Origin of the sequence: Pseudomonas sp. PsB (assembly GCF_043658375.1) — a bacterium.
GTDB classification, from domain to species: Bacteria; Pseudomonadota; Gammaproteobacteria; order Pseudomonadales; family Pseudomonadaceae; genus Aquipseudomonas; species Aquipseudomonas putida_Z.
The window spans coordinates 57,672-114,517 of sequence record NZ_JBIGLU010000002.1; the positions used below are offsets into that span (position 1 = coordinate 57,672).

Genomic DNA, 56,846 nt, shown 5'->3' on the forward strand with positions numbered 1-56,846 from the left:
ATCAAAGGTATCCTTGAAGCGGTTGCGGGTTTCCTTGTCGATCTTGCGAATGACGTTTTCCAGGGTCTCCAGGGCTTCGACCAGGTCGGCGTCCTGGGCGTCCAGGTAGCGCTTGCGCTCGGACTGCTGCTCGTACTCTTCGATGGCCGCCAGGTTGATCGCCCCCAGGCGCTGGATACGCGCCTCGAGCTGCTCCAGCTCCTGTTCGGTGCCCTGCTCGCTGGCCTCGGCCTCCAGGGTGGCGAGCACGCCTTGCAGGTCGTAGCCATCGGCCAGCAACTGCTCCTGCAAGGTCTTGCGCCGCACATCCAGGCCCTGGCACTCCAGGCGCAGCTGCTCCAGCTGGCCACGCAGCAACTGGGCCTGCTGCTCGGCCTGGGTACGGCGCTTTTCGGCGTCGCGCAGTTCGCGGTCGGCTTCGTCCATGTGCAGGCGAGCCTGGCGCATTTCCTCGTCGACGCTCATGCGCCGCTCCAGCAGCTCTTCCAGCTTCAGGCGCAGTTCTTCCTGTGGGGCCTCGCCCTCTTCCAGGTTCAGGCTCAGTTGCTCCTGGCGCTCGGTCAGGCGCGCGGCCTGCTGCTCCAGGCGCTCCAGGGCCTGGCGGGTGGAATCATGCTGCGCGCGCAGCGAGCCCAGGCGCACAGCCAGCTGGTGGGCGTGATCCTTGTGCTGACGGGCCTCCTGGCGCACGCGATCGAGGCTTTCGCGCAGGGTGTCGCGGCGAGCCATCAACTGCTCGCGCTGCTCGGTGTCCTGGGCCATCAGCTCCAGGGCCTCCTGCAGCAGCAGGCGGGCTTCGCCCAGCTGCTCATGCTCCAGGGCGCGCTGTTCTTCCAGCTCGGTCAGCTCTTCCTGCAGGCGCCGGCGGCGCAGCTCGACCTGCTCGGCACGTGCGCGGCCAGCCGACAGGTTGGCCTTCAGCTCGCCATGCAGGCGGTTTTCTTCCTGGGTGCGACGGCGCAGTTGTTCACGCTGTTCTTCAAGGTCCAGCTGCTGCTCGCGCAGGGCCTGCAGTTGCTGCTCCAACTGCTCCAGCGCCGCTTCCTGCTCCAGTTGCTCCTGGCCCAGGCGCTCGATCTCCTGGCCGCGTGCCAGCACGCCGCCTTCGGCTTCGCCGCCACGGCGCACCCGCAGGAAGTGTCGGCCAACCCAGTAGCCATCGCGGCTGACCAGGCTCTGGCCTTCGCCTAGCGACGCGCGCTGCGCCAGCGCCTGGGCAAGGTCCTCCACGGGCTTGACCTGGCCCAGCCAGGGCGCCAGGTCGACACGGCCTTCGACCTTTTCCAGCAGGCTGCCGGGCAGCGACGAGCCGGTCCCGCTCGCCAGCAGCAAGCGCAACTCGCCCTGCTCCAGGCCGGCAAAATCCAGGTTACTGAAGCCGTCCACCAGCACAGCCTGCAGGTCGGCGCCAAGCACGGTCTCTACCGCAAGCTCCCAGCCCGGCTCAACCCGCAACCCTTCAGCCAGCCGCGGCTGTTGCTCCAGGCCTTGGCCCTGCAGCCAGTCCGCAGCACCTGCACCCGGCTCCAGGGCGGCCTGCTGCAAGGCTTCGAGCGAGGCCAGGCGACCGCCCAGGCGTTGCAGGTCGCCCTGCGCCTGCTGTTGGGCCTGGGTGGCCTGCTGCAGTTGCTCACGCGCGCCTTCCAGGCGCTCGACCACATGCTCTTCCGACAACTGCAACTCTTCCAGCACCATTTCGCTGCTGGCCAGCTGCTCGGCCAGTTCGAGCATGGCCGCATCCTGCGGGTCGCTGCCCAGCAGCTCACGCTCCTCGCCCAGCTTGCGCTGGCGCTCGGCCTGGCGTTCCAGGCTGGCCTCCAGCTGTTGCAGGCGCGCCTGCTGTACTTCGGCCTGGCGGCGCGGCTCGGCAGAACGGCTGTTGAAGCTGTCCCACTGTTCCTGCCAGCCGTGCATGCCCAGCTCGGCCTCTTCAAGGGCGGCAGTGGCTTCTTCGGCAGCGGCCAGGGTCATTTCCTGCTCGGGTTCGAGCATGGCCAGCTCTTCGCCCAAGGTAGCCAGCAGGGTACGGTCGTGGCCCAGGTGCGACTCGGTTTCCAGGCGCGTGCGCTCGGCTTCCTTGAAATCATCCTGCAACTGGCGCAGGCGCTGCTGGCCGTGCTGGATGCTCTGCTCGACCCGGGCGATGTCACCGGCCACCGAGTAGAAACGGCCCTGCACCTGGTTGAAGCGTTCGGACAATTCATGATGGCCATCGCGCAGGCGCTCGATGCTGGCATCGGCATTGCGCTGCTCGGCCACCAGCGCCTCATGGGACACATCCTGGTCGCTGATCACCGCCTCGCGCTGGCGCACCCGTTCATCCAGGTCGCGCCAGCGCAAGGCCGACAGGCGCGCCTTCAGCTGGCGTTCCTGGGCCTTGTACTCGCGGTACTTCTCGGCTGCCTGGGCCTGGCGGTGCAGGCGCTCCAGCTGGCGCTCCAGCTCTTCGCGCAGGTCGGTCAGGCGCGCCAGGTTTTCCTGGGTGCGGCGGATGCGGCTCTCGGTTTCACGGCGGCGTTCCTTGTACTTGGAAATGCCGGCGGCTTCCTCGATGAAGTTGCGCAGCTCCTCGGGCTTGGCCTCGATCAGCTTGGAGATCATGCCCTGTTCGATGATCGAGTAGCTGCGCGGCCCCAGCCCGGTACCGAGGAAGATGTCGGTGATATCGCGCCGGCGGCACTTGGTACCGTTGAGGTAGTAGCTGTTCTGCCCGTCGCGGGTGACCTTGCGGCGGATCGAGATCTCGGCGTAGGCGGCATATTCGCCGACCAGGGTGGTTTCGCTGTTGTCGAACACCAGCTCGATGCTGGCCTGGCTGACCGGTTTGCGGCCACTGGAGCCGTTGAAGATGACATCGGTCATCGACTCGCCGCGCAGGTTCTTTGCCGAACTCTCGCCCATCACCCAGCGCACGGCATCGATGATGTTGGACTTGCCACAGCCGTTGGGGCCGACCACGGCCGCCATGTTGCTGGGGAAGTTGACCGTGGTCGGGTCGACGAACGACTTGAACCCGGCCAGGCGAATGCACTTCAGGCGCATCGGTCAGCCTCGGGCCAACGCCGCCAGCACCAGTTCGCAGCTGCGCTGGCCATAGGCGGTGAGCACCTCGCGAATGCGCGGCAGGTCACGGGCGATCACGGCGTCGAGCAGGCGGGCGAACAGGTCCAGGTAATCGATCATGTTGGCCTGGCGCTGGTCCAGCGACAGGTAGTAGGCACGGCTCATCGCCGGCTGCAGGTTTTCCACGGTTTCCTGCAGGAACGGGTTGTCGGCGAACGGATAGGCCGCCCGCATGACCGCGAAGCTGTCGGCGACGAAGGCCTTGATGTCCAGCTGGTCATGGGCCCGCTGCAGGCGCTGCTGGATCTCCAGGAACGGGCGCAGGTCGGCATCGGTGCGCCATTTTTGCGCAACCGCGTTACCCAGCAGGATGTAGAACTCGCCCATCAGTGCGCACAGGCTGCGCACACTGCGCTCGTCGAGTTCGGTCACATGGGCACCCCGGCGCGGCAGGATCGCCACCAGGTGGCGGCGTTCGAGGATCAGCAGCGCCTCGCGCACCGAGCCGCGGCTGACGTTGAGTGCCTGGGTGACCTTCTGCTCCTGGATACGCTCGCCTGGCGCCAGCTCGCCGCGGATGATGCGTTCGGCCAGGTAATCGGCAATCTGCTCGGAGAGGCTGTCCGGGGCCTTGAACGTCATGGTTTTCCTTCAAAATCATTGAACTGGGCACAAGGAGCGGATTGTAGCGTACTTGGCCGGTAATCGCGCAGAGGGGCCTGGCGGTTTATTTGACCTGCAAGGCATCCAGGCGCCCGGCGCGATCTATGCTTGGGATAAGGGCAATGTGTGCGGCCGGGCTTGGACATGAGCAATTTCTTGACCTTTGAGTCAGAAAAATATTGACCAGCTGGACAGCTCTTGCTTAGAGTCCGCCCAACAACAATAAAACCATTGCGAGGCCATCCCCGTGATCCAGTTTCTCGTCAACCAGGAGCTGCGTAGTGAGCATGCCCTGGACCCGAACATGACGGTGCTGCAGTACCTGCGCGAGCACCTGGGCAAACCTGGCACCAAGGAGGGCTGCGCCAGTGGTGACTGCGGCGCCTGCACCGTGGTGGTCGGCGAACTGACCCAGGACGACAAGGGCAACGACAGCCTGCGCTACCGCAGCCTCAACTCGTGCCTGACCTTCGTTTCGTCGCTGCACGGCAAGCAACTGATCAGCGTCGAAGGCCTCAAGCACCAGGGCCAGCTGCACAGCGTGCAACAGGCCATGGCCGATTGCCATGGCTCGCAGTGCGGCTTCTGCACCCCCGGCTTCGTCATGTCGCTGTTCGCCCTGCAGAAGAACAGCAGCGGCCCCGACCTGCACCAGGCCCAGGAAGCCCTGGCCGGCAACCTGTGCCGCTGCACCGGCTACCGGCCGATCCTCGACGCCGCCGAGCAGAGCTGCCGCCAGCCTTGCCGCGACCAGTTCGATGCCCAGCAGGCACAGACTATCAGCCGCCTCAAGGCCATTGCGCCAACCCAGACCGGCGAGCTGAACAGCGGCGACAAGCGCTGCCTGGTACCACTGACCGTGGCCGACCTGGCCGACCTGTACAGCTCGCACCCCGAGGCGCGGCTGCTGGCCGGCGGCACCGACCTGGCCCTGGAAGTCACCCAGTTCCACAAGACCTTGCCGGTGATGATCTACGTCGGCCATGTGGCCGAGCTCAAGCGCATCGAGAAAACCGCCAGCCACCTGGAAATCGGCGCCGCCACCCCGCTCACCGACTGCTACGGCGCACTGAACGAGGAATACCCGGACTTCGGCGCCCTGCTGCACCGCTTCGCCTCGCTGCAGATCCGCAACCAGGGCACCCTGGGCGGCAATATCGGCAACGCTTCGCCAATCGGCGACTCGCCACCCCTGCTGATTGCCCTGGATGCGCAGATCGTCCTGCGCCAGGGCGAGCGCCAGCGGGTGATGCCACTGGAAGACTACTTCATCGACTACCGCATCACTGCCCGCCAGGACAGCGAGTTCATCGAGAAGATCATCGTGCCGCGCGCCACCAGCGACTGGGCGTTCCGCGCCTATAAAGTGTCCAAGCGCCTGGACGATGACATTTCCGCCGTGTGCGGCGCCTTCAACCTGAGCATCGAAGACGGCGTGGTCAGCGGTGTGCGTATCGCCTTCGGCGGCATGGCGGCGATCCCCAAACGGGCCCGCGCCTGCGAAGCGGCGTTGCGCGGCAAGCCGTGGAATCAGGCTGCCATCGAGCGTGCCTGCCAGGCCCTGGCGGAAGACTTCACCCCGCTCAGCGACTTCCGCGCCAGCAAGGAATACCGCCTGCTGACCGCGCAGAACCTGCTGCGCAAGTACTTCATCGAACAGCAAACGCCGTACATCGAAACCCGGGTGACCGCTTATGTCTAACCATCACGTAGCCAAGAGCCAGGCCGAGATGGCCGAACTGTTCAGCCAGGACCTGACCACCGGGGTCGGCCGCAGCGTCAAGCACGACAGCGCCGACAAGCATGTGTCCGGCGAGGCGGTGTACATCGACGACCGCCTGGAATTCCCCAACCAGCTGCACGTCTATGCGCGCACCGCCGACCGCGCCCACGCGCGCATCCTGCGCATCGACACCACGCCGTGCTATGCCTTCGAGGGTGTGCGTATCGCCATCACCCACGAAGACATCCCCGGCCTCAAGGACATCGGCCCGGTGGTGGCCGGCGACCCGCTGCTGGCCATCGACAAGGTCGAGTTCTTCGGCCAGCCGGTGCTCGCCGTGGCCGCCCGCGACCTCGACACCGCACGCCGTGCGGCCATGGCCGCCATCGTCGAGTATGAAGACCTGGAGCCGGTGCTGGATGTGGTCGAAGCATTGCGCAAGAAGCACTTCGTGCTCGACAGCCACACCCACCAGCGTGGCGATTCCGCTGCTGCCCTGGCCAGTGCCCCGCACCGCATCCAGGGCACCCTGCACATCGGTGGCCAGGAGCACTTCTACCTGGAAACTCAGGTTTCTTCGGTGATGCCCACCGAAGACGGCGGCATGATCGTCTACTGCTCCACGCAAAACCCCACCGAAGTGCAAAAGCTGGTCGCCGAAGTACTCGACGTGCCAATGAACAAGGTGGTGCTGGACATGCGCCGCATGGGTGGCGGTTTTGGTGGCAAGGAAACCCAGGCCGCCAGCCCGGCGTGCCTGTGCGCCGTGGTCGCGCGCCTGACCGGCCAGCCGACCAAGATGCGCCTGCCACGGGTCGAAGACATGACCATGACCGGCAAGCGCCACCCGTTCTACGTCGAGTACGATGTGGGCTTCGACGACGACGGGCGCCTGCACGGCATCAACTTCGACCTGGCCGGCAACTGCGGCTACTCGCCCGACCTGTCCGGTTCGATCGTCGACCGCGCCATGTTCCACTCCGACAACGCCTACTACCTGGGCGATGCCACCGTGCACGGCCACCGTTGCAAGACCAACACCGCCTCCAACACCGCCTACCGCGGCTTCGGCGGCCCGCAGGGGATGGTCGCCATCGAGCAGGTGATGGACCACATCGCCCGCCACCTGGGCCGCGACCCGCTGGCGGTGCGCAAGGCCAACTACTACGGCAAGACCGAGCGCAACGTCACCCACTACTACCAGACCGTCGAGCACAACATGCTCGAAGAGATGACCGCCGAACTGGAAGCCAGCAGTGACTATGCCGAGCGCCGCGAGTCGATCCGCCGCTTCAACGCCAACAGCCCGATCCTGAAGAAGGGCCTGGCGCTGACCCCGGTCAAGTTCGGTATCTCGTTCACTGCCACCTTCCTCAACCAGGCCGGTGCGCTGATCCATATCTACACCGACGGCAGCATCCACCTGAACCATGGCGGCACCGAGATGGGCCAGGGCCTGAACACCAAGGTGGCACAGGTGGTGGCGCAGATCTTCCAGGTCGATTTCAGCCGTATCCAGATCACCGCCACCAATACCGACAAGGTGCCCAACACCTCGCCGACCGCAGCCTCCAGTGGTGCCGACCTGAACGGCAAGGCGGCGCAGAACGCTGCCGAAATCCTCAAGAAGCGCCTGACCGAGTTCGCCGCGCGGCACTACCAGGTGACCGAGGAAGACGTCGAGTTCCGCAACGGCCATGTGCGCGTGCGCGACCAGATCGTCAGCTTCGAACAGCTGGTGCAGCAGGCCTACTTCGCCCAGGTGTCGCTGTCCAGCACCGGCTTCTACCGTACGCCGAAGATCTACTACGACCGCAGCCAGGCACGTGGCCGGCCGTTCTACTACTTCGCCTTCGGCGCCGCTTGCGTGGAAGTGGTGGTCGACACCCTGACCGGCGAGTACAAGATGCTGCGTGCCGACATCCTGCACGATGTGGGTGATTCGCTGAACCCGGCCATCGACATCGGCCAGGTGGAAGGCGGCTTCATCCAGGGCATGGGCTGGCTGACCACCGAAGAGCTGGTGTGGAACGCCAAGGGCAAGCTGATGACCAACGGCCCGGCCAGCTACAAGATCCCGGCAGTGGCCGACATGCCGCTGGATCTGCGGGTAAAGCTGGTGGAGAACCGCAAGAACCCGGAAGACACCGTGTTCCACTCCAAGGCCGTGGGCGAGCCGCCGTTCATGCTCGGCATCGCTGCCTGGTGCGCGATCAAGGACGCCGTGGCCAGCATCGCCGACTACCGCGTGCAGCCACAGGTGGATGCGCCGGCGACGCCGGAGCGGGTGTTGTGGGGTTGCGAGCAGATGCGCAAGGCAGTGGCTGCAGCGCAACCTGCCGAGCCGGAGCTGGAAACCGTCACCCAGTAACGCCGCCGCTCCTACACAAAGCGGACCGCGTTGTGCTGAAGAGGAATTGCATCATGCACCAATGGATCAACGCCCTCGCCGACCACCAGTCCCGTGGCGAAGCCTGCGTGCTGGTTACCATCATCGAGGAACGCGGCTCGACCCCGCGCAATGCCGGCTCGAAAATGGTCGTCAGCGCCAGCGGCCTGTTCGACACCATCGGCGGCGGCCACCTGGAATACAAGGCCCTGCACATCGCCCGGCAGATGCTCGAAGAGCACCGTAGCACCCCGCACCTGGAGCGCTTCAGCCTCGGTGCCAGCCTTGGCCAGTGCTGCGGCGGCGTCACTGTGCTGCTGTTCGAACCCATGGCCGCGGTGCAGGCGCAGATTGCGGTGTTCGGCGCGGGCCATGTCGGCCGGGCTCTGGTACCCTTGCTCGCCGCGCTGCCCTGCCGGGTGCGCTGGATCGATTCGCGCGAGCAGGAATTCCCTGCCCTGATCCCCGACGGGGTGACCAAGGTGGTCAGCGAGGAGCCGGTCGACGAAGTGGCAGACCTGCCGCCAGGCTGCTACTGCATCGTCATGACCCACAACCACCAGCTCGACCTGGAACTGACCGCCGCCATTCTCAAGCGCAACGACTTCACCTGGTTCGGCCTGATCGGCTCGAAGACCAAACGGGTCAAGTTCGAGCACCGCCTGCGCGAGCGCGGCTACGACGATGCCGTGATGGCGCGCATGCGCTGCCCGATGGGCCTGGCCGAGGTCAAGGGCAAGCTGCCCATCGAGATCGCCGTATCCATCGCCGGTGAAATCATCGCCACCTACAACGCCTGCTTCGGCCAGCACGATGCTGCCGCCAATGCCGGCCCCATTGCCCAGTTGCTGCCGCCCTCCCGGCGCAGCCAAGCCATTTGACGAGTGTGTTATGACCGTTACCCGCAAAGCCTACCGTGCCGCCATCCTGCACAGCATCGCCGACCCGGCCGAGGTGGGCCTGGAGGCTTCCCATGAATACTTCGAGGACGGCCTGCTGGTAGTCGACGACGGCCGCATCCGCGCCGTTGGCCACGCCGCCGAACTGTTGCCGACCCTGGACGCCGATATCCCGGTCGAGCACTACCAGGACGCGCTGATCACCCCGGGCTTCATCGACACCCACATCCACTTCCCGCAGACCGGCATGATCGGCTCCTACGGCGAACAGCTGCTGGACTGGCTGAACACCTACACCTTCCCCTGCGAAAAGCAGTTCGCCGACAAGGGCCACGCCGACCAGGTGGCGAAGATCTTCCTCAAGGAACTGCTGCGCAACGGCACCACCACCGCCCTGGTGTTCGGCAGCGTGCACCCGGAATCGGTCAATGCCCTGTTCGAGGAAGCCGAGCGCCTGGACCTGCGCCTGATCGCCGGCAAGGTTATGATGGACCGCAACGCCCCGGACTACCTGACCGACACCGCCGAGTCCGGCTATGCCGAAAGCAAGGCACTGATCGAGCGCTGGCATGGCAAGGGCCGCCTGCATTATGCAGTCACCCCGCGCTTCGCCCCCACCAGTACGCCTGAGCAGCTGACGCTGGCAGGCCAACTGCTGAAGGAGCACCCGGGCGTGTACATGCACACGCACCTGTCGGAAAACCTCAAGGAAATCGATTGGGTCAAGTCGCTGTTCCCCGAGCAGAAGGGTTACCTGGACGTATACGACCACTTCGAGCTGCTGGGCGAACGCTCGGTATTCGCCCATGGCGTGCACCTGTGCGATGACGAATGCCAGCGCCTGGCCGAAACCGGCTCGGCCGTGGCCTTCTGCCCCACCTCCAACCTGTTCCTCGGCAGCGGCCTGTTCAACCTGCCCCAGGCCGAGCGCTTCAAGGTCAACGTGGGCCTGGGCACCGACGTTGGCGCCGGCACCAGCTTCTCGCTGCTCAACACCCTGAACGAAGCGTACAAGGTGATGCAGCTGCAGGGCGCGCGCCTGCACCCGTACAAGTCGCTGTACCTGGCCACCCTCGGCGGCGCCCGCGCGCTGCGCCTGGACGACCGCATCGGCAGCCTGCGCCCGGGTAACGATGCCGACTTCGTGGTACTGGACTACAAGGCCACGCCACTGCTGGACTACCGCATCCAGCAGTCCAACAGCATCGAGGAAACCCTGTTCGTGCTCACCACCCTCGGCGACGACCGCACCGTGCGTGAAACCTACGCCGCAGGGCGTTGCGTGCACCAGCGCTAAGGTTCTTTTGCCAGGCCCCGGTACAGTGCGCCGCCGATCGCAGCACCAATCAGCGGCGCTACCCAGAACAGCCACAGCTGTTGCAGGGCCCAGCCACCGACGAACAAGGCCGGCCCCGTGCTACGCGCGGGGTTGACCGAGGTATTGGTCACCGGGATCGAGATCAGGTGGATCAGGGTCAGGGCCAGGCCGATGGCGATCGGTGCAAAACCCGCTGGCGCCCGGGCGTCGGTGGCGCCCATGATCACCACCAGGAACATCGCCGTCATCACCACTTCACTGACAAAGCCCGCCCCGAGCGTGTAGCCGCCGGGCGAGTGGTCGGCGTAGCCGTTCGAAGCCAATCCCGCAGACAGCTCGAAACCTGCCTTGCCGCTGGCAATGAGGTAGATCACACCTGCCGCCAGGATGGCGCCGATCACCTGGGCGATCACGTAGGGCAACAGCTCTTTGGCCGGGAAGCGCCCGCCCACCACCAGCCCGAACGACACGGCGGGGTTGAGGTGGCAGCCGGAGATATGGCCGATGGCGAAGGCCATGGTCAGCACGGTGAGGCCGAAAGCGAAGGCGACGCCGAGTACACCGATGCCGATGGGGGAACTGGCGGCGAGTACCGCACTGCCACAGCCGCCAAGCACCAGCCAGAAGGTGCCAAGCAGCTCGGCGCCCATGCGTTTACCGAGGGACATGCTCATGAGTCCATTCCTCAAGAAGTTGAACGCAACGAATGCGCAAGCCCAACTGCTTGATGAAGGTTTGCTCACAAGAATTTAGCAGACCTTTGATCAATGACCAGAAATGGCTGGGGGCCGCTTCGCGCCCCATTCGCAGCACAAGGCTGCTCCTACAGAGGTTATGCAATCCTTGTAGGAGCAGCCTTGTGCTGCGAATGGGCTGCAAAGCAGCCCCCTTCAGTCAACCAGGCAAACGATCAACCCTTGACCGATACCTTGGGCTTTTTCAGCAGATGCGAGAACACCGCATGCAGATCGTCCGAGGCACTCTCCTCGTCCAGATTCAGCTTGCTGTCGATGTGGTCCATGTGGTGCATCATCAGGCTCACCGCCTGCTCGGCGTCGCGCGCCTCGATGGCATCGATCAGCTGCATGTGTTCGTCATACGAGCAATGCGAGCGGTTGCCGCTTTCGTACTGGGCAATGATCAGCGAGGTCTGCGACACCAGGCTGCGCTGGAAGCTGACCAGCGGCGCATTACCTGCGGCCTCGGCCAGCTTGAGGTGGAATTCGCCGGAAAGACGAATGCCGGCACCGCGGTCACCACGGGAGAAGCTGTCGCGCTCCTCGCGCACCATCTGCCGCAGCTCGTTGAGTTGCTCGAGGGTAGCGTGCTGCACGGCCAGTTCGGTGATGGCCCGTTCGACCATGCGCCGGGAGAAGAACACCTGGCGGGCCTCTTCCACCGTGGGGCTGGCCACCACCGCGCCGCGGTTCGGCCGCAACAGCACCACGCTTTCGTGGGCCAGACGCGACAAGGCGCGGCGGATGATGGTGCGGCTGACGCCGAAGATCTCGCCCAGCGCTTCCTCGCTCAACTTGGTGCCCGGTGCCAGACGCTGCTCGAGGATCGCCTCGAAAATATGCGCGTAGACGATGTCGTCCTGGGTACCACTGCGGCCAGCCTTGCCGGTACGCGCAGGTTTCTTCAGAGGTTGCAGCTGTTCGTTCATGGGCTCTCGAGGCACGAAGGAAAGTATGGCGCCATTGTACACAGGCTGAGCCGTTTCTGCAGGTGGCCTTTTACCTATATAGCCGTTGTACGACGCATTGCGCACACAAAACATAAAACATTATTTGCATTCTTTGTACACAAAAGCATAATCCACCGAGCAACTTCTTGACCCACAAGTCAACAAACCGGTCAGACGTCTGCCTTCCCTCGCGGAGCCGCCAAGTGCATTGCTCAGGCCCCTGGCTCCATAACAACAAGAAAGACTTGAGGAGTACTCGCTGTGGAAAGCCGCAAATCCGAAGCCCCTACGCTGGATCTTGCCCCACCGCTCGAAACGAGCTGGCTGGAGCGGATTTTCAAACTCAAGCAACACGGCAGCACCGTCAGAACCGAAATGATCGCCGGGGTGACCACCTTCATCACCATGGCCTACATCATCTTCGTCAACCCCAACATCATGGCCGACGCCGGCATCGACCACGGTGCCGCCTTCGTCGCCACCTGCATCGCCGCCGCGCTGGGCTGCCTGCTGATGGGCCTGTACGCCAACTGGCCGGTAGGCCTGGCGCCGGGCATGGGGCTTAACGCCTTCTTCACCTACACCGTGGTCGGCACCATGGGCTACAACTGGGAAACGGCACTGGGCGCAGTATTCGTCTCGGGTGTGCTGTTCATGTTCCTGACCTTGTCGAAAGTGCGCGAATGGTTGCTCAACAGCATCCCGGTCAGCCTGCGCCATGCCATGGGGGCCGGCGTCGGATTGTTTCTCGGGCTGATCGGCCTGAAGACGGCAGGCATCATCGTCGACAGCCCGGCCACGCTGATCAAGCTGGGCTCGCTGCATGAACCGGGGCCGCTGCTGGCTGCGGTGTGCTTCCTGCTGATCGCCATCCTCAGCTACAAGCGGGTGTTCGGTGCGATCCTGATCAGCATCATCGGTGTCACCCTGGCCGGCTGGGGCCTGGGCCTGGTGAAATTCGGCGGGGTGATGTCGATGCCGCCAAGCCTGGCACCGACCTGGATGGCCATGGATGTGGCCGGCGTGTTCAACGTCAGCATGATCAGCGTGGTGCTGGCGTTCCTGTTCGTGCACATGTTCGACACCGCCGGCACCCTGATGGGCGTGGCGCAGCGGGCCAACCTGGTGGCGCCGGACGGGCGTATCGAGAACCTGTCGAAGGCGCTGAAGGCTGACAGTGCTTCAAGTGTGTTCGGCGCCGTGGTCGGCGTGCCGCCGGTGACCAGTTATGTGGAAAGTGCTGCTGGCGTGGCCGCAGGTGGTCGTACCGGCCTGACGGCGGTGGTGGTCGGCCTGCTGTTCATCGCGGCGATGTTCTTCGCCCCGCTGGCCGGGATGATTCCGGCCTATGCCACCGCCGGTGCGCTGATCTACGTGGCGATGCTGATGATGGGCAGCATGGCGCATATCCACTGGGACGAAGCCACCGACAGCATTCCGGCGATCGTCACGGTGATCATGATGCCGCTGACTTTCTCGGTCGCCGACGGTATTGCCCTGGGCTTCATCAGCTATGTGGCATTGAAAGCAGGTACTGGCAAATACAAGGAAATCTCCGCCAGCCTGTGGGTGCTGTGCGCGATCTTCATTGCCAAGTTCGTGTTCCTCTGAACCCTGCTGCACCAACCAAGGGCGCCTAGGCGCCCTTTCTTTATTTGGCCGGCATCAATCTGCTGACCTGCACTGGCCTTTGTAGGAGCGGCCTTGTGTCGCGAAAGGGCTGCAAAGCAGCCCCAGGGTTTCAGCGCAGATGCACAAATTGCCGGGGCTGCTCCGCAGCCCTTTCGCGACACAAGGCCGCTCCTACAAGGGCCCGCGCTACCGATCAGATGGCAGCTGGCTTGCCGGCGACAAACAGCAGACGAAAAAAAGCCCGCCAGTGTGAGAGCGGGCCAAAGGACCTACGAAGATTCTTCTAGCGACCAACTAGCTTCCACGATAGGTCGAATAGCTGTACGGCGAGATCAGCAGCGGCACGTGGTAGTGCTCCTGCTGCTCGTCGATGCCAAAGCGCAGCACGACAACATCCAGGAACGCCTGGGCCGGCAGCTGTACACCGCGAGCGCGGTAGTAGTCGCCAGCGCTGAACTGCAGCTGGTAGACACCAGTACGGTAGTCGTCACCCTGCAGCAGCGGCGCGTCGACACGGCCATCGCTGTTGGTCAGGGCAGTGTTCACCAGCTCCAGCTGCTGGCCTTCGACACGGTACAGCTCGACCTTGATCGAGCTGCCCGGGCAGCCATGCGCGGCATCCAGTACGTGTGTGGTCAAACGTCCCATTGCTTGTCGCCTCTTGTTCAATCTGTGGGCAAAAAATACACGGCCATCATCACGCCAAAGGGCCTGAGATGTGCGGGAATGACGCCATTAAGACATTCCACCGAGAAATTGTACACAATTTTTTGAGCCCTTCTGTCGCACCCTCCGTTTCTTGCCCATAAACGACCCATCGGTCGCAAATACAGGCGCCGTAAAGACGCCAACGTCATTAGCTGACCAATCAGGCAGGTTTCTTGCACTGTTTTTCCAGGGCGCTGCGAGGCGACAAAAGGGAAGAAATGCGGAAAAACAGGCTTACAAAAGATTTCAGAAGTTGTATACAATCAGCCCATCCGGTGGTGCGACATACCGACGCGGTCCGCCCACCCCCCGCACTAACGCACAAGAAGGAAGACTGCAGTGAGCGCTGACTACCCTCGCGACCTGATCGGTTACGGCAACAACCCTCCTCACCCGCAATGGCCGGGCAACGCTCGCATCGCGCTGTCTTTCGTCCTCAACTACGAGGAAGGTGGCGAACGCAACATCCTGCACGGTGACAAGGAGTCCGAAGCATTCCTCTCGGAAATGGTCGCCGCCCAGCCACTGCAGGGCGTACGCAACATGAGCATGGAATCGCTGTACGAATACGGCAGCCGCGCCGGCGTGTGGCGCCTGCTGAAGCTGTTCAAGGACAGCGGCGTGCCACTGACCATCTTCGCCGTGGCCATGGCCGCCCAGCGCCACCCCGACGTGATCCGCGCCATGGCCGAGGCCGGCCATGAAATCTGCAGCCACGGCTACCGCTGGATCGACTACCAGTACATGGACGAGGCCCAGGAGCGCGAGCACATGCTCGAAGCCATCCGCATCCTCACCGAAATCACCGGCGAGCGCCCGCTGGGCTGGTACACCGGCCGCACCGGCCCGAACACCCGTCGCCTGGTGATGGAGGAAGGTGGCTTCCTGTACGACAGCGACACCTATGACGACGACCTGCCCTACTGGGAGCCGAACAACTCTACCGGCAAGCCGCACCTGGTGATCCCCTACACCCTCGATACCAACGACATGCGCTTCACCCAGGTACAGGGCTTCAACTGCGGCGAGCAGTTCTTCCAGTACCTGAAGGACGCCTTCGATGTGCTGTACGCCGAAGGCGCCGAAGCACCGAAAATGCTGTCCATCGGCCTGCACTGCCGCCTGGTCGGCCGCCCGGCACGCCTGGCCGCACTGAAGCGCTTCGTCGACTACGCAAAAAGCCATGACCAGGTCTGGTTCGCCCGTCGCGTGGACATCGCCCGCCACTGGCACGCCACCCACCCGTACAAGAAAGAGAACGCCTGATGACCGCCTTCAACACCCTCAAGCCATCCGCCCTGGGCCGTGACGCCTTTGTCAAGGCATTCGCCGACATCTACGAGCATTCGCCGTGGGTAGCCGAAAAAGCCTATGACCTGGGCCAACTGGGCGAGCTGGACGAGATCGAGGCGCTGCACCAGCGCATGAGCGACATCCTGCTCAGCGCCAACCACGCCGACCAGCTGGCGCTGATCAACGCTCACCCGGACCTGGCCGGCAAGGCCGCCATCCAGGGCGAGCTGACCGAATCGAGCACCAACGAGCAGGCCGGCGCCGGTATTCACCAGTGCACCGCCGAAGAGTTCGCCCGTTTCACCGAGCTGAACGACGCCTACAAGGCCAAGTTCCAGTTCCCGTTCATCATGGCGGTTAAAGGCAGCAACCGGCACCAGATCCTCGCCTCCTTCGAAAAACGCATCCACAACGATGCCGATGCCGAATTCAAGGAAGCCCTGGCGCAGATCAACCTGATCGCCCTGTTCCGCCTGCTGCAGCTGTAAAGCCGCCGCAACGCTTGAGCCTTATCCAGAACAACGAACATAGAAGAGATATCCGCATGCGCACCCTGATGATCGAGCCCCTGACCAAAGAAGCCTTCGCCCCTTTCGGAGACGTGATCGAAACCGACGGCAGCGACCACTTCATGATCAACAACGGCTCGACCATGCGCTTCCACAAGCTCGCCACGGTCGAAACCGCCGAGCCTGAAGACAAGGCGATCATCAGCATCTTCCGCGCCGACGCGCTGGACATGCCGCTGACCGTGCGCATGCTGGAACGCCATCCGCTGGGCAGCCAGGCTTTCATCCCGCTGCTCGGCAACCCCTTTCTGATCGTGGTCGCGCCAGTTGGCGATGCACCTGTATCAGGTTTGGTCCGAGCCTTCCGCAGTAATGGCAGGCAGGGCGTCAATTACCATCGCGGCGTCTGGCACCACCCGGTGCTGACGATCGAAAAGCGGGATGACTTCCTGGTGGTTGATCGCAGTGGTTCCGGCAACAACTGCGACGAGCATTACTTCACCGAGGAACAGATGCTGGTCCTCAATCCCCACCAATAAGAAAAGGTCGGTCATTCAAGGGCAATGCCCGAGCGGGTGACCGGCAAGAGGTACATACTGTGGAAGCACACCTTCACGAATGGCTGAACCTGAGCATTCGCTGGGTTCACATGATCACCGGTGTCGCCTGGATCGGTGCATCGTTCTACTTCGTCTGGCTGGAGAACCACCTGAACCGAAGCAACCCGCGCGATGGGTTGTCGGGTGATCTCTGGGCAATTCACGGCGGTGGTATCTACCACCTGGAGAAATACAAGCTCGCACCCCCGAAAATGCCCGAGAACCTGCACTGGTTCAAATGGGAAGCCTACTTCACCTGGATGTCCGGTATCGCCCTGCTGTGCGTGGTGTTCTACTGGAACCCGACCCTGTACCTGCTGGCCCCTGGCAGCACCCTTAGCGGTGCCGAAGGCGTGGCCATCGGTATCGGCTCGCTGATCGCCGGCTGGTTCATCTACGACTTCCTGTGCGACTCGCCCCTGGGCAAGAAGCCAGCGCTGCTCGGTGCTGTACTGTTCGTGCTGATCATCGCCGCGTGCTGGGGCTTCAGCCTGGTGTTCAGCGGCCGTGGTGCGTACCTGCACACCGGCGCGATCATCGGCACCATCATGGTCGGCAACGTGTTCCGCATCATCATGCCGGCCCAGCGCCAGCTGGTGGCTGCGATCGAGAACAACCAGACCCCCGACCCGGTACTGCCGGCCAAGGGCCTGCTGCGCTCGCGCCACAACAACTACTTCACCCTGCCGGTGCTGTTCATCATGATCAGCAACCACTTCCCGAGCACCTACGGTAGCCAGTACAACTGGCTGATCCTGGCCGGTATCGCAGTAGCCGCGGTCCTGATCCGCCACTACTTCAACACCCGCCACGACAGCAACAAGTACGCCTGGACCCTGCCGGTCGGCGCCCTGGCGATGATCTGCCTGGCCTACGTCACCGGTCCGAAACCGATGGCCGTCAGCCCTGAGCAAGCCGCGGCGAAGGTCGAGTACCAGCCACTGCCCGCGACCGCTGTAGGCGGCAAGACCGCTGCCGAGCAACGCGCCGAGGACGCCGCCAAGGCTGCCGCAGCGCCTGCCGCGCCGGCCGAAGCCCCTGCCCAGGCCACCGCCCAGGCTGGCGGCGAGAGCTTCGACAAGATCCACAATGTCATCCAGGAACGCTGCACCGTGTGCCACTCGTCCAAGCCGACCAGCCCACTGTTCAGCGCCGCCCCTGCCGGCGTGATGTTCGACACCCCGCAGCAGATCCAGGCCCAGGCCGCGCGCATCCAGGCGCAAGCGGTCGCCAGCCAGATCATGCCGCTGGGCAACATCACCCAGATGACCACCGAAGAGCGCAAGCTGGTCGGTGACTGGATCGCCAAAGGCGCACCGGTCAACTGAAACACAATTGTCGGGATAACACCGCCCCTGTGGGAGCGGGTTCACCCGCGAAGAGGCCGGCACTCCCGGCCTCTGTTTCAAGACATACGCAACAAGCAAGCATCGAGCGTTCAGCCTCAAGCGGGAACCTCAGGCTCTCTTAACCGGAAGCCTGCCGCCTGAGGCCGGCGCTTGGATCCGAGAATAAAAACAAAACTCGAGGTGCTGCATGTCCGAGTCACGCAAGGCGTACATCCCTGTTGCGCCGCCGCGCGAGCCCTTGCCCCTGTTCCAACTGATCCTGGTTGGCCTGCAACACGTTCTGCTGATGTACGGTGGCGCCATCGCCGTGCCATTGATCATCGGCCAGGCCGCCGGGTTGTCCCGTGAAGAAGTCGCTTTCCTGATCAACGCCGACCTGCTGGTCGCTGGCGTCGCTACCATCATCCAGTCCTTCGGTATCGGCCCGGTGGGCATCCGCATGCCGGTGATGATGGGTGCCAGTTTCGCTGCCGTCGGCAGCATGGTGGCCATGGCCGGCATGCCTGGCGTGGGCCTGCAGGGGATCTTCGGCGCGACCATCGCCGCCGGGTTCTTCGGCATGCTGATCGCGCCGTTCATGTCCAAGGTCGTACGCTTCTTCCCGCCACTGGTCACCGGCACGGTGATCACCTCGATTGGCCTGTCGCTGTTCCCGGTGGCAGTCAACTGGGCCGGTGGCGGCCACCAGGCAGATACCTTCGGCTCGCCGATCTACCTGCTGGTGGCCGGCCTGGTGCTGGCGGTAATCCTGCTGATCAACCGTTTCATGCGCGGTTTCTGGGTCAACGTGTCGGTACTGGTGGGCATGGGCCTGGGCTACATCCTGGCCGGCTCCATCGGCATGGTCGACCTGTCGGGCCTGAACGACGCACCGTGGCTGCAAGTGGTGACCCCACTGCACTTCGGCATGCCAACCTTCAGCCTGGCACCGATCCTGTCCATGTGCCTGGTGGTGGTGATCATCTTCGTCGAGTCCACCGGCATGTTCCTGGCCCTGGGCAAGGTGACCGATCGTGAAGTTACCCCAGGGATGCTGCGCCGCGGCCTGCTGTGCGATGCCGGCGCGTCGTTCATCGCCGGCTTCTTCAACACCTTCACCCACTCCTCGTTCGCCCAGAACATCGGCCTGGTGCAGATGACCGGGGTGCGCTGCCGCTATGTCACCATCGTGGCCGGTGCACTGCTGATTCTGCTCAGCCTGCTGCCCAAGGCGGCCTTCCTGATTGCCTCGATCCCGCCTGCGGTACTGGGCGGCGCGTCCATCGCCATGTTCGGCATGGTCACCGCCACCGGGATCAAGATTCTCCAGGAGGCGGACATCGGCGACCGTCGCAACCAGCTGCTGGTTGCGGTGAGCGTCGGCTTCGGGTTGATCCCCGTGGTGCGTCCGGAGTTCTTCGCCCAGATGCCCCAGTGGATGGAACCCATCACCCACAGTGGCATCGCCATGGCCACGGTCAGTGCCCTGGTGTTGAACGTGCTGTTCAACATCCTTGGTGGTGCCGACCGCGCGGTGCACAACGAAGCCTGTCACCAGCATTGAGCAAGGGGGGCGGCGCACTGCCGCCCCGCCTCGAATTCGCCGTAAACGCTACACCGTCGGCCCGCCGGAATGGGCCGTCCGGGGCGCCTGCGCGCCAAAAAAACCCAACAAAAACAATAAGTCCGGGAACCACAACATGAAACGCATCACCTCGTCCCTCTTGCTGGGCAGCAGCCTGCTGGCCACCCTCCCCGCCCACGCTGGCGAATGGCTGCAGTGGCATGGCGAAAGCCTGACCTACCTGTACGGCAAGGATTTCAAGGTCAACCCACGCATCCAGCAGACAGTGACCTTCGAGCACGCCAACAAATGGAAGTACGGCGATACCTTCATGTTCGTCGACAAGGTCTTCTACAACGGCAAGCCCGACCCGGGCAAAGGCGTGACCAGCTACTATGGTGAGTTCAGCCCGCGCCTGTCGTTCGGCAAGATCTTCGACCAGAAGCTGGCGTTCGGCCCGATCAAGGATGTGCTGCTGGCCATGACCTACGAGCGTGGCGAGGGCGACAACGAGGCCTACCTGATCGGCCCCGGCTTCGACCTGGACATCCCCGGCTTCAACTACTTCACCCTAAACTTCTACCTGCGCAACACCGAAGGCAGCCGCCCCGGTGACAACGTCTGGCAGATCACCCCGGCCTTCTCGTACACCATTCCGGTCGGCAAATCCGACATTCTGATCGACGGTTACATGGACTGGGTGGTCGACAACGACCAGACCCGCCGTGGCACCTACCACGCCAACCTGCAGTTCAACCCACAGGTCAAGTACGACCTGGGCAAAGCCCTGAACCTGGGCGCCAAGCAGCTGTACGTGGGCATCGAGTACAGCTACTGGAAGGACAAGTACGGCATCGACAGCCAAGGCAATATCGACAGTAACCAGAGCGTCACCAGTGCCCTGATCAAGGTGCACTTCTAGAAAACTGACCAAACGCACAAGTTTGTACCACACTGCTCCAGGACGGAGCACTTGAGGCAAGGCGCGCAAGCCAGTAATCTGCGCGCCCCCTCGATCAGGGCAGAAGGGATTCTGCCTGCGTTTACTGACCGCTCAGTCAATGAATTCGGGCGGTTGGCCAACGTGTTGCCAGCCTGAAAGACCCTTTTCATCCGTTCAGAACGAAGTCGAGCAGGAAGGTTTTGCCAGCCCAGGAAAGTTGGCTCAACCCTTGCCAAACAGCTGTGGCCTATCGAAAAAAGCTGACTCAAAAGACAAAAAAGCGCCAACAACGAGCGCTGACAATAGATCAATCAAGGGAGCGACACTCGCAATGCGTACCATCAACAGCCTGATCCTCGCCGGCGGCCTGCTGGCCTGTGGCACCACCTTCGGCGGCGACCTGCTGCAATGGCAGAACAACAGCCTGACCTACCTGTGGGGCAAGAACTTCAAGGTCAACCCGTCGATCCAGCAAACCGTGACCTTCGAGCACGCTGATGGCTGGAAGTACGGCGATAACTTCATCTTTGTCGACAAGATCTTCTACCAGGGCCAGAAAGATGAGGGCAATGGCCCGAACACCTACTACGGCGAAATCAGCCCGCGCCTGTCGTTCGGCAAGATCTTCGACCAGAAGCTGGCTTTCGGCCCGGTCAAGGACGTGCTGCTGGCGATGACCTACGAGTTCGGCGAAGGTGATACCGAGTCGTACCTGATCGGCCCTGGCTTCGACCTGGACATCCCTGGCTTCGACTACTTCCAGCTGAACTTCTACAACCGCACCACCGACGGCAGCCGCGCCGGCGACAACGTGTGGCAGATCACCCCGGTGTGGTCATACACCATTCCGGTCGGTTCGTCCGATTTGCTGATCGACGGTTTCATGGACTGGGTGGTGGACAACGACGAGAACCGCCGCGGCACCTACCAGGCCAACCTGCACTTCAACCCGCAGATCAAGTATGACCTGGGCAAGGCCTTGCACCTGGGCGAGAAGCAGCTGTATGTGGGTGTGGAGTACGACTACTGGAAGAACAAGTACGGCATCAAGGATTCCGATGCCTTCACCACCGACCAGAACACCATGAGCTTCCTGCTCAAGGTTCACTTCTGATCTGAGTACAGGGGCCGCCTTGCGGCCCATTCGCGGGTAAACCCGCTCCCACAGGGTCAGCACCGGATTCATGGCAGACGCTATACATGTGGGAGCGGGTTCACCCGCGAACCGGGGCAAAGCCCCGGCCATGCAACTCAGGTGGCCGGCCGAACCGCCCGCCACAGTTTCCCCGCAATGCCCACCACGGCCAGCACCACGGCACCGGCCACAACCCCGACACCGCCGTTCAGCAGCGCCACGGTCAACGCCCCGCCACGCCCTTCGCTGAACGCCTCGATGGCGTGATGCAGCGGCCCGATGCCATGCACCAGGATCCCGCCACCGACCAGGAACATGGCCGCCGTGCCGATCACCGACAGGCTCTTCATCATGTATGGCGCGGCACGCAGAATGCCGTTACCCACCGCCCTGGCCAGGCGTGAAGCCTTCTGGGTCATCCACAGCCCCAGGTCATCGAGCTTGACGATACCGCCCACCAGCCCGTACACGCCGATGGTCATGACCACCGCGATACCCGACAGCACGACGATCTGCTGGGTCAACGGCGAGTCGGCAACGATGCCCAGGGTGATGGCGATGATTTCCGCCGAAAGGATGAAGTCGGTACGTACCGCGCCCTTGATCTTGGCTTTCTCGAACGCCACCAGGTCGACATTGGCATCGGCCACCGCCTCCTTGAGCGCTTCATGCTCGGCGTCAGTCTCGGCCTTGCTGTGCAGGAACTTGTGCGCCAGCTTCTCGAAACCCTCGAAGCACAGGTAGGCGCCGCCCAGCATCAGCAACGGTGTCACCGCCCAGGGGATGAACGCGCTGATCAGCAGCGCCGCCGGCACCAGGATGGCCTTGTTCACCATCGAGCCCTTGGCCACAGCCCACACCACCGGGATCTCGCGCTCGGCACGCACCCCGGTGACCTGCTGGGCATTCAGTGCCAGGTCATCGCCCAGCACGCCTGCGGTCTTTTTCGCCGCCACCTTGGTCATCACCGAGACGTCATCGAGCACCGTGGCGATGTCGTCGATCAGTACCAGTAGACTGCTTCCTGCCATGTTTGCCTGTATCCAGAAGAGTGAGTGCCCAGGATTCTAGCCCAAAGCCGCTGCCTTGAGCGCCCGTCGAGCCCGGTGCTACCATGCCCGATCCCTCTTAGAGGTGGCCAGACACGAGGAAGATCCCTGACCATGAGCACCATTCGCGAGCGCAACAAGGAACTGATCCTGCGCGCGGCCAGCGAGGAATTCGCCGACAAGGGCTTCGCCGCCACCAAGACCAGCGATATCGCGGCCAAGGCCGGCCTGCCCAAGCCGAACGTGTATTACTACTTCAAATCCAAGGACAACCTCTACCGCGAGGTCCTGGAAAGCATCATCGCGCCGATCATGCAGGCGTCGACCCCGTTCAATGCCGACGGTGACCCGAAGGAAGTGCTGAGTGCGTACATCCGCTCGAAGATCCGCATTTCCCGCGACCTGCCGCATGCGTCCAAGGTGTTCGCCAGCGAGATCATGCACGGTGCCCCGCACCTGTCGCCGAACCAGGTAGCGCAACTGAACGAGCAGGCGCGGCACAACATCGAGTGCATCCAGCGCTGGATCGACCGCGGGCAGATCGCTCATGTGGATGCGCATCACCTGATGTTCAGCATCTGGGCAGCGACCCAGACCTATGCCGATTTCGACTGGCAGATCTCTGCGGTGACCGGCAAGGCCAAGCTGGCCGACAGCGATTATGACGCGGCGGCGGAGACCATCATCCGCATGGTGCTCAAGGGGTGTGAGCCTGAGCTAGCCTGACAGGGCCAGTGGGGCTGCCTTGCAGCCCATCGCGACACAAGGCCGCTCCCACAGGAGATTGCGTAACCCCTGTGGGAGCGGCCTTGTGTCGCGAAAGGGCCGCAAAGCGGCCCCAGCCATCTTCAGCCTTACGCCGCTACCCCGGCATCCGCCTTCAACCCCACCTCCTCGATCGCACTGATCGCGCACTGCTCGTCGATATCCGACGTATCCCCGCTGATCCCTACCGCACCCAGCACCTTGCCGTCCTGATCACGCACCAGCACGCCACCCGGCGCCGGCACCACCGGCCGCTCGCCCAACCCGTTCAGCGCGGCAAAAAATGCCGGCCGCTGCTGCGCGTCCAGCGCCAGCAGGCGTGAGCCCTTGCCCAGGGCAATCGCGCCCCAAGCCTTGCCGGTGGCCACCTCCGGCCGGATCAGACTCGCGCCATCCTCGCGTTGCAGCGCCAGCAAGTGGCCGCCGGCATCCAGCACCGCCACGGTCAGTGGCGCGGCATTGATCTTGCGGCCCGCCGCCAGCGCGGCATTCACCAGGCTGACCGCGACTTTCAGGTTCAAAACGTTCATGGAAAGGTCCTCTTCTTGTTGTGAGAAGCCCTGAGGGCAGTTGAAAACCGATAGAACAAATAGAACACAACGAAAGATATTTTTGTATACAATATTTTGAAACGATCGTATGCGATGGCGCAAACCTCCGTTTTCACGGGCGCTCGAACGAAAGCGACGTCCGCCGACGAAAACCCGTTGACCTAAGCGGCCAGCCGTGAATACACTCTGGCACAAAGCAAGTTGTATACAATTACAAAATCGATGAGGCACAAACCATGAGCAAAATGAGAGCAATCGATGCAGCCGTTCTGGTCATGCGCCGTGAAGGTGTAGATACCGCGTTCGGCATCCCGGGGGCTGCCATCAACCCGTTGTACTCGGCCCTGAAGAAAGTCGGTGGCATCGATCACGTCCTCGCTCGTCACGTCGAAGGCGCCTCGCACATGGCCGAGGGTTACACCCGTGCCAACCCGGGCAACATCGGCGTGTGCATCGGCACCTCCGGCCCAGCCGGCACCGACATGGTCACCGGCCTGTACAGTGCCTCCGCCGACTCCATCCCGATCCTCTGCATCACCGGCCAGGCCCCACGTGCCCGCCTGCACAAGGAAGATTTCCAGGCTGTCGACATCACCAACATCGTCAAGCCGGTCACCAAGTGGGCCACCACCGTTCTGGAGCCAGGCCAGGTGCCTTACGCCTTCCAGAAGGCCTTCTATGAAATGCGCACCGGCCGCCCAGGCCCGGTACTGATCGACCTGCCGTTCGACGTGCAGATGGCCGAAATCGAATTCGACATCGACGCCTACGAACCGCTGCCAGTGCACAAGCCGTCCGCCACCCGCGTACAGGCCGAAAAAGCCCTGGCCCTGCTCAATGACGCCGAGCGCCCGCTGCTGGTAGCCGGTGGCGGCATCATCAACGCCGACGCCAGCGACAAGCTGGTCGAGTTCGCCGAACTGACCGGTGTACCGGTAATCCCGACCCTGATGGGCTGGGGCACCATCCCGGACGACCACGCACAGATGGTCGGCATGGTCGGCCTGCAGACTTCGCACCGCTACGGCAACGCCACCCTGCTGAAATCCGACCTGGTGTTCGGTATCGGTAACCGCTGGGCCAACCGCCACACCGGTTCCGTCGACGTCTACACCGAAGGCCGCAAGTTCGTGCACGTGGACATCGAGCCGACCCAGATCGGCCGCGTGTTCACCCCGGACCTGGGTATCGTTTCCGACGCCGGCAAGGCACTGGACGTGTTCCTCGAAGTGGCCCGCGAGTGGAAAGCCGCCGGCAAGCTGAAGTGCCGCAAGGCCTGGCTGGAAGACTGCCAGGAGCGCAAGGCCACCCTGCAGCGCAAGACCCACTTCGACAACGTGCCGGTCAAGCCGCAGCGCGTCTACGAAGAAATGAACCAGGTATTCGGCAAGGACACCTGCTACGTCAGCACCATCGGTCTGTCGCAGATCGCCGGCGCGCAGTTCCTGCACGTGTACAAGCCACGCCACTGGATCAACTGCGGCCAGGCCGGCCCGCTGGGCTGGACCATCCCTGCCGCCCTCGGTGTGGTCAAGGCCGATCCGAAGCGCAAGGTGGTCGCACTGTCGGGTGACTACGACTTCCAGTTCATGATCGAAGAGCTGGCGGTGGGCGCACAGTTCAACCTGCCGTACGTGCACGTACTGGTGAACAACGCCTACCTGGGCCTGATCCGTCAGGCGCAACGTGGCTTCGACATGGATTACTGTGTACAACTGGCGTTCGAGAACATCAACTCGACCGACGCCGCCACCTACGGTGTCGACCATGTCGCCGTGGTCGAAGGTCTGGGCTGCAAGGCCATCCGTGTATTCGAGCCGGCCGAGATCGCCCCTGCCCTGCTCAAGGCACAGAAGATGGCCGAAGAGTTCCGCGTACCGGTGGTGGTCGAAGTGATTCTCGAACGTGTGACCAACATTTCCATGGGCACCGAGATCAACGCGGTCAACGAGTTCGAAGACCTGGCCCTGGTCGGCAACGACGCGCCAACCGCCATCTCGCTGCTGGACTGATCGCCTGACGCCCCCGTGCCGGCCCCTACCTGAGGGCGCCGGGGGCCTTCATCGCAAGGAGACACAACATGCCTCGCTTCGCTGCCAACCTGTCCATGCTGTTCACCGAACAGGACTTCCTGGCCCGCTTCAAGGCTGCCGCCGATGCTGGTTTCAGCGGCGTCGAATACCTCTTCCCGTACGATTTCAGCGCTGCCGAGATCAAGCAACAGCTGGACGCCAACGGCCTGACCCAGGTGCTGTTCAACCTGCCGGCGGGCGATTGGGCCAAGGGTGAGCGCGGTATCACCTGCCACCCTGACCGCGTCGAGGAATTCCGCGCCGGTGTCGACAAGGCCATCGAATACGCCAAGGTGCTGGGCAACACCCAGGTCAACGCCCTGGCCGGCATTCGCCCACAAGGCCCGGACTGCGCCACCGTGCGCAAGACCTTCGTGGAAAACCTGCGCTACGCCGCCGACAAGCTGAAAGCCGCCGGGATCCGCCTGGTCATGGAAATGATCAACACCCGCGACATCCCCGGCTTCTACCTGAACACCACCAAGCAGGCCCTGGAAATCCAGGCCGAGGTTGGCAGCGACAACCTGTTCCTGCAGTACGACATCTACCACATGCAGATCATGGAAGGTGACCTGGCTCGCACCATGGAAGCCAACCTGAAACTGATCAACCACATCCAGCTGGCCGACAACCCCGGCCGCAACGAGCCAGGCACCGGCGAGATCAACTACCGCTTCCTGTTCGAGCACCTGGACCGCATCGGCTACCAGGGCTGGGTGGGCGCGGAGTACAAGCCGCTGACCACCACCGAAGCGGGCCTGGGCTGGCTGAAGACCCATAACGCTATTTAAGGACCACACGCACCTTGTAGGAGCGGCCTTGTGTCGCGAAAGGGGTGCGCAGCGCCCCCAGGATTTCAGCTACGGCATAGATTGCCGGGGCTGCTGCGCAGCCCATCGCGACGCAAGGCCGCTCCTACACGGGGCCGCGTTGTCTGCTCCATCGAGATTCAACAAATACAACGAGGTAATCTCTCATGGCTAAAATCGGTTTCATCGGCACCGGCATCATGGGCAAGCCCATGGCTCAGAACCTGCAGAAAGCAGGTCACAGCATCTTCGTCTCCACTCACCACGACGCTGCCCCGGCCGACCTGATCGCCGCCGGTGCCGTGGCCCTGGCCAACCCGAAGGAAGTTGCCCAGGAAGCCGAGTTCATCATCGTCATGGTCCCCGACACCCCGCAGGTCGAGAGCGTCCTGTTCGGTGACAACGGCGTGGCCGAAGGCGTGGGCCCGAACAAGGTCGTGATCGACATGAGCTCGATCTCCCCTACCGCTACCAAAGCCTTCGCCGAGAAGATCAAGGCCACCGGCGCTGCCTACCTGGACGCACCTGTGTCCGGCGGTGAAGTCGGTGCCAAGGCCGCGACCCTGAGCATCATGGTCGGTGGCTGCCCGAAAGCCTTCGAGCGCACCCTGCCGCTGTTCGAAGCCATGGGCAAGAACATCACCCGCGTCGGTGGCAATGGCGACGGCCAGACCGCCAAGGTGGCCAACCAGATCATCGTTGCCCTGAACATCCAGGCCGTTGCCGAAGCCCTGCTGTTCGCCGCCAAGAACGGCGCCGACCCGGCCAAGGTACGTGAAGCACTGATGGGCGGCTTCGCCTCGTCGAAGATCCTCGAAGTGCACGCCGAGCGCATGATCAAGGGCACCTTCGACCCAGGCTTCCGCATCAACCTGCACCAGAAGGACCTGAACCTGGCCCTGCAGGGTGCCAAGGAACTGGGCATCAACCTGCCCAACACCTCCAATGCCCAGCAAGTGTTCAACACCTGCCAGGCCCTGGGCGGCGGCAACTGGGACCACTCGGCGCTGATCAAAGGGCTGGAGCACATGGCCAACTTCTCGATCCGCGACGACAAGTAATTCGAATTCGGGGGCTGCTGCGCAGCCCTTTCGCGACGCAAGGCCGCTCCTACAACGGATCGCGGTCCCCTGTAGGAGCGGCCTTGTGTCGCGAAAGGGGCGCAAAGCGCCCCCAAAATCTCAGATCCAACACCTTTGAACCTGCGACCACAGGTTCAAAGGTGGCACCGAGCAACACCCGCCCCTGGTTCGGCCTGCACGGAGGCAGTTCCAGGGGCGTTTTTGATTCTGCAGAACAACAATAATTGGGAGCCTGCCATGTCGGTCGATCCGCAAAAACTTCTCCGCGAGCTGTTCGACACAGCCATCGCCGCCGCCCACCCCCGTCAAGTCCTCGAACCCTACCTCCCCGCCGACCGCAGCGGCCGGGTCATCGTCATCGGTGCCGGCAAGGCCGCAGCCGCCATGGCCGAAGTGGTCGAGAAAAGCTGGCAGGGCGAAGTCTCCGGGCTTGTTGTCACACGGTACGGTCACGGCGCCAACTGCCAGAAGATCGAGGTGGTCGAAGCTGCTCACCCGGTCCCCGATGCCGCCGGCCTGGCCGTGGCAAAACGCGTGCTGGAACTGGTCAGCAACCTCAGTGAAGACGACCGCGTCATCTTCCTGCTGTCCGGCGGTGGCTCGGCGCTGCTGGCCCTGCCCGCCGAAGGCCTGACCCTGGCCGACAAGCAGCAGATCAACAAGGCGCTGCTGAAATCCGGCGCCACCATCGGCGAGATGAACTGCGTACGCAAGCACCTCTCGGCGATCAAGGGCGGCCGCCTGGCCAAGGCCTGCTGGCCGGCCACGGTGTACACCTATGCCATTTCCGATGTCCCGGGCGACCTCGCCACGGTGATCGCCTCCGGCCCTACCGTGGCCGACCCGAGCACCTCGGCCGATGCCCTGGCCATCCTCAAGCGCTACAACATCGAAGCGCCCAAGGCCGTTATCGACTGGCTCAACAACCCAGCCTCGGAAACCGTCAAGGCCGATGACCCGGCCCTGGCCCGCAGCCACTTCCAGCTGATCGCCAAGCCCCAGCAGTCGCTCGAAGCCGCCGCGGTCAAAGCCCGCCAGGCCGGGTTCAGCCCGCTGATCCTCGGCGACCTGGAAGGCGAATCACGCGAAGTGGCCAAGGTGCACGCCGGTATCGCCCGGCAGATCGTCCAGCACGGCCAGCCGCTGAAGGCACCCTGTGTGATCCTGTCCGGCGGCGAAACCACCGTGACCGTGCGCGGCAATGGCCGTGGCGGGCGCAACGCCGAATTCCTGCTCAGCCTCACCGAAAGCCTGAAAGGCCTGCCGGGCGTGTACGCCCTGGCCGGTGACACCGACGGTATCGATGGCTCGGAAGAAAACGCCGGCGCCTTCATGACCCCGGCCAGCTACGCCCGTGCCGAAGCCCTGGGCCTGTCGGCCAGCGACGAGCTGGACAACAACAACGGCTACGGCTATTTCGCCGCCCTGGATGCGCTGATCGTCACCGAGCCGACCCGCACCAACGTCAACGACTTCCGCGCCATCCTGATCCTCGAGACTGCCCAATCATGACGCCTGATAAAAAAGTCAAAATCCTCGCCACCCTTGGCCCTGCGATCAAAGGCATCGACGACATCCGCCAACTGGTAGAAGCCGGGGTGAACATCTTCCGCCTCAACTTCAGCCACGGCGAGCACGCCGACCACGCCCTGCGCTACCAGTGGATCCGCGAAGTCGAGCAGCAACTGAACTACCCACTGGGTATCCTCATGGACCTGCAAGGGCCGAAGCTGCGCGTCGGCCGCTTTGCCGACGGCAAGGTGCAGCTGCAACGCGGCCAGGCCCTGCGCCTGGACCTGGACAACACCCCGGGCGACAGCCGCCGGGTCAACCTGCCGCACCCCGAGATCATCGCCGCCCTCGAGCCGGGCATGGACCTGCTGCTGGACGACGGCAAGCTGCGCCTGCGTGTCACCGCCAAGCACAGCGACGCCATCGACACCGAAGTGCTGGCCGGTGGCGAGCTGTCCGATCGCAAGGGTGTCAACGTGCCGCAAGCGGTGCTCGACCTCTCCCCGCTCACCGAAAAAGACCGCCGCGACCTGGCCTTTGGCCTTGAACTGGGCGTGGACTGGGTGGCCCTGTCGTTCGTGCAGCGCCCCGAAGACATCACCGAAGCACGCCAGCTGATCGGTGACCGTGCCTACCTGATGGCGAAGATCGAAAAGCCATCGGCAGTCGAACAGCTGCAAGCCATCGCGGAGCTTGCGGATGCGATCATGGTGGCCCGTGGCGACCTGGGCGTGGAAGTGCCGGCCGAAAGCGTGCCGCAGATCCAGAAACGCATCATCGGCACCTGCCGCCAACTGGGCAAACCGGTGGTGGTGGCCACGCAGATGCTCGAATCCATGCGCTTCTCGCCAGCGCCGACCCGCGCCGAAGTCACCGACGTGGCCAACGCCGTGGCCGAAGGTGCCGATGCGGTGATGCTGTCGGCCGAGACTGCCTCGGGTGAGTACCCGCTGGAAGCCGTGCAGATGATGAGCAAGATCATCCGCCAGGTGGAGAACGGCCCGGACTACCAGGCCCAGCTCGACGTTGGCCGGCCGAAGGCCGAGGCCACCGTGTCGGACGCCATCAGCTGCGCCATCCGCCGTATCAGCGGCATCCTGCCGGTGGCGGTGCTGGTCAACTACAGCGAGTCGGGTGCCTCGACCCTGCGCGCGGCCCGCGAGCGGCCACGGGCCCCGATCCTCAACCTGACCCCGAACCTGACCACCGCGCGCCGCCTGAGCGTAGCGTGGGGCGTGCACTCGGTGGTCAACGACCGCCTGCGCCAGGTGGACGAGGTTGTTTCCACTGCCCTGGAGATTGCCCAGGCACAAGGCATGGCCAGCCGTGGCGACACGCTGCTGATCACTGCCGGTGTGCCTTTCGGCAAGCCAGGGTCGACTAACACGCTGCGGATCGAGACCTTGATCTGAGATTTCGGGGGCGCCTTGCGCCCCATTCGCAGCACAAGGCTGCTCCTACAAAGAGCCCACGCAGCGAGAGGTTTCCCCTTTGTAGGAGCAGCCTTGTGCTGCGAATGGAGGGCAAAGCCCTCCTTGTACACAGAAACACCAGACCTGCGGAAAACCCGAGGCCCAAAGAGGCCCACCGCTCCCCATCAACCTCACTGACTGCCCCGATGTACACCAAAAATTTCGTCAACCCGTGCCCCGACTGGGCCACGGCGTTACTCAACGGCTTCAGCCAGGTGCTGCTGCTGCGCAACCCCCTGTGCGGCCTGTGCTGCCTGCTGGCCATCCTGCTGACCGCCCCCGGCCTGGTCGGTGGTGCCCTGCTCGGCGCCCTGGCCGGCCTGCTCACCGCCCAGGCACGCGGCTACGACCGTGCCGACCGCCAGGCCGGGCTGTACTGCTACAACGGCGTGCTGATCGGCATCCTGATCAGCGCCGTGCTGCCCTGGTCGGTCATCCTGCCGCCACTGATCATCGCCGCTGGCGGCCTGTCCAGCATCATCACCCACCAGTGGCGCAAGCGCGGCGGCAAACTGCTGATCGCCTACACCGCACCCTTCGTGCTGCTGGGCTGGGCCGTATTGCTGATAGCCACCCCCTCGCCCAGCGGCTTCGTCGAAGCCGACCCGCTGTACGCATTGGCGCGCGGCGTGGGCCAGATCTTCCTGCTCGACCAGCCCCTGGCCGGTCTGCTGATCATCATCGGCATGTTCATCGCCAACCCTTATGCCGCAATGTGGGCGGTGATCGGCTCGGCCATCGGCGGCGGTGTGGCACTGTTCGCCGACCAGGCGCAAGCCGCCTGGCTGGGCCTGTACGGTTTCAACGCCGCGCTGGCGGCACTGGCGTTCAGCAGGCAAGGTGAAAAGCCGTGGGTGACACTGCTGGCCATCGCCCTGGCCCTGCTGCTGCAACCGCTGTTCAAGCTGCTACCGGTGCCCGGCCTGACCGCGCCCTTCGTCGCCGCCTGCTGGCTGATGCACCTGGGCAACCACCTGGCCCAGCCCAGGCAGCGTGACGCCAGCCGCTTGCACAGCTGAAATGCAGCCCCTAGGCTCAGCCCATCACTTTTGTGGAACGAGCCAATGAACAACCCTGCGAGCCTGCGCGAGCAGCTCTACATCATCGTCTTCCAGACCGATACCGTGGCTGGAAGACGCTTCGACAAGATCCTCCTGCTGATCATCCTGGCCAGCCTGGTTACCGTCATCCTCGACAGCATCGACGAAGTGCACCAGGGCTACGCCGGCCTGCTGGCCGGTATCGAGTGGGGCTTTACCGCGATCTTCCTGGCCGAGTACCTCACCCGCCTGTACTGCTCGCCCAAGCCTTTGCGCTATGCCTTCAGCTTTTATGGCCTGGTCGATCTGCTGGCGATCGTGCCGGGGATCATCGCGCTGTACTACAGCGACGCCCAGTACCTGCTGATCATCCGCGTGATACGCATGCTGCGGATCTTCCGTGTGCTCAAGCTCAGCCCGTACCTCAAGCAGGCCCATTACCTTATGGAGGCGCTGCGCGGCAGCAAGCAGAAGATCATCGTGTTTCTGGTGACGGTATCGACCCTGGTGACGGTGTTCGGCACCTTGATGTATGTGATCGAAGGGCCTGAGCATGGCTTTACCAGCATTCCCAAGGGCATCTACTGGGCCATCGTTACCCTGACCACGGTAGGCTTTGGCGACATCGTGCCGAAGACCCCACTGGGGCAGGTGCTGTCGTCGCTGGTGATGATTACCGGTTATTCGATCATCGCCGTACCGACCGGGATCTTTACCGCCGAGCTGGCCAATGCCATGCGCGGGGAGCAGCTGCAGCATGATTGCCCGACCTGCAGCAAGAAGAGCCATGAGCATGGCGCGGCGTTCTGTTCGCGGTGCGGGAATGTGCTGTTTCCCAAGCAATGATTCCGCCTGTTCCGGCCCTTTCGCGGGTAAACCCGCTCCCACAGGATCACCACATACCCGAACCGTGCGCGGTCCCTGTGGGAGCGGGTTTACCCGCGAAAGGGCCAGAACAGGCGGAAGCATAACCAAAGTGTTTTTTGTTCTTTAACCCCCACAAACCCACCCGCTATAGTCGCAGGCAAACTGCCAACACCTTCTCGATAACAAGGAAGCAACGTGAAAAAACTCTTCACCGCCTCGCTGCTCGCCGCAGGCCTTGCCCTGGGCAATTTCGCCCAGGCTGCCCCCACCCTGCTCAACGTTTCCTACGACGTGATGCGCGACTTCTACAAGGACTACAACCCGGCCTTCCAGAAGCACTGGGAAGCCGAGCACAACGAGAAGGTCAACGTGCAGATGTCCTTCGGCGGCTCGAGCAAGCAGGCGCGAGCGGTGATCGATGGCCTGCCGGCCGATGTCATCACCATGAACATGGCCACCGACATCAACGCCCTGGCCGACAACGGCAAGCTGGTGCCGGACAACTGGGTAACCCGCCTGCCGAACAACAGCGCGCCGTTCACCTCGGCCACTGTGTTCATCGTGCGCAAGGGTAACCCCAAGGCGCTGAAAGACTGGCCCGACCTGCTCAAGGATGGCGTACAGGTGATCGTGCCCAACCCCAAGACCTCGGGTAACGGCCGCTACACCTACCTGTCGGCCTGGGGCTATGTGCTCAAGCAAGGCGGTGATGAAAACAAGGCCAAGGACTTTGTCGGCAAGCTGTTCAAGCAGGCTCCGGTGCTGGACACCGGTGGCCGCGCCGCCACCACCACCTTCATGACCAACCAGATCGGCGACGTGCTGGTGACCTTCGAGAACGAAGCCGAAATGATCGCCCGCGAGTTCGGTCGCGACCAGTTCGAAGTGGTCTACCCGAGCGTGTCGGCCGAAGCCGAGCCGCCGGTCAGCGTGGTCGACAAGGTGGTGGCGAAGAAAGGTACCCAGGCAGCGGCCGAGGAATACCTGAAGTACCTGTGGTCGCCAGCCGCCCAGGAAATCGCCGCACAGAACTACCTGCGCCCGCGTGATGCGACGGTACTGGCCAAATACACCGACCGCTTCCCGAAAGTGGACTTCCTGTCGGTGGAGAAGACCTTTGGTGACTGGCGCACCGTGCAGAAGACCCACTTCAATGATGGTGGGGTGTTTGACCAGATCTACACCAACAATCAGTAATTGATGTAAGCCTTACCGGCCTCTTCGCGGCTAAAGCCGCTCCCATAGGAACCCCACAGCCCTCAGGTTTTGCACTGTACTTGTGGGAGCGGGTTTACCCGCGAAGAGGCCAGCAAGGGCAACATCAGACCTGACGGAAAACCAGAGCCTTCAAGCCCCCCGCCGGGTCCACGTCAGGAAACTCCGGCGGGTTCTCCAGCCGCTCGACGAATGCCAGCGACGGCGCCTGCTCCGCCATCCCCTCGATCAGGAACTCTGGCCCGATGCCCGGGTCGTTCACGCACGCCAGCACCGTCCCGCCCTCGCTCAACAACTCCGGCAAGCGCCGCAGGATCTTCGCGTAATCCTGGGTCAGCACAAAGCTGCCGCGCTGGAAGGTCGGCGGGTCGATGATGATCAGGTCATAAGGCCCGTACTTGCGCACCTTGCCCCACGACTTGAACAGCTCGTGCCCCAGGTACGCCACGCGCGACGCATCGTGGCCATTGAGGCGGTGGTTGTCGCGGCCCCGGGACAACGCCGACTTGGCCATGTCCAGGTTCACCACCTGCTCGGCGCCGCCGGCAATCGCCGCCACCGAGAAACCGCAGGTGTAGGCGAACAGGTTCAGCACGCGCTTGCCCGCCGCCTGCTCGCGCACCCAGCGCCGACCATAGCGCATGTCGAGGAACAGGCCATTGTTCTGCCGCACGCCCAGGTCCAGCAGGTAGGTCAGCCCATCCTCGACCACCTCGCGCTGCTGGCACGGCTCGCCCAGCAGCCACTGGCCCGGGCTGTCGGGCAGGTAGCGATGCTGGAGAAGGATGGCTTGACCAGTCCACTGCGGGCGCTCGGCGAGAGTACGCAGCATGGCCTCCAGTTCGGCCAGCTGGCCTTCCACCGGCTCGCGGAACAGGGCGACCGACAGCACGCCTTGCAGCCAGTCGACGGTGACCTGCTCCAGGCCCGCCCAGCAGCGGCCGCGGCCGTGGAACAGGCGGCGGGTTTCCTGCGGGGCAGGGTCGAGGGCGGCGAGCAGGTGTTGCTCCAGAGTCTGGATCGGCGAAGTCATCATGGGTCGCAAGCTGGTAAAAGCGGCATTCTACCTTGCGGGCCCTTTCGCGGGTAAACCCGCTCCCACAGATGCTGCGCACGGTTCGGGCTTGTAATGATCCTGTGGGAGCGGGTTTACCCGCGAAAGGGCCCGCAAGACCATCTCATTACTCGGCCACAACCCGCGCTGGCCGGAACCACCACCCCTGCTGCATCCCCGCCGCCGCCAGCAGGATCAACGCCACCCCCAGCCACTGCAAGGGTGCCAGTCGGTGCCCGAACGCCACCCAGTCCACCAGAATCGCCGCAATCGGGTAGATGAACGACAGTGCCCCGGTCAGCGCCGTGGGCAAGCGCTGGATGGCACTGTACAGCAACACATACATCAAGCCGGTGTGCACCATGCCCAAGGTCACCAGGCTGGCCAGCGCCGGCACTTCACCCGGCAACCCGCCAAGCTTGACCCACGGCGCCAGCAACAGCACACCCGTGGCCACCTGGATCAGCGCGATCAGGTGCGGTGGCGTGCCACTCAGGCGCTTGATGATCAACGCCGCGATGGCATACAGGAAGGCCGCCCCCAGCGCCAGCGCAATGCCCAGCAAATAGTCCTCACCGCCACCCTGCCCCGCGCCATGGGCACTGACGATGGCCAGCATGCCGAGGAACGCCACGCTCAGCCAGGTGACCTTGGCCAGGGTAATCTTCTCGCCCAGGAATACTGCCGCCAGCCCCACCAGCATGAACGGCTGCACGTTGTACACCGCCGTGCCGATGGCAATTGACGCCCGCGAGTAGGAGGCGAACAGCAGCACCCAGTTGCCAACGATGGCCACACCGCTGGCAATCGCCAGCAGGAACGCCGTGCGGCTGATCACGCCCGGCCGCAGGAAGCCGAACCCCGCGCAGATCGCCAGCAAGGTCACGGCACCGAACACGCAGCGCCAGAACACCACCTCGAGCACCGGCTGGCCGGACACCAGCACGAACCAACCGATGGTCCCGGAAATCAGCATGGCAGCGACCATTTCCAGCGAGCCACGACGCAATGAACTGTCCATCTCACACCTCCTGTTGAAGACGGCAACAGTATGCAAAGGTTGCTGGCCGCCCTTCCAGCGGATAACGAAGGAAGATTGGCATGTTTGCCTTTACTATCAAGGCAAATCACGCGAACTACCTGATTGAGGTGATCATGACCGATGCCATCGACCAACTGCTGATCAACGCGCTCATGGAAGACTCGCGCCGCTCGCTCAAGGCCCTGGCGCAAATCAGCGGGCTGTCGGCGCCCAGCGTCAGCGAACGCCTGCGCCGCCTGGAGGAACGCGGCGTGTTGCGCGGTTACACCGTAGAGGTCGACCCACGCGCCTTTGGCTACCAGCTGCAGGCCATCGTGCGCATCCGCCCGCTACCCGGGCAGCTGCAGGAGGTGGAGCGGCAGATCGTTGCCATTCCCGAGTTCACCGAGTGCGACAAGGTTACTGGCGAGGATTGCTTCATCGCTCGGCTGCATGTGCGCTCGATGGAGCAGCTGGATACCCTGCTCGACCGCATCAATGTGCTGGCCGAGACCAACACCGCCATCATCAAGAAAAGCCCGGTGAAGCGGCGGTTGCCGCCGATGGATTGAGTTTTGCCTGTACGGGCCCCTTCGCGGGTAAACCCGCTCCCACAGGATCTCGAAGGGCCTGAATGCTGTGGGGTACTTGTGGGAGCGGGTTCACCCGCGAAGAGGCCGGCACAGGAAAAAGCTGACTAATTTTTGTACACAAGAATGTCACAATAAGTGCCATTTTTGTGTGCACTTTCCAGAATCACGCCCCAATACGTTACACACTTCCCACAACTTATTCTGACCAAATGATCAACTAAATAATCCTCGAAAAATTTAAACCTGTTCATTTGGTCAACTTATATCCCCTTCATTTCATCAACTCATATTTCAACAAGATAGATTCGAAATGATGGCCAGCTGAAGTTTGCTTTTTCCTTGGCATGGAACTCGCTTTTGTGTGTTCGTGTTTTGTATACAAACCAAGCAAAACATAAATACACAAGAACCCGCGACGCCGACCCAACATCGGCCGCCGCGCCCCAAACCCTGAGATGCCAACGCTGCACCGACGAGATGGCGAGCCCGTGCGCATGCCCGCTCATCGCAGTCCACGTGCATCAGGAGCCCGCCGGAATGAGTACCAGCCTCGACCTTGCCCCTGAACTATCCGTCGCCAGCACCCACCCCGCTTCCCCTCTCGCCGGCAGCCAGCCGGAACTTGCCCTGAGCCCGCGCCTGCATAACCGCGACCTCGCCCCGACGCGCATCGAAGGCCGCCGCTGGGGCGGCTACAGCATCTTCGCGCTGTGGACCAACGATGTGCACAACATCGCCAACTACTCGTTCGCCATGGGCTTGTTCGCCCTCGGCCTGGGTGGCTGGCAGATCCTGCTGTCGCTGGCCATCGGCGCGGCGCTGGTGTACTTCTTCATGAACCTGTCCGGCTACATGGGGCAGAAGACCGGCGTGCCGTTCCCGGTCATCAGCCGCATCGCCTTTGGCATCCACGGCGCGCAGATTCCGGCGCTGATTCGTGCGGTCATCGCCATCGCCTGGTTCGGCATCCAGACCTACCTGGCTTCGGTGGTGCTGCGCGTGCTGCTCACCGCCGTATGGCCGCAAATGGCGGCCTATGACCATGACAGCATCCTCGGCCTGTCGAGCCTGGGCTGGGCATGCTTCGTGTCCATCTGGCTGGTGCAGCTGGTGATCCTGGCCTACGGCATGGAGATGGTGCGCCGCTACGAGGCCTTTGCCGGCCCGGTGATCCTGCTGACCGTCGCCGCCCTGGCAGTGTTCATGTACTTCAAGGCCGACGCCCGCATCGCCTGGTCGGTGGCCGAACCGCTGACCGGCTACGAGATGTGGCGCAACATCTTTGCCGGCGGCGCACTGTGGCTGGCGATCTACGGCACCCTGGTGCTGAACTTCTGTGACTTCGCCCGCTCCTCGCCATGCCGCAAGACCATTCGCGTCGGCAACTTCTGGGGCCTGCCGGTGAACATCCTGGTGTTCGCCGTGATCACCGTGGTGCTGTGCGGCGCGCAGTTCCAGATCAACGGCCAGATCATCGACAGCCCTACCCAGATCGTCGCCGCCATCCCCAGCACAGCGTTCCTGGTACTGGGCTGCCTGGCCTTCCTGATCGTCACCGTGGCGGTGAACATCATGGCCAACTTCGTCGCCCCGGCCTTCGTCCTCAGCAACCTGGCACCGCGTCACCTGAACTTCCGCCGCGCCGGGCTGATCAGCGCCACCCTGGCAGTGCTGATCCTGCCGTGGAACCTGTACAACAGCCCGCTGGTGATCGTGTATTTCCTGTCCGGCCTGGGTGCCCTGCTCGGCCCGCTGTACGGGGTGATCATGTCCGACTACTGGTTGCTGCGCAAAGGCTGCATCAACGTGCCGCAGCTGTACAGCGAAGACCCGGCCGGCGCCTACCACTACACCAAGGGCATCAACCTGCGCGCGGTGGCCGCCTTCGTGCCGGCCGCACTGCTGGCCATCGTCCTGGCCCTGGTGCCCAACTTCCATGGCGTGGCGCCGTTCTCCTGGCTGATCGGTGCCGGCATCGCCGCCGCCCTGTACCTGCTGATCGCCCCACGCAAACGCCAATACCACGACGTCAGCGGCGAATGCATCGCCGTTGACCACAGCAGCCATTGACCAGGGAGGACTACCCATGCGCATTCTGATCGCCAACGTCAACACCACCGAAGCCATCACCGAAGCCATTGCCGAACAGGCCCGTACGGTGGCCGCACCCGGCACCGAAATCATCGGCCTCACCCCATGGTTCGGTGCCGAGTCGGTGGAAGGCAACTTCGAAAGTTATCTGGCCGCCATCGCGGTGATGGACCGGGTGCTGGCCTACGAAGGCCCTTACGACGCCGTGATCCAGGCGGGTTACGGCGAACATGGCCGCGAAGGCCTGCAGGAACTGCTGAACGTGCCGGTGGTGGACATCACCGATGCCGCCGCCAGCACGGCGATGTACCTGGGCCATGCCTACTCGGTGGTGACCACCCTGGACCGCACCGTGCCGCTGATCGAGGACCGCCTGAAGCTCTCCGGCCTGTATGACCGCTGCGCATCGGTACGCGCCAGCGGGCTGGCGGTGCTGGAGCTGGAAGCCGACCCGCAGCGCGCGGTGGAGGCGATTGTCGAGCAGGCAGAACGCGCCGTGCGCGACGACAAGGCCGAGGTGATCTGCCTGGGTTGCGGCGGCATGGCCGGGCTGGACGAGCAGATCCGCCAGCGCACCGGCGTGCCGGTGGTGGATGGTGTGAGTGCGGCGGTGACCATAGCCGAATCGCTGGTGCGCATGGGCTTGAGTACCTCCAAGGTACGTACCTATGCCACGCCACGGGCGAAGAAAGTGGTGGGTTGGCCGATGCGGTTCGGGCGTTAGGCATCTTTCGCCTGACCTGGCCTCTTCGCGGGTAAACCCGCTCCCACAGGGACCGTATTGCTCTCGGGGCTTGTGCAGTACCTGTGGGAGCGGGTTTACCCGCGAAGAGGCCGGCATCATTATTCAGGCTTCCTGGCAGAGCAGTACCAGCGGATCAGGTCGGGCAGCTATGCGCACCATCATTCAGGCCCTGACGCACGTTGCGGCTGAGCAGGCTGGCCTTGCCGTCGTGCCAGGTCAGGGTCAGTACGTAGAGGGTGTCGAAGTCGTCGCCGCTCCAGTCCTCGGTGATTACCCGCTCCTCACCGAGGGCCTTGCCAGCCACGGTATTGATCAGGTCAGGGAGGTAGCCATGCGACCAGGCGGTGTACACGGTCGCGTTACGGTACTTGTCGCGCAGCAGCTCTTCGGCCAGCGCGTCGGTGTCGTTGGCGCCATAGTCGATGTTTACCGGCAGGCCCAGGCGAATGGCGCTGGGGCTGATGGTCATCAGCGGGCGAATGTAGCTGTAGCTTTCGTCCTTGCTGCCTTCCTCGACATGCCGCGAAGGGTTGGCAGCGAACACGTAGTCGGCCTTGCCAAAGCGCTCGGGCAGCACGGTAGCCAGGTCCAGCGCACGGTTGAGGCCCTGGCAGTTCAACTGGCCCAGCCCCTCGCCCGGCTTCTCGGCGTGGCGCAGAAACACAAGGGTCTGGGTGCCATCCAGCGGTTGCGCCCGGCTTTCGACAGCTTCCAGCGCCAGCGGTACGGCTATGGCTGTAAGCGTCAGGCTCAGCAACCAGTGACGACGACGGCGGAAGAATGTTGGCAACTTCATCAAGACAGGCCCATGTGGCAGAAAGAATCGGGTAGACCCGCCACATCACCCCGCCAACAGCACCGCGGGGCATCCTTGTAGTGAATGCCGTCCATGGCAACGAGTGAGGGTGAGAGTGCCCTGAACCCGTTTGGTTCCTCCCTGGAGGTGGATGCCGTTCCCTAGGCAAGGCTTAGATTAGAGGATGGGTGTTGCTGAAATGTGTCCGTTCGTTACTCGTTGCTCTCGCTGATTACCGTTACGGTGGCCCGGCTGCTTCTTCCATAGAGACTGAGTCGAGAATGGTTACATCAAATACCTGCTCGATAACCTGCTTCGGGCCTTGATTCAGACTCCAGGTGAAGAACACCAGAAAGCCCAGCAAGAACACGAAGAGAATCGAGCCCACGATCTTGCTCATTCTCCACAAGCACCGAGTATATGTGGTTGTAACAGCCATCGGCCATATGGCTCTTACCCTTTGCGCAGGCGGGAATACGCAGCCGCGAATGCTGCCTTCAGTTCCGAACGGGTTTTTCGGGAGTTGGTAACCACACTCGCCAGTTCGCGTGGTAACGAGATTTCCATTCGCGCGCCTGATGCCACCAGCAGCGCGTTCGCTTCGCGTACCACCCGTGAGGAAAAATGCGATTTCATGGATAGGCTACCCTCTTCACTCAATGAGTCTGCAAGGTTAGCCGTACCTGGGAGACGCCTCAATCAGACACTGGCCGACAGCGCGTGTAGTCCTTTTCCTCAATCATCCCGCGTCAGCACTTCCAGCAATTCGATCTCGAAGGTCAAATCCGAATTCGGCGGAATCGCCCCCACGCTGCGTTCGCCATAGCCCAGGTGGGCCGGTACCAGGAGCTTGCGCTTGCCGCCAACGCGCATGCCCATCAGGCCTTGATCCCACCCCTTGATTACCCGACCCGTGCCGATCACGCACTGGAACGGCTTGCCGCGCGACCAGGACGAATCGAACTCGCTGCCGTCGGCCAGCCAGCCGGTATACTGGGTGGTGATCAGGGCGCCTTTGACGGCGGCTTTGCCATCCCCTTCCACAAGGTCGATGATCTGCAGTTCTTGGCTCACGAGGCACACTCCAACGCTGGAAACAAAGCCGCCCTTTTCTCAGGAATGCACCGGTTTGGCAAGTTCGCGTGGCGTTTCGTGCTGGCGCATCGATCACAGCACGCCGCCTGAATCAGCCGAGCTGCTCGAAGGCTTCCTGGCCAGTCAGTTCCTTGGTCTGGTTGGCGAAGCAATACCAGGCGGGTTTCTGTTCGACGAAGATTTGCAAGTCGAAATGCCATTCCTGGTCGCCGTCGAGCAGGCCGACCGGCACGGCGTGGAAGTCATTGGCCTTGAGCCGGTAGTACAGGTGCGTGCCGCACTGGCCGCAGAAGCCGCGCTGGGCCCAATCGGAAGACTCATAGACGCTGGGCGCGCGCCCTTCGATCACCGGTGGCTTGCTGCAATGCACCACCAGCAATGGGCCGCCGGTCCATTTGCGGCACATGCTGCAGTGGCAGGCGCTGATATGGGTGCTGTCGACGGTGACCTTGAGCTTGGTAGCGCCGCACAGGCAGGTGCCGTGTTTTTCCAGGGCCATGGCTGGCTCCTTCAGCGAGGGATGGGCAAACCAGTATAGATGCGCGCTGTTTGTGGGAGCGGCCTTGCGTCGCGATAGGGCCGCAGAGCGGCCCCAGGATTTATGCGAACACACTGAATCCGGGGGCTGCTTTGCAGCCCAATCGCGACACAAGGCCGCTCCCACAGGGGGCGATGCCGACCCGTCAGATGAATACAGTACCGCGCAGGTACAACGCCGCCCGCCCGCTGATGATCACCCGGCCATTACCCGGCACTTCGCACTGCAACTGCCCTTTGCGCACCCCACCCTGCTCGCAGCTCAGCACGTTCCTACCCAGACGCTCTGCCCATATCGGCGCCAGCGAGGTGTGCGCCGAGCCAGTCACCGGGTCTTCGTTCACGCCGACCCGTGGGCCGAACCAGCGGGTGACGAAATCAAAGCCACGGCCTGCTGCGGTAACGGCGATACCGCGCACATCGAAAGCCGACAGGGCAACGAAATCCGGCTTCAGGGTGTCGAGCAACAGGGCGTCATCGATCACCACCACATAGTCGTCACTGCGGTACAGCGCCTGTGCCTGGCCAAGGCCCAGCGCCTGCAACAGGCCCGGCAGCATGTCCACGGCGACCGGCTGCTTGGCCGGGAAGTCCATGGCCAGCAGCCCGTCGGCGTTACGGCTGACCCGCAGCTCGCCACTGCGGGTGTTGAAACGCAGCACCTGCACCTGCTCGCCCAGCTGTTCGAACAGCACATAGGCCGAGGCCAGGGTGGCATGGCCGCACAGGTCGACTTCCACGGTCGGGGTGAACCAGCGCAGGTCGAAGGTTTCGCCGTTGCGCACGAAGTAGGCGGTTTCCGACAGGTTGTTCTCTTCGGCGATGCGCTGCAGCACATCGTCCGGCAGCCAGCTTTGCAGCGGGATCACTGCCGCCGGGTTGCCCCCGAACGGTTCGGCGGAAAACGCATCGACCTGGAAGATTTCAAGTTGCATGCACACACTCCTTGTTGCCCGATCGCTGCCAGGCAGATGTATGAAAAGGGTTACTGGCGTACCGGGGTCAACACGGCTTCGCCGGCAAAGAACGCCTGCAGGTTGCGCAGCACCAGGGCCACCGTGTCGCGCGCCGCCTCCGGCGACTGGCCGGCCACGTGGGGGGTGAGCACGGTGTTGCCAAGGGCCTTGAGGGCATCGGGTACAGCCGGCTCGTCGTCGAACACATCCAGTGCCGCACCAGCCAGTAGGCCATGCTGCAGCACAGCGACCAGGGCCTGGGTGTCGACCACGCTGGCACGGGCGATGTTCACCAGGTAGCCCTCGGCCCCCAGGGCCTCGAGCACCTGCGCATCGACCAGATGGCGAGTATTGGCACCGCCGGGGGTGGCCACCACCAGGATGTCGACGGCATCGGCCAGGTGCTGCGGGCTGTCGTACCAGGTGTACGGCACATCCTGGCGTGGCGTGCGGCTGTGGTAGCTGACGGGCATGGCGAAGCCCAGATGGGCGCGCCTGGCGATGGCCAGGCCCACCGCACCAAGGCCGAGAATGCCCAGGCGCTTGCCACTCACCGAGGGGCTGATCACCCGGTTCCATTCGCCCCGGCGGGTACTGGCATCGGCGCGGGGAATGTCGCGCAACAGCGCCAGCAGCAGGGCCAGGGTGTGGTCGGCGACTGCCTCGGCATTGGCCCCGGCGCCGTTGGTAACCGCGATGCCGCGCGCAGCGGCGGTGGCCAGGTCGACCTGCTCGTAGCCGGCACCGATCACGCAGATGATCTGCAGTTTGGACAGCGTGTCGATTTCGCTGGCAGTCAGGCCCAGCGGGCCGCGGGTGAGCACGGCATCGATTTCATGGGCATGGCGCTGGATGGCCTCGGCCCGCAGTTGCGGCGAAGGGGCACGGATCAAACGGTAGCCGGCCTGCTCCAGCATGGGCAGGTAATCATCGACGGTTTCCACCAGCACCAGGACTGTCTTGTGCATGCCACCTCCGGGTCAGTTCGAGGCGACATTATGCGGAGTCACCGGCCAGTACAGTCAACCGAAATAAAGAGGTGAAACTGCACTGTTCTGCTTAGCGCTGCTCTTGCTCTTGGTCTTGCTCTTGCTCTTGCTCTTGCTCTTGCTCTTGCTCTTGATCTTGATCTTCGCGACTTCAGGAGGCCGAGCAGAGGGCTTGCGGAGGGAGGTGACGGGCATGGATGCCCGTCAAGCGCTGAGGCCCCATGGATGGGGCCTGCAGCGCGTACTCCCGGGAGCAAGACCGGCGCGAGGGAACCCCGTAGCGTAGCGGAGGGGCCGGATGATGGGAGCGCAGCGTTTTTTGGTTACTTTTTGTCGCGTTTGACAAAAAGTGACTCGCCGTAAGGGCGAAAAGGTGAGTAAGCGTCGCCATCGTAAATGGACTATGCGCGAGATCAAGACCGGTACTTTTCCGCTCTTCGCTCTTCGCTCTTCGCTTTCAAGCGTGGGCATCAACAACAAGGTCAACATTCATTTTCAAAGGTGGCGCTTATTCACCTTTCCGCCCTTACGGCGGGTCACTTTTTGTCAAACGCGACAAAAAGTAACCAAAAAACGCTGGCTCCTATCATCCGGCCCCTCCGCTGCGCTCCGGGGTTCCCTCGCTACAGGCCTGCTCCCGGGAGTACGCGCTGCAGGCCCCATCCATGGGGCCTCAGCGCTTGACGGGCATCCATGCCCGTCACCTCCCTCCGCAGTCCCTTCGCTCGGCCTCCTGAAGTCGCAATCGGCGGTGCCTGGACTACCGCGCGCTTAAAAGCAAAAGCAACGGCAACGGCAACGGCAACGGCAACGTTGCAATTATTGGGCGAACGCACGCCCCAGACCACCCGGCACACCGCTGCTGTCAGTCTCCTGCCACGGCCCATCCGGGCTCAGCGACCAGCTCCAGCCGTTGTCGAAGCGGTAGTAGGTCCGCTGGCGGTAGAAGGTATTGGGTTTCTTCTCCAGCACATACACACCCAGCTTCGGGTCCCAATGGCTCGCCCCGCCAGGTGGCGGCGCGAAGCTGGCCGAGGTGCGTGGCATCGGCTTGGGCGTGGCCGCAGGCTTGCTCGGCGCGGGGGCCGGTTGCCTGTCCGGCAAGGGCTTGACCGCCGGCCCCGCCGGCGGCAGGCGCTCGATCGGTGGTTCGGGCTGCTCGTACGGCTCATGCACCGTACACGCAGACAAACCCAGGGCCAGGGTGATCAGGGTCAGGCGGACGATGCTGTGCATGGCATTGCTCTCTTACGGGTCGGGGCTGTCGATGGTCAGGTGCTGGATGGCCTGGGTGGCGCTGGGCAGTGGCGTGCCCTGGCCAATCCACTCGCCATGGGTTGGCTGGCCAGCGCGTGATACACGTGCAACGAGTTGGACTTCGGCAAAGTCCGACAGTTTCATCTGCGGCATCATGGCGTCAGCATCGGACAACTCTACCTCGATCGGCAACTGCGCCACAGTCACCCGCTTGGCCGCCAGCGGCATCGGTGGGCCATTGCTGGCGCGGGCGAAGATGAACACCGTGTCGTCTGGCTTGACCTTGTCCTTCAACGCCGCCGCCAGTTCCACGCGCACCTTCAAGCGAGCCGCCACGGGCGCCGCAGCCTGCCCCGGCGAACCACCCAGGCGCTCGGCGGCGCGGTCGATACCGCCCTGCAGCGCCGCACGCGAGGCATCACCTTCCGGCAGCTGAGCCAGCAGGCGCTTCCAGTAATCGATGGCTTCCTGGTAGCGCTCGCCCTCGAAGGCAGCGATACCACGCAGGCCCAGGCTGGTCACTTCGTTGGGGTCGGCTTTCAGCGCCTCGTCAGTCAGCGCCTGCAGCTGCGGGCTCCATTTCTTGTCGGCGGCGAAGTACAGCGCCTGGGCCCACTGCCCGAGCAATTCGGGCTGGCGACCGGCCAGGGCCACGGCGCGCTCGAAGGTACGCGCGGCGTCGCTGGGGCGCTGCTCGGCCATGTAGGCTCGGCCCAGGAAGTACACGGCCTCGGCCGAATCCGGCTGGGCCTGCACCACCCGCTCCAGGCGGGCAGTCATTTCTTCCATCGACTTGGGCGCTTCGGCAAACTCCTGGGTCAACTCCACCTTGTCGGCCGCGCCGAAATGCAGGTACAGCCCCAATGCCAGCAGCGGCACCAGCAGCGCCGCCAGCAACGGCAGGGCCTTGCCCAGGTGCCCCTGGCGCGGGGCCTCGGCACCTTCGGTATCCGCCAGCAGCTCACGGGCGGCCTCGTCACGGCCCTTGGCCATCTGCGCCTCGTCGAGCACGCCAGCGGCCTGCTGGGCAGCCAGTTCGGCGACGCGCTCCTGGTACAGGGCCACGTTCAGGGCGGTGCGGTCTTCTTCCTGCTGGCGGCCACGGCCACGCAGGATCGGGATCAGCAGGAAGCTGAGGGCAGCGAGCAGCAGCAGGCCCGCGCTAAGCCAGAATTCAATCATGGGTCTGTTCTTTTTCCAGCAATTTGGCGAGACGCTCGTGTTCTTCGGCGGACAACTCATTGGCGCCCTGCACGGCCGCACCGCGGCGCCGGCGCACGATCAGCGCCAGCACCACGAAACCACCGGCCAGCAAAATCCCCGGGCCAAACCACAGCAGCCAGGTACGCCCGCTGAGCGCCGGCTTGTAGCGCACGAAGTCGCCATAGCGGTCGACCATGAAGTCGACGATCTGCTGGTTGCTCTTGCCCTCGCCGAGCATGCGGAAGATTTCCCGACGCAGGTCGGCGGCAATCGGCGCGTTGGAGTCGGCGATGTCCTGGTTCTGGCACTTGGGGCAACGCAGCTCCTTGGTCAGCTGCTGGTAGCGCTCACGCTCGGCATCGTCGCGGAACTGGTAGGTGTCGATGGCCGCCTTGGCCACGCCTGCCAGGCTCAACCCCATGAAGAGCCCCAGCACGGCAGCTGCCAGCCCCCGCTTCATGGCTTGGCCTCGTCGACCAGGCCCTGGTACAGCGGCGCCAGCTGCTCACGCCAGACCGTGGCATCGACCACGCCCACGTGCTTGTAGCGGATGATGCCTTTGGCATCGATCAGGAAGGTTTCCGGCGCGCCATACACGCCCAGGTCCAGGCCCAGGCTGCCCTGCTCGTCACGAATGTCCAGCTGGTACGGGTTGTGGAACTCGGCCAGCCACTTCAGGGCCGCCGCATTGTCGTCCTTGTAGTTGACGCCGTGGATCACCACGCCCTGCTGGGCCAGCTGGTTCAGGTACGGGTGCTCGACCTTGCACGACGGGCACCAGGTGGCCCACACGTTGACCAGTGCCGGGCGGCCCCGCAAGTCGGCCTCGGTCAGGGTACGGTCGCCCTGGGTCGAGGCCAGGGAAAACGCCGGGAACGGCTTGCCGATCATTGCCGAGGGCAGCTCGTCGGGCTTGAGGAACAGCCCTTTGTAGAGGAACACCGCCACCAGCAGGAATACCGCCAGGGGGACTACCATGATCCAACGCTTCATGCAGCTGCTCCAGACACGCCCAGGGCATCACGCACCCGGGTCTTGACCTTGACGCGATAGCGCCGGTCGAGGGCCGCCAGCAACCCGCCCAGGCCGGTCAGCAGACCGCCCAGCCAGATCCAGCGGACGTAAGGCTTGATATGCACGCGTACCGCCCAGGCACCGTTCTCCAGCGGCTCGCCGAGGGCGACGTACAAGTCGCGGGTAAAGCCGGCGTCGATGCCGGCTTCGGTCATCATCGACTGCTGCACGGTATACAGGCGTTTCTCCGGGTGCAGGGTGGTCACTTCACGGCCATTGCGGCTGACCACCACGGTGCCTTTGTCGGAGATGAAATTCGGCCCTTCGAAATGCCGGGCACCCTGGAACAGGAAGTGGTAACCGCCCAGTTCCACGCTCTCGCCCGGCGCCATGCGCAGGTCGCGTTCGGCGCTGTTGTTGCTCGACAGCACCACGCCCAGCGCGCACACCGCCAGGCCCAGGTGCGCCAGCTGCATGCCCCAGTAGCTGCGACCCAGCCCGGGCAGGCCCTTGAGCAGGCCTTTGTGGCGGGTCTTGTCGAGAATGTCGCGCAGCCCGCCAAGCACCACCCAGGCCGCCAGGGCGAAGGCGGTCAGGGTCGGCCAGTCGAAGTCGTCGACGATAAAGCCCGCCACCGGCGCGAGGATGGCGCTGCCGAGCAGCACCGGGGTCATCATGCTGGCCAGCCATTTGCCGGGGGTGTCTTTCCAGCGCACCACCACGCCCACACCCAGCACCACCATCAGCAGTGCCATCAGCGGCAGGAACAAGGCGTCGAAATACGGTGGGCCGACCGACAGCTTGGCCCCGGTCAGCGCATCTAGCACCAGCGGGTACAGGGTACCAAGCAGAATCATCGAGGCCGCCACTACCAGCACCAGGTTGTTGGCCAGCAGCAGCGTCTCGCGCGACCACAGGGCAAAGCCGACCTGGCTCTTGACCACCGGTGCGCGCAGGGCGAACAGGGTGAGCGACCCACCGACCACGAACAGCAGGAAGATCAGGATGAAAATGCCCCGCGACGGGTCGGCGGCAAACGCGTGCACCGAGGTCAGCACACCGGAACGCACCAGGAAGGTACCCAGCAGGCTCAGAGAGAACGCGGCAATCGCCAGCAGCACGGTCCAGCTCTTGAACACCCCGCGCTTCTCGGTCACCGCCAGCGAGTGGATCAGCGCCGTACCCACCAGCCAGGGCATGAACGAGGCGTTTTCCACCGGGTCCCAGAACCACCAGCCACCCCAGCCCAGCTCATAGTAGGCCCACCACGAGCCCAGGGTAATGCCAACCCCGAGGAAGGCCCAGGCAACGATGGTCCAGGGCCGCGACCAGCGCGCCCAGGCGGCGTCCAGGCGGCCACCGAGCAAGGCGGCGATGGCGAAGGCGAAGGCCACCGAGAACCCGACGTAGCCCATGTACAGCATCGGCGGGTGGACGATCAGGCCAAAGTCCTGCAACAGCGGGTTGAGGTCGCGGCCATCGGTCGGCACCTGCGGCAGCAGGCGCTGGAACGGGTTGGAGGTGATGATCAGGAAGCTCAGGAAGCCCACGCTGATCATGCCCATTACCGCCAGCACGCGGGCCAGCATCACCTGCGGCAACTGCCGCGAGAACACCGATACGGCAAAGGTCCAGCCGCCGAGGATCAGCGCCCACAGCAGCAGCGAACCTTCGTGGGCGCCCCACACGGCACTGAACTTGTAGTACCAGGGCAAGGCGCTGTTGGAGTTGCTGGCCACATAGGCGACCGAGAAATTGTCGGTCATGAAGGCATGGGTCAGGCAGGCGAAGGCAAAGGCCAGGAAGGCGAACTGGCCCCAGGCCGCCGGCCGCGCCAGGCTCATCCACAGGCTGTCGCCACGCCAGGCGCCCAGCAGCGGCACGCTGGCCTGCACGGCGGCAAAGCAGATGGCCAGGATCATCGCCAGCTGGCCGAGTTCGGGGATCACCAGCGCCGCGTTCATGGCTTGGCCTCCCCGCCGGTGGCGGCCTGGCCGCTTTCCTTCAGGGCCTTGGTGACCTCGGGCGGCATGTACTTCTCGTCGTGCTTGGCCAGTACTTCATCGGCCACCACCACGCCATCGGCGTTGAGCTTGCCGAGTGCGACGATGCCCTGCCCTTCGCGGAACAGGTCGGGGAGGATGCCACGGTAGGTGATCGGCACCGACTTGTTGAAGTCGGTGACCACGAAGCGAACGTCCAGCGAATCGGACGAACGCTGCACCGAACCTTTCTCGACCATGCCGCCGGCGCGGATGCGGGTATCCAGCGGCGCTTCGCCGTTGGCGATCTGGGTCGGGGTGTAGAACAGGTTGATGTTCTGCTGCAATGCGCTCAAGGCAAAGCCGACGGCAACCCCGACGCCGACCAGCAGGCCGACGATGAGCAACAGGCGTTTCTTGCGCTGCGGATTCACTGGTTGTTCTCCCGGCGCAAACGGCGCGCCTCATCTTGCAGGTAGCGACGGCGGGCCAGCACGGGCGCGGCGACATTCAGCGCCAGCACTGCCAGGCAGATGCCATAGGCCGTCCACACGTACAGGCCATGGTGGCCCATGGCGAGAAAGTCACCGAAGGTGGCGAAACTCATTGTGCGGCCCTCCGCCCCAGGCTGTTCAATACTTCATCCTTGACCCAACTGGCGCGCGCTTCGCGCTTGAGCACTTCAAGGCGCATGCGCAGCAACAGCACCGCGCCAAAGAAGCAGTAGAAGCCCAGCGCCGTGCACAGCAGCGGCAACCACATTTCTGCGGGCATCGCCGGCTTTTCGGTGAGGGTGAAGGTGGCGCCCTGGTGCAGGGTGTTCCACCACTCCACCGAGTACTTGATGATCGGGATGTTCACCACGCCGACGATCGCCAGTACCGCACAGGCCTTGGCTGCACTGTCACGATTACTGATTGCCTGGCCCAGCGCAATAATGCCGAAGTACAGGAACAGCAGGATGAGCATGGACGTCAGCCGGGCATCCCAGACCCACCAGCTTCCCCAGGTGGGCTTGCCCCAGATGGCCCCGGTGACCAGCGCCACCGCGGTCATCCAGGCACCGATGGGGGCGGCGCATTGCAAGGCGACGTCGGCCAGTTTCATCTTCCATACCAGCCCCACCACCCCGGCCACTGCCAGCAGCACGTAGCAGGACTGCGCCAGCATCGCCGCCGGCACGTGGATGTAGATGATGCGGAAGCTGTTGCCTTGCTGGTAGTCCTGGGGGGCGAAGGCCAGGCCCCAGGTGATGCCGACCAGCAGCAGGAGCACGGCAGCGCCGGCAAGCCACGGCAGCATGCGGCCGCTGATGGCATAGAACCATTTGGGGGAGCCCAGCTTGTGGAACCACGTCCAGCTTATTTTCATCAGGGTACATCCAGGGTATTGGCCGGGCTTGAAAGCCCGGGACTCGTTATTCGCCGACGCTGATCTTCAGGCCGGCCGCTATCGCAAAGGGTGCCAGGGTCACGGCCAGGGCCGTCAGGCTGGCGAGCCAGAGCAGGTGGCCGGTTGCCGGCATATTCTGCAACGCCGCTTGCAACGCACCACTGCCCAGGATCAATACAGGGATATACAACGGCAGAATCAGCAATGCCAGCAGCAAACCGCCGCGTTTCAGACCGACTGTCAGCGCCGCGCCCACCGCGCCCAGCAGGCTCAGCACCGGCGTGCCCAGCAGCAGGGAACCGAGCAGCACCGGCAGGCAATGGCTCGGCAGCCCCAGCATCAGTGCCAGCAGCGGCGCCAACAATACCAGCGCCAGCCCAGAAAAGATCCAGTGCGCCAGCACCTTGGCCAGCACCAGCAGCGCCAACGGATGCGGCGACAGCACCCACTGCTCCAACGAGCCGTCCTCGAAATCGCTGCGGAACAAGCCGTCCAGCGACAACAGCACCGCCAGCAGTGCCGCCACCCAGACCAGGCCTGGCGACAAGGTTTGCAACAATTGGCTTTCCGGGCCGACTGCCAGCGGGAACAGCGCAACCACGATGGCGAAGAATACCAACGGGTTGGCCAGCTCGGCCGGGCGGCGGAACAGCAGGCGCGCTTCGCGGCGCAACAACAGGATGAATACGCTCATGCCGCCCATTGCCCCAGGTTCAGTTCACGGTAACCGGAGGGCTTGCGTTCCAGCGTGTGGTGGGTGGTCAGCACTACCGTGCCGCCCTGTTCGCAGTGGGCCGCCAGGTGCGCCTCGAGCTGCGCCACGCCCTGCTTGTCGAGGGCGGTGAAGGGTTCGTCGAGGATCCACAGCGGCGGGCTGGCCAGGTACAGCCGGGCCAGGGCCACGCGGCGCTGCTGGCCGGCAGACAGGGTGTGGCAGGGCACGTCTTCGAAACCACGCAGGCCGACGGCCGCCAGTGCTGTCCAGATCGCTTCGCGGCTGGCAGGCTGGTGCAGGGCGCACAACCAGGTGAGGTTCTCCTCGGCGGTGAGCAGGTCCTTGATGCCGGCGGCATGGCCGATCCACAACAGGATGCTGGCCAGGGCGTGGCGCTGCTCGGCCAGTGGCTTGCCGCCCAGCAGGATCTGCCCGGCCGTCGGCTGCATCAGGCCGGCCAGCAGGCGCAGCAGGCTGGTCTTGCCGCTGCCGTTGGGGCCGCTGATCTGCAGCATGTCGCCGGGCCGCAGCTCGAAAGCGAGGTGCTCGAACAGCAGGCGCCAGTCGCGCTCGCAGGCCAGGCCCGCGGCTTGGAGGTGAAGGGTCACGGTTTCGCCTTATCTTTGTAGGGTTCCGGAGCGGTGTCGCCTGCTTCGCGGGCACGCCCGCTCCCACAAGGTTTCACGCAAGGCTTGAAAGCTGCGCAAGGCCCTGTGGGAGCGGGCATGCCCGCGAAGCAGGCGACACCGCCCTGAAGCCCTGTATCTCAAGTCGCCCCCCTCGCTGCCGTTAACTGGCAACGACGGACGGCCGGCATTATTACACGCGCCGCCGCGCTGCCAAGAGGGCGGGCTCGACAGGTTGTATACAATCATGACTGAAATCAATAGTCTCGGCGCACAAACCCTCGCGGCGAGCATGCCCGGTGTACTGTCTCCCGGCCAATAAATACATACCTCCAGATCTGTCGCCCCGGGCTCGACCATGCCAACTCCTTCACATGGCAGGTACAAGACATGACAACTCATTTGCACCCATCAGCGGCCCAACACACGCGCAAATACCTCACCCTGATTCCTCGCCCAGATCGAGTCGCCGCCGAAAAAATAAGGCAGTGGTACCAGACTCAGGAAACCGATCTCGATCCCGACACCACATTGGCAGTTACCTTGCACTACAAGCCCAACCCCGAGGGGGGCTGGCTAGCCCAGGTGGTTGAGCAAATTCCGCTCAGTCAGGCCCTGTTGTCCAAATGGCAAGATCAATCCAATAGCGTGGAGAACATTTCACTTGCCCCCCTTCTCCGTCCCACGGCCCTAGTCGCCCTCGACCTCATAGGCCTTTTCAAGGAATGGAGCCTTACGCAGGAAAGCTGGTCTCAGGCCTTTTCCGATGGTCACGTGCATATCGTCGATCGACTCCCCCAAGGCGGCCTCTTTGGCGAGATCGAAGACCATTTGGTGTATCAAGGGCTCTTCCGCAAGACCGAGCCCATGCAATACAACCGCCAGACGCAGATCATCACCGACACGCAAGCGTTTCAACAATTCATCTGGAATTTGAACTTTCATGACGAGTTCATCGCCCAATTGAACGACTATTGGCTGCGCCAATTTGACGATTTCGCCATGCTGGCACGCGTAAACTTCATCGCCGCCTGCAACAAGCAGGTCGAGGAAGGTAGCCTGAGCCAAGCGGGGTGCGAGCTGGCCTGGCGCTCGGCCGGTATCGCCAACGACGATGACTCGCAAACCGCGCATGACGGCCAGGTTGAGGCACGCATGCTCAACTTCTATGGCTATGTCGCTACGGATATTCCTTGCCTCACTGATCGGGCCTCAGGCCTGACCCTGCTCTATATACCTGGCAACTCTTCGCCAGTGCATGAGTTTGCCAACCAGGGCGCAATGAAAATCTGGTTGGTAGAGCAGTGCAAGGATGCCGAAAAGTGCAAGGCGTTGATGGCGCATTTCCGTCTCGAAGACCTACAAAGCGGGCTTAGCTACTCGGGGTTGCAAGCCACGCTCGAAGGGTTGGGCAATTACCAGGGCACGCGCTACCTGTACATTGACAATCTGATCGTTCCAGCGCGCGGCTGGTCCCCCCAATACATCAACTACAAGGTCGAGACCTACAGCCCGGTGATAGCGGGCAGCCTGTTCGACCATATCGCCTTGCGGCACAAACAGCGCAGCTACGAAGATGCACAGTTTTTGATCACCAGCAACAGCGACCTCATCAAGGCCAAATGGCGAGGTTATCTCAACCTTACGCTGACTCTGCTCGCGCCCCTGTCGCTTCTGGTGCCCGGGCTGGGATGGCTGGTTGCTGTTGGTGGCATCGCGCAGTTCGGCGTTGGGCTTGATGAAGTGATCAACGGCAGGAACCTGCAAGAGAAACTGGATGGCGTCACCAACATTGCATTCGGTGCACTGTGTGCCGCGCCGCTGCTCGGAGAGCTGAGAGCCGGCAGCCAACAACTGTTCCGGGCACAATACGACGGTTTTGTTGCCCCTCGCAGGATAAATGGCCAGATCGGCTACCCGCTCAGCCCAACCCGGCCACCAAGACCCCGCTGGGGTGGTAGAAACTTTCAGGCGTACTTCGAGCAGCCGGTGCCGGTCGAACCGCTCCCCCCTCATGCAGGCGAAACAGTAATCCGCCGGCAAACCACCCATGCGGGCATGGACACGCTGATAGATGTGCATAATCCGGAAACGGACTTTGTCTACGACCTGAATGCCGACGCGTTTGTCAGGTCAAGCGATGTGGGTGAAGCTGCACCCACCCGCTTCATCGCCGAGAACGCTAGGTTGCGCACATACCAACCGGCATTCAACGGCCCTCGCAACGTTAGCAACGCCATGCGCGAAAGCACGCTGCGCAGTCTCGGTATAGAACTCCCGCTCCCCGTCGAAGTGCCGAGGGTCACCCACGTAAATCAGCTGCCTATCCCCAAGAGAGTGATCCATCTATGGCCCAGCGGTGATCCCATCTCGCCGGCGTCGCTCGCGCATGTCAGCCGCAATTCCAGGCTGCTCAACGAGAGCGGCTTTGCTCATGTTCTTTACCTGTCCAACGCAAACTATGACGCCTTCGTCATGAATAGCCGCGCCTTGGCCCGCGTCGCTCCCGACCTGCAGGTATTGCCCCTCGAACACCAAGGTTTCTACCGCGAAATGGGGTACTCCAAGCGCTATTACGATGCCGCCATGGAGGGACCGGAGCGCGGGTCCTCACACATAACCGCAGCCAATGACATATTGAAATACCATGCGCTCTATCACGAAGGCGGCTTGTACATGGATATCAACAATGACCTGCTGGCACCGTCTGATCATCCTGCGGCGGCAGGTATCGTCAATGCCCACGCACCCAGCGACTGGATCGGCAATGTGCCGTTGGAGGCATCGCCCGAGGGCCTATTGCTCGAGCAGCCGAGCTCCAACCCATTCAGAGGCGCGCATCAGCAATACAATACCAGCGTAATTGGCAGCCATCCCCGCAACCCGTCCTTGCGCAGGGTCATAGACGAAATGGAACGTCGGCTGGACACCCGCCCAGGGTTCTTCAGCCAGAAACAGAACTGGCCGGCCCAAGGAGCCAGGGGCGCCAAGTACGCCACCTATGCCAAGGCGCTGAGTAACTTGACCGGTATTGAAATGTTCAATCACGTCGTTGACCGGGCCTTACCTGCTTATCGGCAAATGAAACAGATATACAAGCTGCTCAGCTGCCCGCTGCTGGAGACACCTACGCTGCTGGGCGCGGACCTGAGGCCAGTGTCTGATGAAGAGCTGCAAGCCAGCCTCCAGTCACTGTTCCGCGTGAACCGAGTTGTGCGAGTGAACAACGGGTTCGCCTGGAGGAACCTGAATCACTGAGACAACGCTGGACGTGTGCCGGCCTGGGGCTCATAGCTCCAGGCCGGCACGCTTTCCGGGCTCCCGCCTCAAGTCGCTGTCAGCGCTGCCGTTATACTGGCAACAACGGGCGGACTGCATGACGAGACGCAGCGCCACGCTGCGAACCAGGCGAGCTCGAAAGGTTGTAGACCCTACATGAGTGAAATCAACAGTCTCGGCGCACAAACCGCGATCAGCCCCCAGGCCATCAAGGCGGGCATGACCGGCGAACTGCTGCGCCTGACGCAACCGCAGCCCGGCTTGATGGCCCCCGGCGAGACCGCGCAGGCCGAGGTCATGTCGTTGCGCCAGGTGGGCCAGGACTTTCAGCTGGTGCTGCGGCTGATGCAGGCCAACGGCACCCAGACCCAGCTGCAAGCCAGCGCCAGCCAGCCCCTGCCCCAGGGTAGCCAGGTCACGGTCAGCCAGACCGAAAGCAACCGCCTGGCGATCATGCTGCAGCAGGCCAGCGCCAGCCAGGTCGCCACCCTCACTCAGCTGGACACCAGCAAGGTGCCGGTCGGCACCCTGCTGCAGGGCAAGGTCCTGACCAACCAGGCGCTGGCCCAGGCGCCCGGCCAGCCCGCCGTCTACCGGGCGCTGGTCAGCCTGCTGAACAGTGCCCAGGCCGGCGCAACCCTGAGCGTGGACAGCCCTCGACCGCTGGCCGTCGGTAGCCTGCTCAGCGCGCTGGTGCAGGGCGACCAGTCGCTGCGTTTCGTACCGCTCAGCGGCCGCCAGGACCAGCTCAGCATTGCCCAACAGCTGCTGACCCAGCAAAACCGCCAGGCTTCGCTGCCCGGCCTGCTCAATGCCCTGCAACAGGTGGCCCGCGACCCGGGCGCCGATGGCGAACTGCGAGCCAGCGCCGAACGCCTGCTGGCGGGCCTGCCGGAAGCCCGGCAACTGGGTGATGCCAAGGCAGTGGCCCAAGCCCTGAACAACAGCGGTACCTTTCTCGAAGCCAAACTGCTGGGCGGCCTCCCGGCCAGCGTCGCCACCGACCTCAAGGCGCACTTGCTGCGGCTGATCTCCGTCGCGCCGGCCAGCATACCCGGGGCGCCCAACCTGGCGCCCGCCAGCCTGGCCGTAACCATGCCGACCCTGGCCCGCAGCGCGCTGGGCATGCTCGAACGGGTCAGCCCCAAGCCGCAGCCGGGCGCATTCCCGCTGCCGTCGCGCCTGCTCAAGGCCATGGAAGACGAAGGCGACCTGCAACAACTGCTGCGCCTGGCCGCCGCTGCCGTGTCGCGCCTGCAAAGCCACGCCATGAGCAGCCTGCAACAAACCGGTACCCTGGAAAACGGCAACCTGCAGACCACCTGGCAAACCGAAGTGCCGATCCGTCACGGCCAGGAGTTCATCCCGTTGCAGGTCAAGCTGCAACGCGAGGAAACGCCACAACAGCAAGCCGACCGCCAGCAGGAATCAGCCGACCCGCTGCAAGCCCTGTGGCGTATCGAGCTGGCTTTCGACCTCTCGCCCCTTGGCCCGGTGCAGGTCCAGGCACAACTGAGCCAAGGCCGCCTGGGTGGCCAGCTTTGGGCGGAACGCGAGGCGACAGCCCGGCTGATCGACAGCCAGCTCGGCAGCTTGCGCGAACGCCTGTTGGCG

52 protein-coding genes (2 of these 52 cut by a window edge) are annotated in these 56,846 nt (G+C 63.5%); 26 read left to right on the forward strand and 26 right to left on the reverse strand.

The window, feature by feature from the left end; translation table 11 throughout:
• Both smc and ACGLHT_RS05045 read right to left on the reverse strand, forming a co-directional pair.
• On the reverse strand, nt 1-3,042 hold the 5' portion of the coding sequence (gene smc, locus ACGLHT_RS05040; protein WP_274120457.1) for a chromosome segregation protein SMC. Its footprint begins 447 nt before the window's first position; the window shows 3,042 of its 3,489 coding nt (coding positions 1-3,042); its start codon is at nt 3,040-3,042; the stop codon falls past the left edge of the window.
• A 3-nt stretch (nt 3,043-3,045) separates the two neighbouring features.
• Nucleotides 3,046-3,705: a GntR family transcriptional regulator gene (locus ACGLHT_RS05045; RefSeq protein ID WP_015271155.1), complete on the reverse strand. Its 660-nt coding sequence runs from the start codon at nt 3,703-3,705 to the stop codon at nt 3,046-3,048.
• A gap of 268 nt (nt 3,706-3,973) precedes the next feature.
• Here ACGLHT_RS05045 and xdhA point away from each other — a divergent pair, with 268 nt between their 5' ends.
• The 4 genes from xdhA to guaD are packed head-to-tail and all read left to right on the forward strand — an operon-like array spanning nt 3,974 to nt 10,034.
• On the forward strand, nt 3,974-5,428 hold the full coding sequence (xdhA, locus tag ACGLHT_RS05050) for a xanthine dehydrogenase small subunit (protein ID WP_274120458.1): 1,455 nt from the start codon (nt 3,974-3,976) through the stop codon (nt 5,426-5,428).
• Nucleotides 5,421-7,820, forward strand: coding sequence for a xanthine dehydrogenase molybdopterin binding subunit (gene xdhB / locus ACGLHT_RS05055; protein WP_274078387.1), 2,400 nt, complete (start codon nt 5,421-5,423; stop codon nt 7,818-7,820). The genes xdhA and xdhB overlap by 8 nt, the downstream gene beginning before the upstream one ends.
• Nucleotides 7,821-7,873: 53 nt before the next feature.
• Nucleotides 7,874-8,719 (forward strand): xanthine dehydrogenase accessory protein XdhC, encoded by an 846-nt coding sequence (xdhC, locus tag ACGLHT_RS05060; protein WP_085614498.1) that lies wholly within the window; start codon nt 7,874-7,876, stop codon nt 8,717-8,719.
• A gap of 10 nt (nt 8,720-8,729) precedes the next feature.
• Nucleotides 8,730-10,034, forward strand: a complete 1,305-nt coding sequence (guaD, locus tag ACGLHT_RS05065; RefSeq protein WP_075045889.1) for a guanine deaminase — start codon at nt 8,730-8,732, stop codon at nt 10,032-10,034.
• On the opposite strand, the gene aqpZ is transcribed toward guaD, so the two are convergent.
• A complete protein-coding gene (gene aqpZ / locus ACGLHT_RS05070; protein WP_025340028.1) occupies nt 10,031-10,729 on the reverse strand; it encodes an aquaporin Z in 699 nt (232 codons plus the stop codon). The genes guaD and aqpZ overlap by 4 nt on opposite strands.
• Nucleotides 10,730-10,965: 236 nt before the next feature.
• Nucleotides 10,966-11,721 carry a GntR family transcriptional regulator gene (locus tag ACGLHT_RS05075; protein ID WP_003259493.1) on the reverse strand — a complete coding sequence of 252 codons (756 nt, stop codon included), beginning with the start codon at nt 11,719-11,721 and terminating at the stop codon, nt 10,966-10,968.
• Nucleotides 11,722-12,003: 282 nt separating this feature from the next.
• Here ACGLHT_RS05075 and ACGLHT_RS05080 point away from each other — a divergent pair, with 282 nt between their 5' ends.
• Nucleotides 12,004-13,353, forward strand: a complete 1,350-nt coding sequence (locus ACGLHT_RS05080) for an NCS2 family permease (protein WP_013973528.1) — start codon at nt 12,004-12,006, stop codon at nt 13,351-13,353.
• Nucleotides 13,354-13,668: 315 nt separating this feature from the next.
• On the opposite strand, the gene uraH is transcribed toward ACGLHT_RS05080, so the two are convergent.
• A complete protein-coding gene (gene uraH / locus ACGLHT_RS05085) occupies nt 13,669-14,022 on the reverse strand; it encodes a hydroxyisourate hydrolase (protein WP_003259496.1) in 354 nt (117 codons plus the stop codon).
• Nucleotides 14,023-14,421: 399 nt separating this feature from the next.
• On the opposite strand from uraH, the gene puuE reads away from it, so the two are divergent.
• The 7 genes from puuE (at nt 14,422) to ACGLHT_RS05120 (ending at nt 21,432) form a co-directional block, all read left to right on the forward strand.
• Entirely contained in the window at nt 14,422-15,348 is a 927-nt protein-coding gene (gene puuE, locus ACGLHT_RS05090; protein WP_025340029.1) for an allantoinase PuuE, read from the forward strand.
• The gene (gene uraD, locus ACGLHT_RS05095) at nt 15,348-15,863 is read left to right on the forward strand and encodes a 2-oxo-4-hydroxy-4-carboxy-5-ureidoimidazoline decarboxylase (RefSeq protein ID WP_025340030.1); all 516 of its coding nucleotides are present in this window, start codon (nt 15,348-15,350) and stop codon (nt 15,861-15,863) included. The genes puuE and uraD overlap by 1 nt, the downstream gene beginning before the upstream one ends.
• A 56-nt stretch (nt 15,864-15,919) precedes the next feature.
• Entirely contained in the window at nt 15,920-16,423 is a 504-nt protein-coding gene (locus ACGLHT_RS05100; RefSeq protein WP_003259500.1) for an ureidoglycolate lyase, read from the forward strand.
• A gap of 59 nt (nt 16,424-16,482) precedes the next feature.
• Complete coding sequence (locus ACGLHT_RS05105; RefSeq protein ID WP_013973534.1) at nt 16,483-17,811, forward strand: urate hydroxylase PuuD; 1,329 nt, start codon at nt 16,483-16,485, stop codon at nt 17,809-17,811.
• Between the two features lie 208 nt (nt 17,812-18,019).
• Entirely contained in the window at nt 18,020-19,375 is a 1,356-nt protein-coding gene (locus ACGLHT_RS05110) for a nucleobase:cation symporter-2 family protein (protein WP_085593158.1), read from the forward strand.
• A 136-nt stretch (nt 19,376-19,511) separates the two neighbouring features.
• A complete protein-coding gene (locus ACGLHT_RS05115; protein ID WP_075045891.1) occupies nt 19,512-20,297 on the forward strand; it encodes an outer membrane protein OmpK in 786 nt (261 codons plus the stop codon).
• 352 nt (nt 20,298-20,649) lie between these two features.
• Nucleotides 20,650-21,432, forward strand: a complete 783-nt coding sequence (locus ACGLHT_RS05120) for an outer membrane protein OmpK (RefSeq protein ID WP_274120460.1) — start codon at nt 20,650-20,652, stop codon at nt 21,430-21,432.
• Between the two features lie 137 nt (nt 21,433-21,569).
• On the opposite strand, the gene ACGLHT_RS05125 is transcribed toward ACGLHT_RS05120, so the two are convergent.
• A complete protein-coding gene (locus tag ACGLHT_RS05125; RefSeq protein WP_274120461.1) occupies nt 21,570-22,484 on the reverse strand; it encodes a DUF808 domain-containing protein in 915 nt (304 codons plus the stop codon).
• 132 nt (nt 22,485-22,616) lie between these two features.
• Between ACGLHT_RS05125 and ACGLHT_RS05130 the strand changes: the two genes are divergently transcribed.
• Nucleotides 22,617-23,228, forward strand: a complete 612-nt coding sequence (locus ACGLHT_RS05130; protein WP_015271167.1) for a TetR/AcrR family transcriptional regulator — start codon at nt 22,617-22,619, stop codon at nt 23,226-23,228.
• Nucleotides 23,229-23,356: 128 nt separating this feature from the next.
• Here the strand turns inward: ACGLHT_RS05130 and ACGLHT_RS05135 are convergent, their stop codons facing one another.
• On the reverse strand, nt 23,357-23,797 hold the full coding sequence (locus ACGLHT_RS05135) for a heme-binding protein (RefSeq protein WP_274120462.1): 441 nt from the start codon (nt 23,795-23,797) through the stop codon (nt 23,357-23,359).
• Nucleotides 23,798-24,054: 257 nt separating this feature from the next.
• Between ACGLHT_RS05135 and gcl the strand changes: the two genes are divergently transcribed.
• The 8 genes from gcl (at nt 24,055) to ACGLHT_RS05175 (ending at nt 33,869) form a co-directional block, all read left to right on the forward strand.
• Nucleotides 24,055-25,830, forward strand: coding sequence for a glyoxylate carboligase (gene gcl / locus ACGLHT_RS05140; RefSeq protein ID WP_015271168.1), 1,776 nt, complete (start codon nt 24,055-24,057; stop codon nt 25,828-25,830).
• Nucleotides 25,831-25,898: 68 nt separating this feature from the next.
• Nucleotides 25,899-26,681, forward strand: a complete 783-nt coding sequence (hyi, locus tag ACGLHT_RS05145) for a hydroxypyruvate isomerase (protein ID WP_003259508.1) — start codon at nt 25,899-25,901, stop codon at nt 26,679-26,681.
• A 185-nt stretch (nt 26,682-26,866) separates the two neighbouring features.
• Nucleotides 26,867-27,760, forward strand: a complete 894-nt coding sequence (locus ACGLHT_RS05150; protein ID WP_025340037.1) for a 2-hydroxy-3-oxopropionate reductase — start codon at nt 26,867-26,869, stop codon at nt 27,758-27,760.
• Between the two features lie 258 nt (nt 27,761-28,018).
• Nucleotides 28,019-29,293: a glycerate kinase gene (locus tag ACGLHT_RS05155; protein ID WP_025340038.1), complete on the forward strand. Its 1,275-nt coding sequence runs from the start codon at nt 28,019-28,021 to the stop codon at nt 29,291-29,293.
• Entirely contained in the window at nt 29,290-30,705 is a 1,416-nt protein-coding gene (gene pyk / locus ACGLHT_RS05160) for a pyruvate kinase (RefSeq protein WP_025340039.1), read from the forward strand. The genes ACGLHT_RS05155 and pyk overlap by 4 nt, the downstream gene beginning before the upstream one ends.
• A gap of 206 nt (nt 30,706-30,911) precedes the next feature.
• Entirely contained in the window at nt 30,912-31,784 is an 873-nt protein-coding gene (locus tag ACGLHT_RS05165) for an urea transporter (RefSeq protein WP_274078390.1), read from the forward strand.
• A gap of 45 nt (nt 31,785-31,829) precedes the next feature.
• Nucleotides 31,830-32,651: an ion transporter gene (locus ACGLHT_RS05170; protein ID WP_013973544.1), complete on the forward strand. Its 822-nt coding sequence runs from the start codon at nt 31,830-31,832 to the stop codon at nt 32,649-32,651.
• Between the two features lie 216 nt (nt 32,652-32,867).
• Nucleotides 32,868-33,869: a sulfate ABC transporter substrate-binding protein gene (locus tag ACGLHT_RS05175; RefSeq protein WP_015271174.1), complete on the forward strand. Its 1,002-nt coding sequence runs from the start codon at nt 32,868-32,870 to the stop codon at nt 33,867-33,869.
• 124 nt (nt 33,870-33,993) lie between these two features.
• Here the strand turns inward: ACGLHT_RS05175 and ACGLHT_RS05180 are convergent, their stop codons facing one another.
• The gene (locus ACGLHT_RS05180; protein WP_274120472.1) at nt 33,994-34,920 is read right to left on the reverse strand and encodes a class I SAM-dependent methyltransferase; all 927 of its coding nucleotides are present in this window, start codon (nt 34,918-34,920) and stop codon (nt 33,994-33,996) included.
• Between the two features lie 148 nt (nt 34,921-35,068).
• On the reverse strand, nt 35,069-35,962 hold the full coding sequence (locus ACGLHT_RS05185; RefSeq protein WP_039614450.1) for a DMT family transporter: 894 nt from the start codon (nt 35,960-35,962) through the stop codon (nt 35,069-35,071).
• 134 nt (nt 35,963-36,096) lie between these two features.
• Between ACGLHT_RS05185 and ACGLHT_RS05190 the strand changes: the two genes are divergently transcribed.
• From ACGLHT_RS05190 to ACGLHT_RS05200, 3 genes are all read left to right on the forward strand, one after another.
• On the forward strand, nt 36,097-36,534 hold the full coding sequence (locus ACGLHT_RS05190; RefSeq protein WP_075047026.1) for an Lrp/AsnC family transcriptional regulator: 438 nt from the start codon (nt 36,097-36,099) through the stop codon (nt 36,532-36,534).
• Nucleotides 36,535-37,092: 558 nt separating this feature from the next.
• Entirely contained in the window at nt 37,093-38,625 is a 1,533-nt protein-coding gene (locus tag ACGLHT_RS05195; protein WP_075045895.1) for an NCS1 family nucleobase:cation symporter-1, read from the forward strand.
• A gap of 16 nt (nt 38,626-38,641) precedes the next feature.
• Nucleotides 38,642-39,370, forward strand: coding sequence for an aspartate/glutamate racemase family protein (locus tag ACGLHT_RS05200; protein ID WP_025340045.1), 729 nt, complete (start codon nt 38,642-38,644; stop codon nt 39,368-39,370).
• 154 nt (nt 39,371-39,524) lie between these two features.
• Here the strand turns inward: ACGLHT_RS05200 and ACGLHT_RS05205 are convergent, their stop codons facing one another.
• The 17 genes from ACGLHT_RS05205 to ccmA form a co-directional block, all read right to left on the reverse strand.
• Nucleotides 39,525-40,187, reverse strand: a complete 663-nt coding sequence (locus ACGLHT_RS05205) for a histidine phosphatase family protein (protein WP_137164506.1) — start codon at nt 40,185-40,187, stop codon at nt 39,525-39,527.
• Between the two features lie 238 nt (nt 40,188-40,425).
• Nucleotides 40,426-40,587: a hypothetical protein gene (locus ACGLHT_RS05210; protein WP_274120463.1), complete on the reverse strand. Its 162-nt coding sequence runs from the start codon at nt 40,585-40,587 to the stop codon at nt 40,426-40,428.
• Nucleotides 40,588-40,640: 53 nt separating this feature from the next.
• On the reverse strand, nt 40,641-40,823 hold the full coding sequence (locus ACGLHT_RS05215; RefSeq protein WP_137164507.1) for a hypothetical protein: 183 nt from the start codon (nt 40,821-40,823) through the stop codon (nt 40,641-40,643).
• 99 nt (nt 40,824-40,922) lie between these two features.
• Nucleotides 40,923-41,261, reverse strand: coding sequence for an FKBP-type peptidyl-prolyl cis-trans isomerase (locus ACGLHT_RS05220; protein WP_003254365.1), 339 nt, complete (start codon nt 41,259-41,261; stop codon nt 40,923-40,925).
• Between the two features lie 112 nt (nt 41,262-41,373).
• Complete coding sequence (locus ACGLHT_RS05225) at nt 41,374-41,781, reverse strand: GFA family protein (protein ID WP_137164508.1); 408 nt, start codon at nt 41,779-41,781, stop codon at nt 41,374-41,376.
• Between the two features lie 184 nt (nt 41,782-41,965).
• Entirely contained in the window at nt 41,966-42,754 is a 789-nt protein-coding gene (locus tag ACGLHT_RS05230) for a PhzF family phenazine biosynthesis protein (protein WP_137164509.1), read from the reverse strand.
• Nucleotides 42,755-42,804: 50 nt separating this feature from the next.
• A complete protein-coding gene (locus ACGLHT_RS05235; protein ID WP_274120464.1) occupies nt 42,805-43,743 on the reverse strand; it encodes a 2-hydroxyacid dehydrogenase in 939 nt (312 codons plus the stop codon).
• 840 nt (nt 43,744-44,583) lie between these two features.
• A complete protein-coding gene (locus ACGLHT_RS05240) occupies nt 44,584-45,000 on the reverse strand; it encodes a hypothetical protein (RefSeq protein ID WP_137164511.1) in 417 nt (138 codons plus the stop codon).
• A 12-nt stretch (nt 45,001-45,012) separates the two neighbouring features.
• Complete coding sequence (ccmI, locus tag ACGLHT_RS05245) at nt 45,013-46,203, reverse strand: c-type cytochrome biogenesis protein CcmI (RefSeq protein ID WP_274120218.1); 1,191 nt, start codon at nt 46,201-46,203, stop codon at nt 45,013-45,015.
• Nucleotides 46,196-46,684, reverse strand: a complete 489-nt coding sequence (locus ACGLHT_RS05250; protein WP_137164513.1) for a cytochrome c-type biogenesis protein — start codon at nt 46,682-46,684, stop codon at nt 46,196-46,198. Before ACGLHT_RS05250 ends, ccmI begins: the two co-directional genes overlap by 8 nt.
• Entirely contained in the window at nt 46,681-47,217 is a 537-nt protein-coding gene (locus tag ACGLHT_RS05255) for a DsbE family thiol:disulfide interchange protein (protein ID WP_023663391.1), read from the reverse strand. Before ACGLHT_RS05255 ends, ACGLHT_RS05250 begins: the two co-directional genes overlap by 4 nt.
• A complete protein-coding gene (locus tag ACGLHT_RS05260; RefSeq protein WP_274120220.1) occupies nt 47,214-49,187 on the reverse strand; it encodes a heme lyase CcmF/NrfE family subunit in 1,974 nt (657 codons plus the stop codon). The genes ACGLHT_RS05255 and ACGLHT_RS05260 overlap by 4 nt, the downstream gene beginning before the upstream one ends.
• Before the next feature lie 11 nt (nt 49,188-49,198).
• On the reverse strand, nt 49,199-49,654 hold the full coding sequence (gene ccmE, locus ACGLHT_RS05265) for a cytochrome c maturation protein CcmE (protein ID WP_019096399.1): 456 nt from the start codon (nt 49,652-49,654) through the stop codon (nt 49,199-49,201).
• Complete coding sequence (gene ccmD / locus ACGLHT_RS05270; RefSeq protein WP_013973562.1) at nt 49,651-49,827, reverse strand: heme exporter protein CcmD; 177 nt, start codon at nt 49,825-49,827, stop codon at nt 49,651-49,653. Before ccmD ends, ccmE begins: the two co-directional genes overlap by 4 nt.
• A complete protein-coding gene (locus ACGLHT_RS05275) occupies nt 49,824-50,591 on the reverse strand; it encodes a heme ABC transporter permease (protein WP_012273476.1) in 768 nt (255 codons plus the stop codon). Before ACGLHT_RS05275 ends, ccmD begins: the two co-directional genes overlap by 4 nt.
• Before the next feature lie 46 nt (nt 50,592-50,637).
• Complete coding sequence (gene ccmB, locus ACGLHT_RS05280; RefSeq protein ID WP_013973563.1) at nt 50,638-51,315, reverse strand: heme exporter protein CcmB; 678 nt, start codon at nt 51,313-51,315, stop codon at nt 50,638-50,640.
• Nucleotides 51,303-51,935 (reverse strand): cytochrome c biogenesis heme-transporting ATPase CcmA, encoded by a 633-nt coding sequence (ccmA, locus tag ACGLHT_RS05285; protein ID WP_274120217.1) that lies wholly within the window; start codon nt 51,933-51,935, stop codon nt 51,303-51,305. The genes ccmB and ccmA overlap by 13 nt, the downstream gene beginning before the upstream one ends.
• 408 nt (nt 51,936-52,343) lie before the next feature.
• Between ccmA and ACGLHT_RS05290 the strand changes: the two genes are divergently transcribed.
• Both ACGLHT_RS05290 and ACGLHT_RS05295 read left to right on the forward strand, forming a co-directional pair.
• Nucleotides 52,344-55,211, forward strand: coding sequence for a dermonecrotic toxin domain-containing protein (locus tag ACGLHT_RS05290; protein ID WP_274120216.1), 2,868 nt, complete (start codon nt 52,344-52,346; stop codon nt 55,209-55,211).
• A gap of 177 nt (nt 55,212-55,388) precedes the next feature.
• Nucleotides 55,389-56,846: the 5' portion of a flagellar hook-length control protein FliK gene (locus tag ACGLHT_RS05295; protein WP_137164516.1), read on the forward strand. The gene runs 99 nt beyond the window's last position; the window shows 1,458 of its 1,557 coding nt (coding positions 1-1,458); its start codon is at nt 55,389-55,391; its stop codon lies off the right edge, out of view.

What these genes read in the sequence shown, in the direction of transcription:
- ccmI (WP_274120218.1), bottom strand. Translation starts at nt 46,203, where the DNA reads ATGATTGAATTCTGGCTTAGCGCGGGCCTGCTGCTGCTCGCTGCCCTC.
- ACGLHT_RS05210 (WP_274120463.1), bottom strand. Translation starts at nt 40,587, where the DNA reads ATGAGCAAGATCGTGGGCTCGATTCTCTTCGTGTTCTTGCTGGGCTTT.
- ACGLHT_RS05225 (WP_137164508.1), bottom strand. Translation starts at nt 41,781, where the DNA reads ATGGCCCTGGAAAAACACGGCACCTGCCTGTGCGGCGCTACCAAGCTC.
- uraH (WP_003259496.1), bottom strand. Translation starts at nt 14,022, where the DNA reads ATGGGACGTTTGACCACACACGTACTGGATGCCGCGCATGGCTGCCCG.
- ccmB (WP_013973563.1), bottom strand. Translation starts at nt 51,315, where the DNA reads ATGGGCGGCATGAGCGTATTCATCCTGTTGTTGCGCCGCGAAGCGCGC.
- ACGLHT_RS05110 (WP_085593158.1), top strand. Translation starts at nt 18,020, where the DNA reads ATGTCCGAGTCACGCAAGGCGTACATCCCTGTTGCGCCGCCGCGCGAG.
- ACGLHT_RS05290 (WP_274120216.1), top strand. Translation starts at nt 52,344, where the DNA reads ATGACAACTCATTTGCACCCATCAGCGGCCCAACACACGCGCAAATAC.
- ACGLHT_RS05100 (WP_003259500.1), top strand. Translation starts at nt 15,920, where the DNA reads ATGCGCACCCTGATGATCGAGCCCCTGACCAAAGAAGCCTTCGCCCCT.
- aqpZ (WP_025340028.1), bottom strand. Translation starts at nt 10,729, where the DNA reads ATGAGCATGTCCCTCGGTAAACGCATGGGCGCCGAGCTGCTTGGCACC.
- ACGLHT_RS05045 (WP_015271155.1), bottom strand. Translation starts at nt 3,705, where the DNA reads ATGACGTTCAAGGCCCCGGACAGCCTCTCCGAGCAGATTGCCGATTAC.
- ACGLHT_RS05230 (WP_137164509.1), bottom strand. Translation starts at nt 42,754, where the DNA reads ATGCAACTTGAAATCTTCCAGGTCGATGCGTTTTCCGCCGAACCGTTC.
- gcl (WP_015271168.1), top strand. Translation starts at nt 24,055, where the DNA reads ATGAGCAAAATGAGAGCAATCGATGCAGCCGTTCTGGTCATGCGCCGT.
- ACGLHT_RS05205 (WP_137164506.1), bottom strand. Translation starts at nt 40,187, where the DNA reads ATGAAGTTGCCAACATTCTTCCGCCGTCGTCGTCACTGGTTGCTGAGC.
- ACGLHT_RS05250 (WP_137164513.1), bottom strand. Translation starts at nt 46,684, where the DNA reads ATGAAGCGGGGGCTGGCAGCTGCCGTGCTGGGGCTCTTCATGGGGTTG.
- ACGLHT_RS05115 (WP_075045891.1), top strand. Translation starts at nt 19,512, where the DNA reads ATGAAACGCATCACCTCGTCCCTCTTGCTGGGCAGCAGCCTGCTGGCC.
- ACGLHT_RS05255 (WP_023663391.1), bottom strand. Translation starts at nt 47,217, where the DNA reads ATGAAGCGTTGGATCATGGTAGTCCCCCTGGCGGTATTCCTGCTGGTG.
- ACGLHT_RS05215 (WP_137164507.1), bottom strand. Translation starts at nt 40,823, where the DNA reads ATGAAATCGCATTTTTCCTCACGGGTGGTACGCGAAGCGAACGCGCTG.
- pyk (WP_025340039.1), top strand. Translation starts at nt 29,290, where the DNA reads ATGACGCCTGATAAAAAAGTCAAAATCCTCGCCACCCTTGGCCCTGCG.
- hyi (WP_003259508.1), top strand. Translation starts at nt 25,899, where the DNA reads ATGCCTCGCTTCGCTGCCAACCTGTCCATGCTGTTCACCGAACAGGAC.
- ACGLHT_RS05200 (WP_025340045.1), top strand. Translation starts at nt 38,642, where the DNA reads ATGCGCATTCTGATCGCCAACGTCAACACCACCGAAGCCATCACCGAA.
- ACGLHT_RS05120 (WP_274120460.1), top strand. Translation starts at nt 20,650, where the DNA reads ATGCGTACCATCAACAGCCTGATCCTCGCCGGCGGCCTGCTGGCCTGT.
- ACGLHT_RS05165 (WP_274078390.1), top strand. Translation starts at nt 30,912, where the DNA reads ATGTACACCAAAAATTTCGTCAACCCGTGCCCCGACTGGGCCACGGCG.
- ACGLHT_RS05075 (WP_003259493.1), bottom strand. Translation starts at nt 11,721, where the DNA reads ATGAACGAACAGCTGCAACCTCTGAAGAAACCTGCGCGTACCGGCAAG.
- ACGLHT_RS05195 (WP_075045895.1), top strand. Translation starts at nt 37,093, where the DNA reads ATGAGTACCAGCCTCGACCTTGCCCCTGAACTATCCGTCGCCAGCACC.
- ACGLHT_RS05130 (WP_015271167.1), top strand. Translation starts at nt 22,617, where the DNA reads ATGAGCACCATTCGCGAGCGCAACAAGGAACTGATCCTGCGCGCGGCC.
- ACGLHT_RS05240 (WP_137164511.1), bottom strand. Translation starts at nt 45,000, where the DNA reads ATGCACAGCATCGTCCGCCTGACCCTGATCACCCTGGCCCTGGGTTTG.
- ACGLHT_RS05180 (WP_274120472.1), bottom strand. Translation starts at nt 34,920, where the DNA reads ATGACTTCGCCGATCCAGACTCTGGAGCAACACCTGCTCGCCGCCCTC.
- ccmD (WP_013973562.1), bottom strand. Translation starts at nt 49,827, where the DNA reads ATGAGTTTCGCCACCTTCGGTGACTTTCTCGCCATGGGCCACCATGGC.
- ACGLHT_RS05170 (WP_013973544.1), top strand. Translation starts at nt 31,830, where the DNA reads ATGAACAACCCTGCGAGCCTGCGCGAGCAGCTCTACATCATCGTCTTC.
- ACGLHT_RS05155 (WP_025340038.1), top strand. Translation starts at nt 28,019, where the DNA reads ATGTCGGTCGATCCGCAAAAACTTCTCCGCGAGCTGTTCGACACAGCC.
- ACGLHT_RS05275 (WP_012273476.1), bottom strand. Translation starts at nt 50,591, where the DNA reads ATGAAAATAAGCTGGACGTGGTTCCACAAGCTGGGCTCCCCCAAATGG.
- xdhC (WP_085614498.1), top strand. Translation starts at nt 7,874, where the DNA reads ATGCACCAATGGATCAACGCCCTCGCCGACCACCAGTCCCGTGGCGAA.
- uraD (WP_025340030.1), top strand. Translation starts at nt 15,348, where the DNA reads ATGACCGCCTTCAACACCCTCAAGCCATCCGCCCTGGGCCGTGACGCC.
- ACGLHT_RS05135 (WP_274120462.1), bottom strand. Translation starts at nt 23,797, where the DNA reads ATGAACGTTTTGAACCTGAAAGTCGCGGTCAGCCTGGTGAATGCCGCG.
- ACGLHT_RS05190 (WP_075047026.1), top strand. Translation starts at nt 36,097, where the DNA reads ATGACCGATGCCATCGACCAACTGCTGATCAACGCGCTCATGGAAGAC.
- ACGLHT_RS05235 (WP_274120464.1), bottom strand. Translation starts at nt 43,743, where the DNA reads ATGCACAAGACAGTCCTGGTGCTGGTGGAAACCGTCGATGATTACCTG.
- ACGLHT_RS05150 (WP_025340037.1), top strand. Translation starts at nt 26,867, where the DNA reads ATGGCTAAAATCGGTTTCATCGGCACCGGCATCATGGGCAAGCCCATG.
- guaD (WP_075045889.1), top strand. Translation starts at nt 8,730, where the DNA reads ATGACCGTTACCCGCAAAGCCTACCGTGCCGCCATCCTGCACAGCATC.
- xdhB (WP_274078387.1), top strand. Translation starts at nt 5,421, where the DNA reads ATGTCTAACCATCACGTAGCCAAGAGCCAGGCCGAGATGGCCGAACTG.
- ACGLHT_RS05125 (WP_274120461.1), bottom strand. Translation starts at nt 22,484, where the DNA reads ATGGCAGGAAGCAGTCTACTGGTACTGATCGACGACATCGCCACGGTG.
- ACGLHT_RS05185 (WP_039614450.1), bottom strand. Translation starts at nt 35,962, where the DNA reads ATGGACAGTTCATTGCGTCGTGGCTCGCTGGAAATGGTCGCTGCCATG.